Here is a 56,233-nt window from a genome sequence, read left to right as displayed (position 1 = left end):
CACCGGCCCGAACGCCGTCACCGCCGGCGTCGGCGGGCCCGCCCTCGCGAGCCGGATCGACCTGCGGCTGCCGTCCGGCACCGACTGGCAGCAGGCGGAGACGGGCCTGGAAGCGGCCGTCCACGGACTCGGGGCGCGGCTCGCCACCCCGCAGGACGTCTGGAAGGCCGCGACCAACGCCGACGCGGAGGCCGCCTGGAACGCCCTGCTGATGATCCTCGGCCTCGCGATCGGCTACGCGGCCATCGCCCTCGCCAACTCCCTGGTCATGACCGTCACCGACCGCAGGCGCGAACTGTCCCTGCTGCGCCTCGCCGGCGCCACCAAGATCCAGGTGCTGCGCACCGTCGCCGTCGAGACGCTGATGTGCGTGGCGGCCGGCACGGCGATGGGCGTCCTCGGTACGGCCATCAGTGTGGGCGGCTCCTGGGCGGCCCTCGTCCACCTCATCGGCCCGACGCCCGCAGCCATGCCCTGGGGCACGATGGGCGCGCTCGCCGCCGCCTGCGCGGCCGTCGCCCTCACGGCGGCCGTCCTCCCGGCCGCACTCGCCCTGCGGGGCCGGGACGGCGAGGACATCCTGCGCGGGGCGGCGTGAGGCGGGCGTCCTCAGCTGGCGGACGGCTGCAGGGGCTTGCGGACGAGGTAGGTGAGGCCGAAGCCGGAGTCGCTCTCCCGGACGTCGGCGTACCCCCGCCGGAGGTAGAACCGGTGCGCGGTGATGCTGGCGCCGGCCTCCATGTGCGCATGCCCCTCGGCCGCCGCCAGCGCCTCGATGTGGTCCATGAGCAGGCGGCCGATCCCGCGCCCCGCCGAATCCGGATCGACGAACATGCTGAAGACCTTGTGGCCGTCCCGGGAGACCGTCCCCACGACCCCCTCGTCCTCCGCGACGAAGATGTGCCGGTCCGCGGACAGCTCGACGAACCGCCGAGCCGTGAAGTGCTCGCACATCCGGTCGATGACCTCCGCCGGATAGTCCCGGCTGTTCACCTCCCGCAGGCAGCGGTGCACGATCTCCGCCACCCGCGGAGCGTCGTCGGAACGGAATGACCGGACGGCGATCACCACTGCGCCTCCCAGGCAGTCGGTCGGACGTAACCGCTGTCGAGGGTACGCGGCCGGGCCGCGCCGCGGGCCCCGTCGGGCGGGTGGGGCGATCGGTTCCCGGAACCACTCGATGGTGCCATCCGGGCGGCGTGTCCCTGGGATGCGGGCGTGGTTTGGGGTGTCGTTGTCGGCGTCGCCCACCGACCGCGTCCGATACCGGAGGTACCCGCATGTCCACCATCACCACCGTCCTGACCGTCGACGGCATGAGCTGCGGCCATTGCGAGAAGACGGTCAGCGCCGGGCTCTCGGCCCTGCCCGGCGTCACCGACGTCGTCGCCGACGCGCCGTCCGGCCGCGTCACCGTCGCGTCGGCCGAGCCGCTCGACGAGGCGACGCTCCGCAGCGCGGTCGACGGGGCCGGGTTCACCTTCGTCAGCCGCGTCTGAGCCCCGCTCCGGCCACCGGCCCCGGGCCGGTGGCGGGGCCGGAGCGGGCCGCCGGATCAGCCCGCCTCGGCGTCGGGCCGGGCGCGGCCCGTGCAGACGTGGCCCATCCGGAAGCCGACGCCGCGCACCGTGACGATCCAGCCGCTGTGGCCCAACTTGCCGCGCAGCGAGCTGACATGGGTGTCGAGCGTGCGGCTGGCCCGCGGGCCGAGCGCGTGGGCGGAGGTGTCGTCCCAGATCTCGCTCATCAGGCGGCGGCGCGAGACCACCGTGCCGGGGTGCCGGGCCAGGTAGTGCAGCAGGTCGAACTCCTTGCGCGTGAGCCGGACCACCCGCCCGCGCAGGCGCACCTCGCGGGTGGCGCCGTCGATGGAGACGTCGCCGATCGTCAGCACCCGCACCGGCACGGACGGCACGCCGAGGACCCGGCGGACGCGGCGCATGATCGCCTCGATCCGGGCGAGCAGCTCGTGGAACTCGTAGGGCTTGTCGAGGCAGTCGTCCGCACCGGCCCGGAGGCCGCGGATCCGGCCCAGGTCGGCCGTCCGGTCGGTGAAGGCGACGATGGGGGTGTCGCTGATGGTGCGGATGCGCCGGCAGACCTCCAGGCCGTCGAGGTCGGGGAGCTCCATGTTGAGCAGCATGATGTCCGTGTCGTCGCAGGACTCCAGTGCCGCTGCGCCGCTGGGGGCGGTCGCGACCTCGTAGCCGTGCTGCTCCAGTCTGACCGCGAGCGCTCGGGAGACGCTTTCCTGGCCTTCCACGATGAGCACCTGCATGATGCCTTCCAGGTTCGGTGGCGCGGGTGGGTCGGTCTTCCGCGGTGGGTGGGGGCGGGACCGGTGGGGCCGGTCCCGGGCGTGACCGGCCGGACGGCCGCCGGGACGGTCGTCGAAGCGGTCGTCGAAGCGGTCGTCTGAGCGGTCGTCGAATTCGCCGGGAACGAGTTGGGGGAGAGCCCGGGGAGTTTCAGCCCGTGAGCGGGCAGGCGTGTGCGCAGGGACGCCCGGTCCGTGGCGGCCCCGCGCGCGACACCTGTCGACGTGTCCAGTCCACGATTCCCCCGTTTCGTGCACTCATCACTTGCGTGGGGGCGTTCCCGATCACGCCGAGCGGCCGGTGCCAATTCGGTACGGATCGTGGGATATTGCTACGCCCCGCAACCATCCTCCCCTTGTCCTGCCGCTGATGACAACACCCTTGTTGCCGGTGTCACACCAGGGGGGCGCCGTGTCGGCCGTGAGGACCTGCTTTTCGGTCAGCCTTGGGGAATGTCGGGCGACTTGAGACGGTGTCAGGGAGGTGTGCCCACTCCCCGCCACTCTCAACTTATAGCGCACCGGGGGTCTTGCGGCAAGGCCCCCACCGTCCCGCAGAATCACCACCTCAAGGTCTCAACAAGGTCTCAACCTGCGGAAACGGGGAGTCACGACGATGCGAGTGGTGCTGTCGACGTACGGGTCGCGCGGAGACGTCGAGCCGATGGCGGCGCTGGCCGTGCGGCTGCGCGAACGCGGCGCGGAGGTGCGGGTGTGTGCGCCGCCGGACGAGGAGTTCGCCAAGCGGCTGGCCGACGTCGGTGTGGAACTGGTGCCGGCCGGGCCGTCGGTGCGGGAGTTGGTGACGGGTGTGCGGCCGATGGCGGGGAGCATCCAGGAGCGCGCCGCGCGGTTGACCGCCGGCTACTTCGAGGCGGTGTCGGCGGCGGCCGGGGACGCCGACGCGGTGGTGGCGACGGGCCTGTTCCCGACCGTGGCCGGGGCGCGGTCGGCGGCCGAGAAGCTGGGCGTCCACTTCGCCTACGTGGCGCTGCAGCCGACCATGCTGCCGTCCCCGCACCACCGGCCGTACACGTATCCCGGGCATCCGTTCCCCGAGGACGTCACCGACAACCGGGTGCTGTGGGAGCTGCACGTCGGCGTCATGAACGAGGTGTTCGGCGGGGTGGTCAACGAGCACCGGGCGACGGTGGGCCTGCCCCGGGTGGACGACGTGCGCACCCACGTCAACACCGACCGTCCGTGGCTGGCGACGGACCCGGTGCTCGGCCCCTGGGAGCGGCCGGCCGGCGTCGACCCCGTGCAGAGCGGCGCGTGGATCCTGCCGGACGACCGCCCGCTCCCGGCGGACCTGGTGGCGTTCCTGGAGGCCGGCGAGGCCCCGGTGTACGTGGGCTTCGGCAGCATGCCGATGGGGGAGCCGAAGGAGACGATCGCCGGGGACGTCGTCGCCGCGGTCCGCGCACAGGGCCGCCGGATCGTCGTCGCGCGCGGCTGGGCGGACCTGGCCCCGATCGACGGCGCCGACGACTGCTTCGTCGTCGGCGAGGTGAACCAGCAGGCGCTGTTCCCGAGGGTCGCCGCGGTCGTGCACCACGGGGGCGCGGGCACCACGACGGCCGCCGCGCGCGCCGGGACGCCGCAGGTGCTGGTGCCGCAGGTGGTCGACCAGCCGTACTGGGCCGCCCGCGTGGCCGCCCTGGGCATCGGCGTGGCGCACGACGGTCCGGTGCCGACCGCGGCTTCCCTGTCCGCCGCGCTCGGGACGGCCCTCGGCCCGGAGCTGCGCGCCCGGGCCGCCGCCGTCGCGGGCACGGTCCGCGCGGACGGTGCCGCGGTGGCGGCGGAGCACCTGGTGGAGCTGGTGGGCGCGGGGCGCCGGCCCGCGTGAACCGCTTACGGCGCCGGCGAGGCCGTCGACGCAGGGACGGGCGGGCCGGTCAGCAGGGTGCCGGCCTCGGAGTAGGGCCAGCCGTTCGGCACGCAGCCGTGCATGCCCTTGATCTGCTGCATCATCACCGGTGCGGGTGCGCCCGCGCCGGGGCAGTCGACGTGCCCGTTCCCGAGGATGTGGCCGACCTCGTGGTTGACCGCGAGCGCGTGGTAGAGCTCGGGGCGCCCGGTGTAGAACTGCGTGAGGTCGGTCCAGCGCTTGGCGTTGATGACGACCTGCTTGCCGGCCGCGCAGTTCACCGTGCCGCCGGTGTCCAGTCCGTACTGGCCGCAGATCCGGTCGGTGGACTCCGGGGTGGCCAGGTACACCGTGAAGTCCACCGGGTCGGCGGCCACCCGCTGGAAGGACACGGCGCCGCCGGCCGCCCAGCCCTGCCGGACGTTGCCGAGGACGGCGTCCACGTCGGCCGCGAACTGCTCGGGGCGCTGCGGCAGCCCGTTCTCCACCCGCACCTTGTACCGGTACAGGTGCTCGCCGGTGCCGGCGCGGTCGGTGCCGCCGGTGGCCGTGGTGAACGCGAGCTGCTTCGGCTCGTGGTGCCATGGCTGCCACCAGAGCAGCCCGCCGGTGAGCGCGGCGGCCACCGCGAGGGCGAGCAGGCCGGTGCGTATTCGGCCGGGGGTCGGACGGATGGCTGCCATGGGTGCGATCTCCTGAACGGGGGGCTTACGGAGAGGACGACGCTCCCCGCAGTGCTTCCGGTTCACCCGGACGGCCCTGTCCTGTCGCCGGGGTGTGATGGGCTTGGGCGAGGCTTGGGCGAACGGAGAGAGGATCCTCGATGAGCCACGCCCGCGTGCCGGGCCGCACCTCCGTGCTGGCCCGGGCCGTCTGGTCGTACGTCCGGAGCGCGCCGGGCACCTTCGTCTGGCTGGCGATCCTGCTCGGCACCACCTTCGTGATCGACCGGGTGAGCCCGAGGGTGGCCCACCACATCCTGGAGAAGCGCTCGACCAACCTGCACCACCTGGAGGTCGCGCCGCTGAAGGTGCTGTTCAGCAGCGCCCTGTGGATCGAGGGCGGCGGCTGGTGGTTCTACCTCGTGCTCTACAACGTCTTCCACGTGCCCGCCGAGCGCTGGCTCGGCACCGTGCGCTGGCTCGCGGTCGTCCTGATCGCGCACATCGGTGCGACGTACATCAGCGAGGGCGCGCTGTACTGGGCGATCAGCCGGGGCCTCGCCCCGCACCGGGCCGTGTACACGCTCGACGTCGGTGTGAGCTACGCCCTCGCGGGCGTCGTCGCCGTGCTCACGTACGCTCTCGTCCGCCCGTGGCGGTACGTGTACGCGGCGGGTGTGGTCGTGTTCTACGGCTACGGCCTGCTGCAGAACCGCGACTTCACCAGCGCGGGCCACTTCACCGCCGTCCTCATCGGCCTCGCCTGCTACCCGTTCACCCGGGGGCGGCCCGCCGCCTTCGACCCGGTCGCGGCGGCGCGCACCGCCTGGCAGTGGGTCCGCGGGCATGGGCGCCCCAGCCGGTCCCGGAGCTTCTAGGGCGTGTCTTTCGCCCTAGGATCGGAAGCGAGACCGCCCCCGCGAGCGGAGCCAGGAAGGCGGGTGGCGCCGATGACACCGAGGGACGGCCCGTGGCCGCGCTACCTGCGCGTGCTGCCGTGGCTGCTGGTCGCCGGCGGCCTGCTGTGGAACGCCATCGACACGACGAACTACTGGGGCGACCCGATGGTGGCCGCCGCGGCCGTCCTGGCGGGCGCGCTGCTCCCGCTGCGGGACACGCTCGCCGTCGGCGCCGCCAACGTGGTGGGCATCGTCGCGCTGTCCTTCCGCGACGGCACGGTCGGCACCGAGGGCGGCTACCTGGAGCTCACCAACACCGTGTTCGCCGCGCTGCTGGGCGTCTGGATCAACCGCGTCGTCGCCCGCCACGGGCGGCGGCTGGCCACGGTGCGCAGCGTCGCCGAGGCCGCCCAGCTGGCCGTCCTGCCCGCGCCGCCGGACCGGGCGGGGGAGCTGACGGTGGCCGCCTGCTACCGGGCAGCCCAGACGGAGGCGCTGATCGGCGGCGACGCGTACGCCGTCCAGGAGACTCCGTACGGCGTGCGGCTGATGATCGCGGACGTGCGGGGCAAGGGCCTGCCGGCGGTGGCGACGGTGTCGGTGCTGCTCGGGGCGTTCCGGGAGAACGCCTCGCGCGCCTCGGACCTGGTCGCGCTCGCGGACGCCCTGGAGCAGTCGCTGGCCCGCGAGAGCGAGCACCGCGACGAGGAGGTGCGGACGGAGGGGTTCAGCACGGCGCTGCTCGCGGAGTTCCCGGGCGGCCGGGACGCCGTGCACGTCCTGAGCTGCGGCCACCCCGGGCCGTACCTGCTGGGCGGCCCGGGCGGGGCGGCCGGCCCGGGCGGCGTGCGGCGCCTGGACGCGGCCGACCCCGGCCTGCCGCTCGGCATGGGCGCGCTGGGCCCGGACCGCTCGGCGCCGGACCGGTGGCCGTTCCCCGCCGGGCACACGCTGCTCCTGGTCACGGACGGCGTCACCGAGGCCCGGGACGGCGCCGGGCGGTTCTACGACCCGGTGAGGGGCCTCGCCCCGCTGGGTCCGTTCGCCGGGCCGGGGGAGGTGCTGGACGCCCTGGGGCGCGACGTGGCGGCCTGGACGGGCGGCCCGCGGGACGACGACATGGCCGTCCTCGCCGTCACTCGTCCATGAGTTCTACTCTTGCCCCGTGAGTGCGCACGCGACGCTCGACGACGCCACGGCGGCCGACCTCGAAGGCCTGGAGACGCTGGTCCGGCTGCTGGCCGGGCGGGGCGTCGTGGTGCTCAGCGGCGCGGGGCTGTCGACGGAGTCCGGCATCCCCGACTACCGGGGCGCCACCGGCAGCCGGCGCCGCCGCGCGCCGATGACGTACCAGGAGTTCACCGCCGGCGAGGAGGCCCGCCGCCGGTACTGGGCGCGCAGCCACACCGGCTGGCGCACGATCGCGGCGGCCGAGCCCAACGCCGGGCACCGGGCGGTGGAGCGGCTGCGCCGCTCGGGCCACGTGGCGGCAGTGATCACGCAGAACGTCGACGGCCTGCACCGCGCCGCCGGCACCCGGGCGGCCGTCGAACTGCACGGCGGACTGCACCGGGTGGTGTGCCTGGAGTGCGGGCGCACCAGCGCGCGCGAGGAGCTGGACGGGCGGCTGGAGGAGCTGAACCCGGGCTTCCGCGCGGCGGGGGCGGAGGTCCGCCCGGACGGCGACGCCGAGCTGCCGCAGGAGCTGGTCGACGCGTTCCGGGTCGCCCCCTGCGGGGCGTGCGGCGGGGTCCTCAAACCGGACGTCGTGTTCTTCGGCGAGAGCGTGCCGAAGCCCCGGGTGGAGCGCTGCTTCGGGCTGGTCGACGCCGGGCAGGCGCTGGTCGTGCTCGGGTCGTCCCTCACCGTGATGTCGGGCCTGCGCTTCGTGCGGCACGCGGCCCGCGCGGGCACCCCGGTGGCGATCGTCAACCAGGGGCGGACCCGTGGCGACGACCTGGCCGCGGCCCGCATCGACCTGCCGCTGGGTGCCGTGCTGACCGAGGCCGCGCACCGGGTGGGCTGACGTCGGGCCCGTTTTACTGCGCTGTTCAAAGCCCTGCTTGGGAACACATCCGGGGCGCTTATGGCCAAACTCACTCGTTCGAGTGAGTTTGGCGGGGCTCGGTAGCCCTGCGTACTGGTGCGTCCACAGATCGGTGAACCTAAACGTCCTCACACGAACCCGGATCGGCCGCAACAATCTGACGCATCGTCGGATCAGCCGATTTACGGGAGGGGACCACACGTGACCACCGAGGCCGTCCAGCAGAGCCAGCAGAGCCAGCAGAGTCAGCAGAGCCTCAGTACCTCCGCCGCCCGGAACCTCGCCACCACCACCAAGACCGTGCCGCAGATGCTCGGGATCACCCCGCGCTACCTGCTGCGCGCGCTGCCCTGGGTGGACCTGGAGGCCGGGGTCTTCCGCGTCAACCGCCGCCGCGGCTTCATCCTCGGCGACGGGCTGATCAGCACCTACGTCGACGGCGCCGGCGCCAACCAGGTCGTCGCCGAGGACCTGCGCGAACTGGCCTTCCTCAGCCAGGTGGACAGCCCGCTGCTCGCCGCGCTCGCCAGCGCCTTCGTCGAGCGCGAGGTGGCGCCCGGCGAGCTCATCGTCGAGGCCGGCGCCCCCGCCGACCAGCTGCACATCATCGCGTTCGGCCGCGCCGAGAAGCGCGCCACCAACGAGTACGGCGCGGACGCCCTGCTGGCCGTCCTCGGCGAGGGCGACTTCTTCGACGGCGCCGAGTGGGCCAACGGCACGGACACGACGTACCGGGTCAAGGCCGTGAGCGCGTGCACCGTGCTCTCCGTCGAACGCCGCACGCTCGTCGAACTCGCCGACCGCGAGCCCTCGTTGCGGGCGCAGCTCGACGAGTTCGCCGCCGCCTCCGTGCGGCCGTCGACCGACCGCGAGCACCCGATCGACCTCCAGTCGGGCCACGCCGGCGAGCCGTACCTGCCCGAGACCTTCGTGGACTACGAGGACAGCCCGCGCGAGTACGAGCTCAGCATCGCGCAGACCGTCCTGCGCGTGCACACCCGCGTCGCGGACGTCTACAACTCCGGCATCGACCAGGTCCAGGCCCAGTTGCGGCTGACCGTCGAGGCGCTGCGCGAGCGCCAGGAGTGGGAGATGCTCAACAACGCCGAGTACGGCCTGCTCAACAACGTCGCCGCGAGCCAGCGCGTGCGCACCCGCAAGGGCGCGCCGACCCCGGACGACATGGACGAGCTGCTCACCCGGGTCTGGAAGCAGCCGGCGTTCTTCCTCGCCCACCCGCGCGCCATCGCCGCGTTCGGCCGCGAGTGCACCCGGCGCGGGGTGCCGCCGCAGATCGTCGAGCTGTTCGGCAGCCCGTTCCTCACCTGGCGCGGCGTGCCGCTGCTGCCCTCCGACAAGCTCGACCTCAAGGGCTCGGCGAACTCGGCGCCCGGCACCACCAACATCCTGCTGATGCGCGTCGGCGAGGACCGCCAGGGCGTCGTCGGCCTGCGCCCGGCGAAGGTGCCGGACGAGGTCGAGCCGGGCCTCGCGGTGCGGGCGATGGGCGTCGACCGGCAGGCCATCACCTCGTACCTGGTGACCAGTTACTTCTCCACCGCCGCCCTGGTGGACGACGCGGTCGCCGTGCTCCAGAACGTCGAGGTGTCCAACTACCATGACTACTCCTGACGGGTTCGGGCGCGGCTCCGGGATCCACGGAGTGGCCCAACGGCCGCCGTACGGGACCGACATGACCGCGATCCCGTTCTACTGGCTGCCGCCCCAGGCGGCCCCTTCGGCCCCGCAGATTCCGTCGGCCCCGCAGGCCACGTCGGCGCCCGCCGCGCCCGCCGGCGGGTTCGACGTCGAGGCCGTCCGCCGCGACTTCCCGCAGCTGCACCGGGAGGTGAACGGCCACCCGCTCGTCTGGCTGGACAACGGGGCCACCACCCTCAAGCCCCGCCAGGTCGTCGAGGCCGTCGGCGAGCACTACGCGACGAGCACCTCCAACGTCCACCGCGGCGCCCACACCCTCGCCAAACAGGCCACCCAGGTCTACGAGGAGGGCCGCGCCGAGGCCGCCCGACTGCTCGGCACCCCGGACCCGGACGAGATCGTCTTCGTCCGCGGCACCACCGAGGCCGTCAACCTCGTGGCGCAGAGCTGGGGCCGGGCCAACCTCGGCGTCGGCGACGAGATCCTCGTCTCCGCCGCCGAACACCACTCCAATCTCGTGCCCTGGCAGCTGATCGCCAAGGAGCGGCGGGCCCGGGTCGTGCCGATCCCGCTGCTCCCCGACGGGCAGCTCGACCAGGACGCCTACCGGGACCTGCTCAGCTACCGCACCAAGCTGGTCGCGCTCACCCACGCGTCCAACGTGCTGGGCACCGTCCCGCCGGTGGCCGAGATGACGGCGCTCGCCCACCGGTACGGGGCCCGGGTGCTGATCGACGGCGCCCAGGCGGTCAGCCACTTCCCGGTCGACGTCAAGGCGTTGGACGCCGACTTCTACGCCTTCTCCGGGCACAAGATCTTCGCCCCGACCGGCATCGGCGTCCTGTACGGCAAGCGCGACGTGCTGGAGGCCATGCCCCCGTGGCAGGGCGGCGGCAACATGATCGACTCGGTCTCCTTCGACGAGACGACCTACGCCCCCGTCCCGCACCGCCTGGAGGCCGGCACCGGCCACATCGCCGGCGTCGCCGGCCTGGGGGCCGCGCTGCGCTACCTGTCCGGCCTCGACCGCCAGGCGGCCACCGCGCACGAGGAACAGCTCACCGCGTACGCCATGGCGGCCCTGGCCACCGTGCCCGGGCTCCGGCTGATCGGCAACGCGCCCGGGAAGATCGGTGTGCTGACCTTCCTGCTCGCCGGCGTCGACCCGATGGCCGTCGCCGCCCGGCTCGACCAGCAGGGCATCGCCGTCCGCGCCGGCCACCACTGCGCCCAGCCCGCCCTCGCCGCCTACGGCGTCCAGAGCGCGGTCCGCGCGTCGCTGGCCCTCTACAACACCGTCCAGGACGTGGACAGCCTGATCAGCGCCCTCCAGGGCGTCCAGGCCACCTCCTGACCCGCGAACGGGCGGACGCCACCCCGCAGGTGGTGTCCGCCCGTTCGCCGTGCCCCGGCGCGTCAGCCGCCCGTCAGCCGCCCGTCAGGCCGGGCTCCCGGTGCGGCCGGGCCGGGTTGGCCGCGGTCGCGTAGAGGACGGAGAGGAGGAACAGCCCCCCGCCCAGGTGCCAGCCCCCGCAGACGGCACTCCAGATCCCGCCCAGGAAGTGCGCCACCGCGACGACGGTCAGGCCGAAGACCACACCGCGCTCCCCGGAGCGCGACCGCCGCACGGACGCGACGACGCCCCACCCGCAGAGCGCCGCCCACACCAGGCCCAGCGCGGGGAAGACCGCGACACCGTAGCGGGAGAAATCGGTGCCGTCGTCGTCCAGGTAGGCCACGCTGCGCATGCTCCACGCCGCGTACGCGATCCAGAGGCTCAGCAGGACCTCGGCGACCAGCGCGACGCGGGCCGTGACGACGGCGAGCCTGGCGCCGTCGAGGCGGGGAACTCTCACGGGATGGTGCGCCCTTTGGGTGCGGGTCGGTGGTTGGAACCCCGAGAGCCTAGTTGATACCCAAGAATCAGTAAAGACTGATGCGTTAATGAGTAATGCGATTGAGGGCTTTGTATCCGTCGTGTATCAGCGGGCGCTTGATCCGGCGTCGATGTCCTCCGGTGCGGCGGGGGTGTCCGATGTCTGCGGTATCGTCCCTTTCACGTTCCTGCCCCCGCCCCGCCGACCGTCCGTAGAGGAGGCGTCCGTCCCGTGTCCGACGTCCCTCCGGTCCGTGTGTTGCTGGTCGAGGACGACGCGTTGATGCGGCGGGCGTTCACCGTCGCGCTGGAGCGGTACGGGTACGCGATGACGGCCGCGGCGGACGGGCTCACCGGGCTGGAGCTGTTCCGTGAGCGGGAGTTCGACCTGCTGATCCTGGACGTCATGCTGCCCGGCCTGGACGGGATCGGGCTGTGCCGCAGGGTGCGGGAGACGAGCCTGGTGCCCGTGTTGATGATGTCCGCCCGCGGGGACGGGCTCGACGTCGTCGCGGGGCTGGAGGCCGGCGCGGACGACTACGTGGTCAAGCCCGTCGACACGTTCGTGCTGGTCGCGCGCATCCGCTCGCTGCTGCGGCGGGCCACGTACGCACCGGCGCCGGGCCCGCGGCCGGAGCGGGCCGGGCCGGCCGCCTCCGACGGCGAGGTGCTCACCTTCGGGGACCTCGCCATCGACACCGCCGGGATGGTCGTGTCCGTCGCCGGGGCGCCCGTGGCGCTGACGCCGACGGAGCTGAAGGTGCTCCTGGAGTTCGCCGCCAGGCCGGGCGTCGTGCTGGAGCGGCACACCCTGCTGCGCGACGTGTGGGACTACGGCTGGGACGGCGACAGCCGGGTCGTCGACCTGTGCGTGCAGCGGCTTCGCCGCAAGCTGGGGCGGGACCGGATCGAGACGGTCCGGGGCTTCGGCTACAAGCTCAGGCGCTGAGCCCGGTGCGAACGCCCGGGCGCCCGCGCCGCACGTCCCTGCGCTGGAAGATCGCCGCGCTGGCCGCCCTCACCGCCTGCCTGGTCGCGGCAGCCGTCGGCGTGCTGGTGCACGTGTGGACGGCGCAGGACATCCGCGACCGTGCCGACGCGCAGGCCTTCAACACCGTCTACTCCGCCATGGACGTCTACCGCCGCACCGGCGCGCTCGCGGACGGCGCCGAGCTCGACCCGGCCGGCCTGCCCGCCGCACTGCGCGACCCGGTCGACGGGCAGCGGCACACGGCCTACGACGGGAGCGTCCACGGCAACCTCGGCCCGAGCGTCTGGGGCGCCCAGCGCACCGCGGGCCCGGGCAGCCCGGTGCTCGCCGTCCGGGTCAACACGAGCCCCGAACTCCACACCCTGAGCCGCCTCGACGCGACCGTCACGGTCGCCTCGCTGATCGCCCTCGGCGCCGCCGTGCCCGTCGCCGTCTACGGCGCCGGGCTGCTCGGCCGCCGGCTGCGCCGCGTCTCCGAGACCGCGGGCCGCATCACCGCCGGGGACCTCGACGCCCGCACCGGGCCGGCCGGCGGCCGCGACGAGGTGGCCGACATCGCCGCCGCGGTCGACCTCATGGCCGACAGCCTCGGCCGGCGCCTGCGCGCCGAACGGCAGTTCACCGCCGACGTGGCCCACGAGCTGCGCACCCCGGTGGGCGGCCTGCTCGCCGCCGTCGACCTCCTGGCGCCCGGCGAGACCGAGGACCTGCTGCGCGCCCGGGTACGCGACCTGCGCGGCCTGGTCGAGGACCTCCTGGAGATCTCCCGCCTCGACGCGGGCGCCGAACGCCCCGTCCGCGCCTCGGTGCCGCTCGGCGCCGTCGTCGCGGAGGCGGTGACGCGCACCGGCCTGGATGCCGAAGTCACCGTGGCGGACCGGGAGTTCCGGGTGGAGACCGACCCGCGCCGGCTGGAGCGCATCGTCGGCAACCTCGTCGTCAACGCCCACCGCCACGGCGCCGCCCCCGTGCACGTCCGCGTCGACGGCCGGACGGTCGCCGTGCGCGACCACGGCCCCGGCTACCCGCCGGACCTGCTGCTCCACGGCCCGCGCCGCTTCCACACCGGCGCCCGCGAACGCGGCACCGGCCACGGCCTCGGCCTGACCATCGCCCTCGGCCAGGCCCGGCTCCTCGGCGCCGACCTGCGCCTGGACAACGCCCCGGACGGCGGCGCCCTCGCGACCCTGCGCCTGCCGCCGGACTGACGCCCGTCCGACGCGCTACGGAACTGCTACGAACGGGACCGGCCATCGATACACGGCCGCCCAGGGCACCGATACGTTCCCCCGACACCCTCTGAAGTGCACGTCCCCGCACCGAAGAGGAGCCCCCGTGACACCCGATCCGCTCACCCTGCACCATGCGCCCGGCATCGCCGCCGCCACCACCGGCCTGACCAAGGTCTACGGCTCCGGCGACACCCGGGTCACCGCCCTCGACGGCGTCAGCATCGGCTTCCGGGAGGGCGAGTTCACCGCCATCATGGGCCCGTCCGGCTGCGGCAAGTCCACCCTGATGCACTGCGCCGCCGGGCTCGACACCCCCACCTCCGGCTCGGTGCGCATCGGCACCACCGAGCTCGGCCCGCTCGACGACCGGCAGCTCACCCGGCTGCGCCGGGAGCGGATCGGCTTCGTCTTCCAGGCGTTCAACCTCCTGCCGACGCTCACCGCGCTGGAGAACATCACGCTGCCGCTGGCCATCGCCGGGCGCCGCCCCGACCAGCGCTGGCTGGACCGGGTGGTCGCCATGGTCGGCCTCGCCGAGCGGCTCGGCCACCGGCCCGCGCAGCTGTCCGGCGGGCAGCAGCAGCGCGTCGCGGTTGCCCGCGCACTGGCCGGGCAGCCCGCCGTGGTGTTCGCGGACGAGCCGACCGGCAACCTCGACTCCCGCGCCGGGACGGAGGTCCTCGGCTTCCTGCGCGACTCCGTCCGCGAACTGGGCCGGACGGTCGTCATGGTGACCCACGACCCGGTCGCCGCCGCCTTCGCCGACCGCGCGGTCTTCCTCGCCGACGGCCGGCTGGTCGACGAGATGGTGCGCCCCACGCCCGACCGCGTGCTGGACGTCATGCAGAGCTTCGACGCGCGCGCCGCCCGCTGACACCGCCAACCGCCCAGGAAGAAACCCATGTTGACAACAGCTCTGCGCAACGTCCTGGCGCACAAGGCCCGGCTGGCGATGACCGTGCTCGCGGTCTGCCTCGGGGTCGCGTTCGTGTCCGGCACCCTCGTGTTCGCGGACTCCACCACGGCGGCCCACCGCGCCGCCGCCTCGAAGAACTGCGCCGGCGTCGCCCTCACCGTCACCGCCAAGGAGCCCCGGCCCGGCGCCGGCACCGACCAGCCGACCAGTGTGCTCGACGACGCGCTCGTGCGGAAGCTGGCCGACCTCCCCAGCGTGGCCGCCGTCCGGCCGTCCGCCGACGGCTCGGCCGTCCTGAACGCGGCGGACGGCACCCCGCTGCGGGTCGGCGCGCGCTGGGCCAACCAGGCCGCCGCCTACGTCCCCGGCAAGGACGGGACGGACGGCCGCTACCCGCTGACGGAGGGCCGGGCGCCCCGCGGCGGCGACGAGATCGCCGTGGACCGCGGCACGGCCGCCGCCGGCCGGCTGAGGATCGGCGACCCGGTCACCCTCGCCACCGACGGGCCGGCCATGACCAAGCGCCTCGTCGGCCTCGTCACCACCGACGACACCCGGGTGACGGCCGGCGGCACCCTCGTCCTGTTCGACCGGGCGACGGCCCAGCAGCTGTTCGCCACCCCCGGCCACTACACCGGCATCGACCTCGCCGCCGCGCCCGGCACCGACCAGGTCGACCTCGCCCGCAAGGTCGCCGCCGTGCTCCCCGCCGACCGGGCCGAGGCCACCACCGGGGCCGCCCGGGCCGCCCAGCAGACGATCCTCGTCGACACCCTCACCCGCGGCTACGAGAAGCTGCCGCTGGTCTTCGCCGGCGTCTCGCTCTTCATCGCCTCGTTCCTCATCGTCAACACCTTCACCATGCTCGTCGCCCGCCGCACCCGCGAGATCGCGCTCCTGCGGGCGATCGGCGCGCAGCGCCGCCAGGTGGCGCGGGCCGTCCTGCTGGAGGCCCTCGTGGTCGGGCTCGCCGCGTCGGCGGCCGGGTTCCTGCTGGGCCTCGGCATCGCCGCCGCACTGCCCGGACTCCTCGGCGACGGGCTGCCGCGCGGCCCCCTCGTGATCGGCCCCGCGCCCGTCGCGGCGGCGCTCGCCGTGGGCGTGGGCGTCACCGTGCTCGCCGCGTGGCTGCCGTCCCGCCGGGCGGCGAAGGTCGCGCCGATCGAGGCGCTGCGGACGGCCGAACAGCCGCCGCCCGCCCACCGGTTGCACCTCCGCGCCGTGGCAGGCCTCGTCCTGGTCGCGCTCGCCGCGGCCCTGCTGGTGTCGCTGCGCGGCGCGAAGGACGCCTCGGAGGCGAACCTGCAGAGCGCGATGCTCGGCTGCGCCCTGCTCGTCTGCGGCCTGATCGCGCTCGGGCCGGTGCTCGCCGCCCCGGTGATCCGGACGTTCGGCAGGCTCACCGGCCGCCTCGGCGTCGCCGGGCGCCTCGCCCGGGAGAACGCGCTGCGCGACCCCCGGCGCACCGCCGCGACCGCCGCCACCCTCATGATCAGCACCGCGCTCGTCACCGGCCTCGCCACCATCGGGCACTCCGCCGCGCAGGCCCTCGACCACCGGGCCGCCGCCGGGCTCGCCGCCGACTACGTGATCGGCTCCCGTTCCACCATGGACGGCGTCGACCCGGCCGCCGTCGCACGGATCGCCGCCACCCCGGGCGTGCGGACGGCGAGCGCCGTCACGGACTCCACCCTGGTGGCCGGCGGCACGGTCCTGGAGGTCGCGGGCGTCGACCCCGACACGGCGGGCGGCGTCCTGCGGCTCGACCTGACCGGCGGCTCGCTCCAGGACCTCGGTCCGGGCCGGGTCGCCGTCTCCGCCACCGTCGCCCGCGAACACCACCTCGCCCCGGGCGACCGCCTCGACGCCCGCATGGGCCGCACCCAGGACGCCCGCCCGTACACCGTCGTGGCGGTCTACCGGGACGACCCGACGGCCCGTGACGTGCTCGCCGCGCGCGCGGAGGTGGCGCAGAACAGCCACCTGCCCGGCTCCGTCCAGCGCATCCTCGTCCGCACCGCCGACGGCGCCACCTCTCCGGCCCTCGAACAGCGGCTGCGCACCGCCGTCGGCAACAGCCCGCTGGTGAAGGTGCAGGACCGCGCGCAGCTCGTCCGCGAGGCGGCCGGGGTCATGGGCGACCTGCTGGCCGTCATGTACGGCATGCTCGCCGTCGGCGCGCTGATCGGCGCGCTCGGCATCGTCAACACCCTGGCCGTGTCCGTCGCCGAACGCACCCGCGAGATCGGCGTCCTGCGCGCCGTCGGCCTGGACCGCGCGGGCGTCCGGCGGATGATCCGCCTGGAGGCGGTGACCGTCGCCGCGTACGGCACCCTCCTCGGCCTGGCGGCCGGCCTGGCCGGCGCGTGGGCGGTCGGCCCGCTGGCCACCGGCGCGGTGGAGCACTACACGCCGGCGCTGCCGTGGGGCACGCTGCTCCTGGTGTGCGCGGTCTCGCTCGCGATCGGCGCCCTCGCGGCCGCCGTCCCGGCCCGCCGGGCAGCCGCCCTGGGCCCGCTGGCGGCGGCCGCCGAGGCGTGAGACCCGGGCTGCGCCCGTGCCCCGACGGTGGCGCGACCCGCGGCGGTCTGTGTGGGTGGGGCGGGTCATTCGGATCAGGCCGAGGTCCGCGCCGGGGTGGATCACGCCCCGCCCGCCGGGCCTGCGTCCGGCCGGTTCGTCCGCGCTCCGGCCGGGACGTGGGGCCGTCGCTCGGCATGCCGCCGCTTCCCCGCCCGGGCGCGTCACGCCCTGCCCGCCGGGCCTGCGTTCGGCCGGCCCGGGCGGCACCCGTTCCGCCCGCCCCCACCCCCGTCGGGGGCGGGCGGAAGCCTCAAACGGCCTCAGAGGCCCAGGAGTTCGGCGAAGGTCCCGCCCAGCACGCGGTCCCGCAGTTCGCCGGGCGGCGTGGCGCGCTCGACCATCGCGCGGGTGACGACCGGGTCGCCGTAGGGTGCGTCCGAGCCGAAGAGCGTCCGGTCGGGCACCTCGCGGATCGCCAGCCGCACGGCGAACACGACGCTCGCCGTGGACAGTTCGAGGTACAGGTTCGGGGTCTCCCGCGCCAGCTCGATCGCCTGCAGCCAGTGGAGTCCGCCGAGCTGGCTGAGCACGAGCGGCACGCGCGGGTGGCGGCGGGCGAGCTCGGCCAGCGTCGCGATGTCGCCGGCGGTGGTCGGTGCGAAGCCGTGGACGACGACCGGCAGCCCGCCGTGGTCGGCGGCGGCGCGCAGCACCGGTTCGACCAGGCCCGCGCCGTCCGGCGGCGGCGTCAGCTCGCCGATGCCCCGGAAGCCGCGTGCGACGACGTCCCGCTGCACCTCCTCGGCGATCCGCTCGGCCGGTACGTCCAGCCGCACCTTGCCGAAGCCGATGAACCGGTCCGGGTGCGCCGCGCAGACGGCCGCGAGCTCGTCCACCGCCGCCGCGTGGGCATCCGCCCCGGCCGAGCGGCCGCTGATCGTGTCGTGCAGGACGCTCATCTCCCGCTTGAAGCCGGCCAGGTCGCCGGCCCGCTCCGGGTGCGGCCGGGTGCCGAAGAGCACGGCGCGGTCGACGCCCGCCTCGTCGAGCAGGGCGAGGTGGCCGTCCACCGGGTCGTGGACGTGGCTGTGCGCGTCGATGATCAACGGAATCTCCTGGTCGGTGCCGCCGTGCGGGGACGGGCACTAGTGTTCAACCCTGACACCGTGACAAGGTCAAGCCGGACGGGGGAGCGGGGCACGATGAGGATCGGCGAACTGGCGGGGCGCAGCGGCACGAGCGAGCGCCTGATCCGCTACTACGAGCGGGTCGGCCTGCTCACGTCGACGCGTCTCCCCAACGGCTACCGGGATTTCGAGCCGTCCGCCGAGCGGACCGTGCGCCAGATCCGCGCCCTGCTCGCGGCCGGGCTGCCGACGCGGACGATCCAGCAGCTCCTGCCCTGCGGCGAGCCGGAGGGCCCGCTGCGCGCGTGTCCGGGGGTGCTGCGCAAGCTGCGCACCCAGCTCACCGAACTCGACCGCCGCGCCGATGAGTTGGACCAGGCCCGGCAGGCCCTGCGGCAGGCCATCGCGGCCACCGAGGCGGCCGGCCTGCCCCCGGCGGCCTGAGACGCTGGAGGGGCGTGGCCGACGTCGGCCACGCCCCGGTGGGTCACGGGAATCGGGAGGCGTCAGGGAGCCTTCTTCGCTTCCGGCGCCCGGAGGAGGCCGGCACCGTGGGAGCCGTCAACGTCTTACGGGCCGGGCCGGCCCGTCGCGAACCCAACCAGGCTTGGCGAGAAGCCCCCGGCTTCAACCGGGGGAGGAGTCACGTTGCACAGGGCCAGGTTGGTCGGAGATGTGCGGCCGTACAGTCTGCCGGTCGGCGGAGTGCGGGGCCGCTTCCTTAGCGGGACGTTAGATCTGGGCCGCACTCCTTGCCGCCGGTCGCGGCCCGGCTGCACGCTCTGGGGCACCTCACCCGCCCTGGAACACCCGTGGAGCCGCCATGTCGTCGTCCGAGTCATCCGCGTCGTCCGAGCCGTCCGCGTCGTCCGTGTCGCTTGGATCGATCGCCGCCCCTCCGAAGCCGTCGCGCGAGGAGCGGGCCCGGCGGCGGCTCGCGCTCGTCGGGGGGTCGCTGGGGAACCTCGTGGAGTGGTACGACTGGTTCGTCTACGCCAGCTTCGCGGTGTACTTCGCCGACGACTTCTTCCCCGGGTCGGACTCCACGGCCAAGCTGATGAACACCGCCGGGATCTTCGCCGTCGGCTTCCTGATGCGGCCGGTCGGCGGCTGGGTGCTCGGGCGGGCGGCCGACCGGCACGGGCGCAAGAGCGCGCTGACCCTGACGGTCACGATGATGTCGGCGGCGGCCGTGCTGATCGCGGTCGCGCCGACGTACGGGCAGGCCGGGTACCTCGGGGCGGCCGTCCTGCTGGTGGCGCGGCTGCTGCAGGGCCTGAGCATCGGCGGCGAGTACGCGGCGAGCGCGACCTACCTGACGGAGGCGTCGGCACCGGACCGTCGGGGGCTCGGGTCGTCGTTCCAGTACGTGTCGATGACGGTCGGCCAGCTGCTGGGCCTCGGCATCCTCATCGTCATGCAACACACGCTCACCGCGAAGGAGTTGCACGCCTGGGGCTGGCGGGTGCCGTTCCTCCTCGGCGCCGTCTTCGCGCTCGTGGTGTTCTGGCTGCGCCGCCGGCTGCCGGAGACGGACGCGTTCACCAAGGAGACCGCCGGCCGGGCCGAGGGCGCCCGGGGCACGCTGCGCGGGCTGTGGGAGCACCGCCGCCAGGCCGTCCTGGTCATGGCGCTCACGCTCGGCGGCACCGTCGCCTACTACACGTACACCACGTACCTCACCAAGTACCTGATCGGCAGCGCCGGCCTGCCCAAGAACACCGCGACGCTGGTCAGCTTCACCGCGCTCGCGGTCTTCGCCGCCGTGCAGCCGCTCGCCGGGCTGCTCTCCGACCGGATCGGGCGCCGCCCGCTGCTGATCACCTTCGCGATCGGCTGCACCGTGGGCACCTACCCGCTCATGTCCGCGCTGGGTTCGGCCTCCTCGTACTGGTCCGCGCTCGGTCTGTCCGTGGTGGCCCTGCTGATCGTCACCGGCTACACGTCGATCAACGCGGCCGTGAAGGCGGAGCTGTTCCCGACCCGCATCCGCGCCCTCGGCGTGGCCCTCCCGTACGCGCTCGCCAACGCGCTCTTCGGCGGCACGGCCGAGTACGTGGCGCTCTGGTTCAAGAACGCCGGCCACGAGTCCGGCTTCTTCTGGTACGTCTCGGCCTGCGCGCTGGTGTCGCTCGTCACGTACCTCTTCATGCCCGACACCCGCGACGCCGAGCTCGACCCGGCCGGGACCCCCGAGGCGGGCGCGGTGGCGCAGGCCGTACGGTAGTCACCTCACAGGTGGGGAGGACCGCGTGCACGTGCTTCTCGTCGAGGACGACGACCGCATGGCCCAGGCCCTCGCCACCGCCCTCGCCCGCCGCGGCCACACCGTGCGCCGGGTGGTGCGCGCCGCCGAGGCGCTGCGGCACGTGCGGGAGGCCGGGTTCGTCCTGCTCGACCTCGGCCTGCCCGACCTGGACGGCCTCGACCTGCTGCGCAAGCTGCGCACGGTCTGCCAGGTGCCGCTGATCGTCGTCACCGCCCGCAGCGAGGAGCGCGACATCGTCCAGGCGCTGCGGGCGGGGGCCGACGACTACGTGATCAAGCCGTTCCGGATGGCCGAACTCATCGCCCGCGTCGACACCGTGCGCCGCCGGCTCGGACGGCCCGCGCCCCCGGACGGCACCGGACCCGGCACCGGCGACGGGCGGCAGGTGCGCACCGGCGACGTCGCGGTCGACCTCGCCGGCCGGACGGTCACCGTCGGCGGCGCCGAAGTCCGGCTCACCCGGCGCGAGTTCGACGTCCTCGCACTGCTCGCCGCGCAGCCCGGCGACGTCCGCTCGCGCGAGGAGATCCTCGACCGCATCTGGGGCGACGCGTTCCTCGGCTCCTCGCGCTCCCTCGACGTCCACGTCGCCGGGATCCGCGCCAAGACCGGGCGCGCCGGACTCGTCCGCACGATCCGCGGGTACGGCTACCAGCTCGGCGACCTGGGGCGGGAGCGCGGTACCGGATGAGGCGCCGCCTGCTGGCCGTCCTGACCGCGCTCATCGGGACCGCCGTGCTGCTCCTCTCGCTGCCCCTGGCCGACTCCTACGCCCGCGGCCGGACGGAACACCTCCTCCTCCAGCGCCGCGCCGACGCCGTCCGCTTCGCCGACCTCGCCAACCGGATCCGCACCGACGCCGACCGCCGCGAACTCACCGCCGAACTCACCCGCTACGCCGAGCTCTACGGCGCCGCCGTGACCGTCGTCGACCCCTCCGGCGGGGTCCTCGGCCGGGCCGGGGCTACCCCCACGGACGCCATCGCGGAGGACGCCCGCAGCCGGGCTCTCACCGGCCGCTCCACCGAGATGCTGCCCACGATCCTCCCCTGGGGGCCGGACACCGTCCTCCTCGCCGAACCCGTGGGCCAGGACGAACGCGTCAACGGCGCCGTCCTGTTGACCGTCCCCACCGCCGCCGCGCGCCACGACGTCCTCGTCCGCTGGGCGCTCATCGCCGCGGGCGCCGTCACCGCGTTCGTCGTCGCCGCCCTCGTCGCGGCGGGGCTGGCCCGCTGGCTGCTGCGGCCCGTCGACGAACTCGACCGCGTGGTGGCCCGGTTGGCGGACGGACGGCTGGAGGCGCGGGCGGTGTCGGACGGCGGCCCGCCGGAACTGCGCAGGCTGCGGCGGCACTTCAACGGCATGGCGCAGGCCGTCGCCGACGCGCTGCGCCGCCAGCGCGACTTCGTCGCCGACGCCTCCCACCAACTCCGCAACCCGCTGGCCACCCTGGTCCTGCAACTGGAGAACGCCGAACCGCACGTACCGCCCGGCCCCGGCCTCGCCGCGCACGCCCTGGCCCTGGACGAGGCCGACCGGCTGGCCGAACTCCTGGACGGGCTACTGGCGTTGGCGAGGATGGAGTCCGCGTCCGAGCCGCTCGCGGAACACGACGTGTCGGCGGCCGTCCGCGACCGAGTGGCCGCCTGGGCGCCCGTGTTCCGCGCCGGCGGCCAGGAGCTGACGGCGGACGTCACCCCCGGCCTGCGCGCCCTCGCGCTGCCCGACGCGGCCGGACGGGTGCTGGACGCGCTGCTCGACAACGCGGGCAAGTTCGTCCCGGAGGGGGAGCGGATCCACGTCACGGCGGAGGCCGCGCCCGACGGCGACGGCGGCGGCACTGTCGTCGTCGTCCGGGTGTCCGACACGGGACCCGGCGTGGAAGCCGGGCAACTCCCGCTGCTGCTGCGGAGATTCAGCCGAGCGCCCGAGCACCAGAACGTCCCCGGCACCGGCCTCGGCCTGGCCATCGCGGACGAGCTGGCGCGGGCCTGCGGGGGCACCCTGACCGTCGCGCCGACGAGCCCGCACGGGCTGAGCGTGGAGTTCCGGCTCCCGGGGGCGGACGGGCAGAGCCCGGGCCGGGTTCCGGTACCCCGGCGCTGAACGCCTCGGCTCGGCTCTGTCCGGGATCTTGGAATCGCTGGACGGAAAGCTCAGCCGTAGACCGACCGGTAGTAGGCCGCCGCCCCCGGGTGCAGCGGCACCGCCCCGGTGGAGACGGCGAACCGGGGCTCCAGCCGGGCCCCCGCCGTCACGGCGCGCAGCAGCGTGGCCCACCGGTCGAACAGGATCCGCAGCAGCTCGCGCACGGCGTCCTCCGGCACACCCGGGCGGGCCGTCAGGTAGTTGCCGACTCCGACGGTGCCGATCGGGCTCCGCAGGCCGTACGCCCCGGCCGGGAGCGTGACCGCCGAGTACACGGGGCCGTACCGCTCGCGCAGCGTCCCGGCGACGTCGTCCAGCGGCACGAAGCGCACCGGCAACTGCGCCGAGAGCCCGGCCACGGCGGGCGTCGGCACACCGCCGGACCAGAACACCGCGTCCACCTCGCCCGCCCGCAGCGCCGCCAGCGACTCGGCCAGCCCGAGCGTCTCCTCCTGCACCGGCGCGGCGCCGCCGGTCAGCGCGGCCTGCTGGAGCAGCCGCTTGGCCGTCACCTGGAGCCCGGAGCCCGCCGCACCGGTCGCGACGCGCCGCCCGGCGAGGTCGGCGAGTTCGTGCACCGGCCCGTCGGCGGGCGCGATGAGGTGGATGTAGTTGACGTAGACCCGCGCGAGCGCCGTCACGGCGAGTGGCCGGGCGAAGGTGTCGCGGCCGAGCACCGCGTCCTCGGCGGCGTCCGCGGTGGCGAGCGCGAGGTCGACGGACCTGCCGTCGAGCCGCCGCAGGTTGTCCACGCTGGCCGCGGTGCTCACGGGGGTGACGGACAGCCGCCGGCGGCCGGCCGCCACGGCGTCGGCGAAGGAGCGTCCGAAGGCGTTGTACGGCCCGCCCTCGGGCCCGCTCGCCAGCCGCAGCGACCCCGCTGGCCCACCCCCGTCCGAGCACCCGGCGAGGACGGCGGCGGCCCCGCCGAGCAGCGCGGCCCGGCGGGTGACGGGCGGTCCGCCGATCAAAGCGTCACGAAGGCGTAGCCCTTGGCCTTGAGCGCCGGCAGCACCGAGCGCAGGGCGTCGAGCGTCTGCGAGCGGTCGCCGCCGCCGTCGTGGCAGAGCAGGATGTCGCCGGGCTTGGCGGCCAGCAGCTTCTCGGTGATCTTGTTGACGCCGGGCCGGGCCCAGTCCCGCGGGTCGACGTCCCAGTCGATCGGGGTCAGGCCGAGGCGCGCGGCCTCCTGGAAGACCGTCGGGGACCAGTCGCCGCCGGGCGAGCGGAACAGCGTCGGCACGGGGGCCCCGGCATCGACGACGACGGACTGCGTGTCGGTGAGCTGCTGCCGGATCTGCGCGGCGCTGCGGTGCGAGAACGGCTGGGGGTGCGTCATGGTGTGGTTGGCCAGCACGTGGCCGTCCGCGGCGATCTGCCGGATGACGTCCTTGTTGGCGTGCGCCTCGCTGCCGACCACGGAGAACGTGGCGCGGATGTCGTACTTGCGCAGCAGCTGCAGCACCTGCGGGGTGTAGAGCCGGCTCGGGCCGTCGTCGATGGTCAGGGCGACGGCGTTGGACGGCGCGGTGGGCAGCAGGTCGTGGACCTTGAAGACCGGCTTGCTGCGCACCCCGACGGGGGTGGCCGACGGCACCGGCAGCCCGGGGACGGCGGGCGGGTCGGTCGGTGCGGCCGGGGAGAAGGAGTCGTTCGGCGAGTCCCCGTTGGCGCTGTCGGCGCTCGCGGACCCGGAACTGCTGCACCCGGTCAGCGCGCCGCCGGCCCCGAGCACGGCGGCGCCCGTCGCCGCCCACGTCAGCAACTGCCGCCGCGCCAACGCCCGTTCGTCGCCCGCCCGGTCAGGTCGCCGCATTCCCATGAGCCGTCTCCCCCGTGTCCTTTTGCCGGTCCTGCCCCTCGGACGCGGTGGCAGCCCGGTCCGGTTGCCGTGATCACCGTTCTGAGGGCTCGCGAGGCAGCAGCGTACTCCCGGGGATCACCGGAAGTCGGCGGGCCCGACTTCTCGCTCACCTCGTTCACCTCGCTCGCCTCGCTCACCCCGCGAAGGCCTCCGCGACCGGTTCCGCACGGGCCGCCTGGTCCAGGTTCTGCTCCACCCAGCTGCGCAGGTGGTTCAGCGGGACGGCGGCGCTGCGCCCGAGCTCGGTGAGGGAGTATTCGACGTGCAGCGGGACCGCCGGGTAGACGGTGCGGTCGAGGATGCCGAAGTCCTCCAGGCGGCGCAGCGTCTGGGTCAGCACCTTCGGGCTGATGCCGCCGAGCCGGCGCTGGAGCGCGCCGAAGCGCTGCGGGCCCTCTTCCAGGGCGCCGATGGCGAGCGCGGACCACTTGTTGGCCAGCAGGTCGAGCAGCGGGCGGCAGGGGCACTGGGCGGTGTAGACGTCGTGGTGGTCGTGCTGGCCGCTGGGGCAGCTGGTCGCCATGCTTCTTACTCTCCTCAGCAGGATGCTTTCCAAAAGGAAGTAGTGTCCCTTGAAGGTAACCACATCCCTGCGGATAGCGTCGCCGACGTCAGGGGGAGGCCCGCGAGAGCCTCTCCGGAAGCGCCTTTCGCAGGAGATGACACATGTCCACGGACACGATGCGCGCGATGGTCCAGAACGGCTTCGGCGGCCCGGAGGTGCTGCGGGTCGAGCGGGTGCCGCGCCCGGTGCCGCTGCCCACCGAGGTGCTGGTGCGGGTGCACGCCGCCGGGGTCAACCCGGTGGACTGGAAGACCCGTGCCGGTTCGGGCATGGCCGGCCTGCTGGGCGAGGGCCCGTTCACCCTCGGCTGGGACGTGTCCGGCGTGGTCGAGGAGGTCGGCTTCGGCGTGACCACGCTGAAGCCCGGTGACGAGGTCTACGGCATGCCGTGGTTCCCCCGCCTCGCGGGTGGCTACTCCGAGTACGTGACCGCCCCGGCCCGGCAGTTCGCCCGCAAGCCCGCCGCCCTCGACCACGTGCACGCCGCCGCCGTGCCGCTGGCCGCGCTGACGGCCTGGCAGGCCGTCGTCGACACCGCCCAGGTCCAGGCCGGGCAGCGGGTCCTGATCACCGCCGCCGCCGGGGGCGTCGGCCACTTCGCCGTCCAGTTCGCCCGGCGCCTGGGCGCCCACGTGATCGCCACCGCGAGCGCCGCCCGCCACCCCTGGCTCAAGGAACTCGGCGCGGACGAGACCGTCGACTACACCACGACCCGCTTCGAGGAGGTCGTCGCCGACGTCGACGTCGTCATCGAGCTGGTGGGCGACGCCCACGACGACAGCAGCACCCGATCGCTGAAGGTCCTGCGCCCCGGCGGCCTGCTGGTCACCATCCCGGCCGGCGTCTCCCCGGAGCTGGCCGCCGCGGCCGAGGCGGCCGGCGTGCGCGTGACCCCGTTCCTGGTCGAGCCGGACGGCACGGCGCTGACCGCGATCGCCGGCCTGATCGACGCCGGCGAGGTCGCCGTCGAGGTGGCGAAGACCTTCCCGCTGGAAGAGGCCGGCGCGGCCCACACCTTCGGCGAGACCGGCCGCACCCGCGGCAAGATCGTCCTGACCGTCACCGAAGGAGCGGCCTCGTGAGGACCGACACGTCCGCGAACACCACGCCCGTCCAGGCGGTGAGCCGGACCGCCGCCGCCGAGCTGATCGCGGCCGTGCGCGCGGCCGCCGACCGGATCGGCTTCCCGGCGGCCGTCGCCGTCGTCGACCCGGGCGGGCACCTGAAGGCCTTCGACCGCGCCGACGGGGCGCCCTTCCTCACCGCCGAGGTGGCCGTCGACAAGGCGTGGACGGCGGCTTCGTTCGGGATCCCCACCCACGCGTGGAACGGCTACCTGGCCGATCCGCAGGTCACGCCGCTGGCCGGGCACCCGCGGCTGATGGCGGTGGGTGGCGGCTACCCGGTCCTCGCGGACGGCCGGTGCGTCGGAGGCCTCGGGGTCTCCGGCGGCAGCTACGAGCAGGACCGGGAGGCCGCCGAGGAGGCGCTGGCCGCGCTCGGGTTCGACCTGCCCGCCGACCGGTAGGGGCCGTCCCACCGCCGGACGCGGCACGGGCACCCCGCCCCGGCGACGGTCAGGGGTCAGGGGTTGTTGAGCGCGTACGAGCGGAAGGTCGCGAGCAGCGGCAGGACCTCGGTCTTGTTCGGGTCCTCCGTGACCGCCCGCATCGCGTCGATCACCACGTGGGCGATGGCCTTCGTCACGACCAGGTCGCCCGGCGGGGCCACCGCGCCCCACACCTTCAGCGCCCGGGTGAGCAGTGCGCTCATCCGGGCGCCGATGTTGGCGCTCACGGCGTCCGACAGCTCGGCGATCTCCTCGTCGCTCATCGTCGAGCGCAGGCCGAAGGCGAGCGCCATGAGCGTGTCCATCGCGTGCTCGCCGTACGCGGCCACCAGTGCCGGGAGGGTCTGCTCGTCCGGCCCGCCCGCGGAGAGGGCGGACAGGGCCTCGTCGTCGTCCTTCCACGCCGCCTCCAGGGCGGCCAAGGCTCGGAGAGCCTCGTCTACCGTCAGCCCGTCTGTCATGAGGAGAACGGTATTGAGCCGAACCGGCCCGCACACGGTTCGGGGGCCGACATCACACCTTCGAGCGAAGCCCGGCTCATTCCGGCCGGTGGGCCTCGGCGAAGTGCTCCGCATCCCACGTACCGCCCAGTTCCGGGGCCAGCGAGGCGAGGGCCAGCGCGGCGAAGTCGGCGCCGGCGCCGGCGCGTTCGGGGAGCGCGCCGAGGAGCGGGGCGCCGGCCGAGCGCGGCAGGTCGGCGAGGTTGCAGCGTTCGGCGAGGCCGGGCGCGGCGGGCCAGGAGCCGACGACGACGCCCGCGAGCGGAAGTCCGCGCGCCGCGAGGGCCTCCGCGGTCAGGGCGACGATGTTGAGGGTGCCGAGTCCGGCCGACGCGATGAGCAGCACCTCGGCGGGCAGCCCGGCGTCCAGCACGGCCCTGGCCTGGTCGGCGAGCGTCCGGCCCTCGTCGTCGTAGCGCACCAGCAGGCCGCCCGCGCCCTCGACCAGGACGAGGTCGTGCTCCGCCGCCAGCTCGCGGACGGTGGCGACGACGTCCTCCGGGGCCAGGCGCGGCATCCCGGCCCGGCGGGCCGCCGTGTCGGGGGCCAGCGGCTCGGGGTAGCGCACGAGCTCACGGATCGTCAGATCGCCCGCCAGGCGCCGGACTTCGGCCGCGTCCCCGGGCTCGCCGGGCGCGACGCCGGTCTGTCCGGGCTTGAGCACGGCGACCCGCAGGCCGCCGCGCAGGGCCGCCGACGCGACGGCCGCCGTGGCGATCGTCTTGCCGACGTCGGTGTTCGTCCCGGTGACGAACAGGATCCGCGCGCTTGTCCCGCCACCGCCGCGGCGACTCGCGCTCATCCCGCCACCGCCGCGGCGACTCGCGCTCATCCCGCCACCGCCGCGGCGGTTACGGCGGCCGCGATGCGGGCCACGTCCTCGTCCTGCGTCACGTAGGGGGGCATGGTGTAGATCAGGTCCCGGAAGGGGCGCAGCCAGACGCCCTCGCGGGCGGCGGCCTCGGTGGCGGCGGCGACGTCGACCGGGTGGTCCAACTGCACCACCCCGATGGCGCCCTGGACGCGCACGTCGTGCACGCCGGGTACGTCGGCGGCGGCCGCGAGCCCGTCCCGCAGGCCGTTGCCGATGCGCTTCACCTCGGTCTCCCAGTCCTGCCCGAGCAGCAGGTCGATGGAGGCGTTGGCGACCGCGCAGGCCAGCGGGTTGCCCATGAACGTCGGCCCGTGGGCCAGCACCGGCACCTCGCCGCGGCTGATCCCGTCCGCGACCTCGCCCGTGCAGAGCGCGGCGGCCAGCGTCAGGTACCCGCCGGTGATGGCCTTGCCGAGGCACATGACGTCGGGGGAGACGCCCGCGTGGTCGGCGGCGAACAGGGCGCCGCTGCGGCCGAACCCGGTCGCGATCTCGTCGAAGACGAGCAGCACGCCGTGCCGGTCGCACAGCTCGCGCAGCATCCGCAGGTAGGCGGGGGAGTGGAAGCGCATCCCGCCCGCGCCCTGGACGACCGGCTCGACGATGACGGCGGCGAGCTCGTCCGCGTGCCGCTCCATCAGCGCCTCGAACTCCCGCGCGTACGCGGGGTCGAGCGGCTCGTCGAACCCGGCGGGCGGCTGCGGCGCGAAGAGCTGCCCGGGCAGCACCCCGCCCCACAGGTGGTGCATGCCGCCGTCGGGGTCGCACACGGACATCGGGTGGAAGGTGTCGCCGTGGTAGCCGCCGCGCCACGTCAGCAGCCGGCGCTTCTCGGGGCGGCCGGTGGAGCGCCAGTACTGGAGGCACATCTTCATCGCGACCTCGACCGCGACCGATCCGGAGTCGGCGAGGAACACGTGCTGCAGCGGCTCGGGCGTGATCTCCACCAGCCGGGCCGCGAGCCGGACGGCGGGCTCGTGCGTGAGCCCGCCGAACATCACGTGGCTCATCCGCCCCAGCTGGTCCCGGACGGCCTCGTCGAGCACCGGGTGCCGGTACCCGTGGACGGCCGCCCACCAGGACGACATGCCGTCGACGAGCTCCCGCCGCCCGCCCGCGACCGGTTCGGCGAGCCGCAGCCGGACGCCGGAGGCGGACTCCACCACGAACGGGGTGGCGGTGCCGGGCATCGGGCCGTACGGGTGCCAGACGTGGGCGCGGTCGAGCGAGAGCAGCGTGTCCGGGGACAGCTGGGACGACATGACGGGGGTTCTCCTGGACTGTCGGGCGTGGAGCGTGGGTCCGGTGCCGGCCGGACGGCCGCGCGGCGGGCGCGCGGCCCCGGTGGCGGCCGAACCGTCAGGCGTTGGGCGCGAGTTCGGTGCCGGCGCCGCGGCGGCGGACCTTGACCAGGTCGCTGCGCAGTCCGTCCGTGGACTCGGCGGCGTCGTTCGCGACAGCAGCGGCCGGGGCGGGCTCCGCGTGGCCGTGCCCGCCGCAAGGGCCGCAGCCGCCGCCGCTGCCGCAGGCCGACGCGGCCGAACCGCAGCCGGAGGCGGTGGGGGCGGCGGCGCTCGTGCCGCAGCCGGAGGCCGTCGAGCCGCAGCCCGAGGCGGCGGCGATGTCGGCCCGGTGGCGCGGCAGGGTGGCCTCGCCCGCGCCCTCGACCTCGAAGCCCGCGTCCTTGATCATGTCGAGGTCGGTCTGCCCGGCCTGCCCCTCGCTGGTCAGGTAGTCGCCGAGGAAGATGGAGTTGGCGACGTGCAGGCCGAGCGGCTGCATCGAGCGCAGGTGCACCTCGCGCCCGCCGGCGATCCGCACCTCGGTGTCCGGGTTGACGAAGCGGACCATCGCGAGGATGCGCAGGCAGCGCTGCGGGGTGAGGTTCCACTCCTGGGCGAGCGGCGTGCCCTCGAACGGGATGAGGAAGTTGACCGGGACGGAGTCCGAGCCCAGCTCGCGCAGCGCGAACACGACGTCGACCAGGTCCTCGTCGCTCTCGCCCATGCCCGCGATGAGGCCCGAGCAGGCGGAGAGCCCGGCGCCGTGCGCCTTCTGCACGGTGTCCACGCGGTCCGCGTAGGTGTGGGTGGTGGCGATGTCGCCGTAGGTGCTCTCGGAGGTGTTGAGGTTGTGGTTGTAGGCGTCCGCGCCGGCCGCCTTCAGCCGCTCCGCCTGGTTGTCGGAGAGCAGGCCCAGGCAGACGCAGATCTCGACCTCGGGGTCGGCGTCCTTGATGGCGGCCATGGTGTCGGTGACGCGGTCGATGTCGCGGTCCGTCGGGCCGCGGCCGCTGGCCACCAGGCAGACGCGCTTGGCGCCGCCCGCCACGCCGGCGCGCGCCGCGTCCGCGGCCTGCTCCGGCTTGAGCCAGGTGTACTTGAGGATCTCGGCCTTGGAGCCCAGCCGCTGCGAGCAGTAACTGCAGTCCTCCGGGCAGAGCCCGCTCTTGAGGTTCACCAGGTAGTTGAGCTTCACCCGGCGGCCGAACCACCTGCGGCGGACCTTGCCGGCGGCGGCGACGACGTCCAGCAGCTCGTCGTCGGTGGTGGCGAGGACGGCCAGCGCCTCCTCGCGGGTCGGGACTTCGCCGCGCAGGCCCTTGGCGGTGAGGGTATCGAGCAGATCCATGGGCCTGATCCTGCCTGTTGGTGTTCGGCCGACGCCAGAGCAAACCCACCAGAAGATCGGCGGGAGGATGTGCGAGTTGTCACAGTGTCGGAGCTCACGGTAGTGACGCGAGTCACGTCGACGGTGACACGGCCGCCCGGACGGCCCGCGAGCGGCTGGTTCGCCGCCGAACGCAGTGCGTGGCGGGCTGTTACCCGGCAGTAGTGAGCGATGATCCACAAGCACCGACCCCGTGATCTGGGCCACCCGGCCGTTGCTTAGAATCTGCGCCATGACCACGCAGGGGGAGCGCACCCCGACTCCGGGAGACGGCCAGACGGGCCAGGCAGGACAGCGGTTCGGCGGGGGCGCCGGCGCGTACCGGGGCAGGCGGCCGTCCGCCCGGCGGCTGATCGGCTGGACGGCGGTCGTGGGCGTGGTCGTGGCCGGCGGCTGGATCATCACCCGGCCCAATCCCGGCGACTACATACCCGGGCTCGGCCCGTCCGCCAAGGACGCGGCCAGGACCCCGCCGGTCGTCGGCGCCCCGCCGCCGCCCACCGACCCCGAGGCCCTCAACGTCGAGACGTACTTCCCGTCCCAGCGGCTGATCGAGCTCGGCGCCTACAAGGGCAAGCGCAACGGCGCGCGGCGCGGCGAGAACTGCGTCGAGGCGCAGCAGGACCGCGCCCAGGACCTGCTCAAGGACAGCGGCTGCCAGGCCTACCTGACCGTCAGCGTCACCGGCCAGGACAAGCCGGTGCTCAGCAGCGTCACCATCCTGCGCTTCGCCGACCAGGCCGCCGCCGGCCGGGCCGCGGAGGCGCTGCGCGCCAAGCCCGGCGCGCTGGCCTTCATCCTCCCCAACGCCGACGTGGACAACTCCCCGGCCGCCGCTGCCGCCAAGCCCGGCACCGAGCCGCGGGTCGAGGCGGTCGGGCACTACGTGACGGTGACCAGCTCCCGCCTGCCCGCCGACGCCCACGCGCCGTCGGCGACGCCCAGCACCGTGCCCGGCTCCGCGCCCGCGGCGAGCCCGTCGGCGTCCGGGACCCCGGCGCCCACGCCCGAGCAGGTCCTCGACGAGGCGACGCGCGCCGTGTCGTACACGGCGGGCGCGCAGTTCGTCTGGATGTAGGGCGCGTCTTTCGGATCAGCCCGGGTGATCCGAAAGACACGTCCCGGCCCGCCCACTGCAGTACGCCGGAGGGGGCCCGCTTGCTCAAGCGGGCCCCCTCCTTCACGTCTTGACGGGCCGTCGGCCGATCGTCAGCCGCCCAGCCGGTCCACCGCGGTCACGCGCACCACGGCGCGGCCCTCCTCGTCCGAGCCGTACAGGTCGACCTCCGCGCTGATCCCCCAGTCGTGGTCGCCCGCCGGATCGTCGAAGATCTGGCGGACCCGCCAGGCGGAGTCCTCCTCCTCGATGATCAGCATCTTCGGGCCGCGCGCGTCCGGGCCGGTGCCGAGGTCGTCGTACTCGTCCCAGTACCCGTCCATGGCGTCCGCCCAGCGGTCCGCGTCCCAGCCGTACTCGCCGTCCAGCTGTCCGAGTTCGTTCCAGTGCTCCAGCGCGCACAGCTCCACGCGGCGGAACATCTCGTTGCGCACCAGCACCCGGAAGGCCCGCGCGTTGGCGGTGACCGGCGCCGGCTTGTCGTCCAGCGTCACCTCGGCGGCCTGCGGCTCGGTCGGGTTGGCGAGCTGCTCCCACTCGTCGAGCAGGCTGGAGTCGACCTGGCGGACCAGCTCGCCGAGCCACGCGATGACGTCCTTGAGGTCGTCGGTCTTCACGTCCTCGGGGACGGTCTGCTCCAGCGCCTTGTAGGCGCCCGCCAGGTAGCGCAGCACGATGCCCTCGGTGCGGGCCAGCTCGTAGTGGCCGACGTAGTCCGAGAACGTCATCGCCCGCTCGTACAGGTCGCGGACCACGGACTTCGGCGCCAGCTGGTGGTCGCCGATCCACGGGTGCGCCCGGCGGTAGACCTCGTAGGCGTGGGTGAGCAGCTCCTCCAGCGGCTTCGGGTACGTGATCTCCTGGAGCCGCTCCATGCGCTCCTCGTACTCGATCCCGTCGCGCTTCATCTCGCCGACGGCCTCGCCGCGCGCCTTGTTCTGCTGCGAGGCGAGGATCTGGCGCGGGTCGTCCAGCGTGGCCTCCACGACGGAGATCACGTCCATCGCGTACGACGGCGAGGCCGGGTCGAGCAGCTCGAAGGAGGCCAGCGCGAAGGTGGACAGCGGCTGGTTGAGCGCGAAGTTCTCCTGGAGGTCCAGGGTCAGGCGCACGATCCGGCCCTCGGCGTCCGGCTCCGGCAGCCGCTCGACCACGCCGCCCTCCAGCAGCGAGCGGTAGATCGCGATCGTGGTGCGGATGTGCCGGCGCTGCGCCGCCTTCTCCTCGTGGTTGTCGGTCAGCAGCTTGCGCATCGCCTCGAAGGCGTTGCCCGGGCGGCCGATCACCGACAGCAGCATCGCGTGGCTCACCTTGAACCGCGACACCAGCGGCTCCGGGTCGGCGGCGATCAGCTTCTCGAAGGTCTCCTCGGTCCAGCCGACGAAGCCCTCCGGGGCCTTCTTCCGGACGACCTTGCGCTTCTTCTTCGGGTCGTCCCCGGCCTTCGCGATCGCCTTGTCGTTCTCGATCACGTGCTCGGGCGCCTGCGCCACCACCTGGCCGACCGTGTCGAACCCGGCCCGCCCGGCCCGCCCGGCGATCTGGTGGAACTCGCGGGCGCGCAGGATCCGCACCCGGGTGCCGTCGTACTTCGACAGCGCGGTGAACAGCACCGTGCGGATCGGCACGTTGACGCCGACGCCGAGCGTGTCCGTGCCGCAGATGACCTTCAGCAGACCCGCCTGCGCCAGGCGCTCGACCAGCCGGCGGTACTTGGGCAGCATGCCCGCGTGGTGCACGCCGATGCCGTGCCGCACGAACCGCGACAGGTTGCGGCCGAACTTGGTGGTGAAGCGGAAGTTGCCGATCAGGTCGGCGATGGCGTCCTTCTCCGCCTTCGAGCACATGTTGATGCTCATCAGCGACTGCGCCCGCTCCACCGCCTCCTTCTGCGTGAAGTGCACGACGTAGACCGGCGCCTGGCCGGTCTTCAGCAGCTCCTCCAGCGTGTCGTGCATCGTCGTGCGGCGGTACTCGTAGAACAGCGGCACCGGACGCGTCGCGTTGCGCACCACGGTCGTGGGCCGCCCGGTGCGCCGGGTCAGGTCCTCCTCGAACCGGCGCACGTCGCCGAGCGTCGCCGACATCAGCAGGAACTGCGCCTGCGGCAGCTCCAGCAGCGGGATCTGCCACGCCCACCCGCGGTCCGGCTCCGCGTAGAAGTGGAACTCGTCCATCACGACCTGCCCGATGTCCGCCCGGGTACCGTCGCGCAGCGCGATCTGCGCCAGCACCTCGGCCGTGCAGCAGATGATCGGCGCGGTCGGGTTCACGCTCGCGTCGCCGGTCATCATGCCGACCTGCTCGGTGCCGAACATCTTCACCAGGTCGAAGAACTTCTCCGACACCAGCGCCTTGATCGGGGCGGTGTAGAACGTCCGCTGCCCCTCCGCCAGCGCGGCGAAGTGCGCCCCCGCCGCCACCAGGCTCTTCCCCGACCCGGTCGGCGTCGCGAGGATGACGTTGTTCCCCGACACCAACTCGATCAGCGCCTCCTCCTGCGCCGGGTACAGCGTGATCCCACGCTCCTCCGCCCAGGCTGCGAACGTCTCGAACAGCGCATCGGGCGTGGCGGGCTTCGGCATCAGATCTAGGAGGCTCACCCGGCTATCTTGCCTGCTGGCCGCCACCCCGGGCAAAGCCCGCCCCCTCACGACGGCACGGTGGGCGCACGATCGGCGCGCCGGACGTCCTGCGGGCGCGCACAACCGCGGGCGCCGATCATGTGCCGAGTCGCACATTGCCCGGTCGTCGGGGCGCGTGCCAGAGTGCCGGGCATGGCCCACCCCCTCGCGTCCGACGCCCCCGAATCGCACTCGACCGCCCCCGCCCCGGCGGGGGTCTTCGACTGGCTGGACGAGGCCGCCGCGCTGCGCGCCGACGCCGGGCTGACGCGGACGCTGCGCAGCCGGGAGGCCGAGGACGGGCTGCTGGACCTCGCGGGGAACGACTACCTCGGGCTCACCCGGCACCCGATGGTGACCCGGGCGGCGGCGGACGCGGCGCTGCGGTGGGGCGGCGGGTCGACGGGGTCGCGGCTGGTGACGGGCACGACGGCGCTGCACACCGAACTGGAGGCGGAACTGGCCGCGTTCTGCGGGGTGGAGGCCGCGCTGGTCTTCTCCTCCGGGTACACCGCCAACCTCGCCGCGCTCACCGCGCTCACCGACCCGGACACCGTCATCGTGTCCGACGCCTACAACCACGCCTCCCTCATCGACGGCTGCCGCCTCGCGCGCGCCGACGTCCACCGCGCCCCCCACAGCGACCCGGACGCCGTCCGCCGGGCGCTCGGCGAGCGCACGCAGCGGCGGGCGCTGGTCGTCACCGACTCCGTCTTCTCGGTGGACGGCGACGCCGCCCCGCTGCCCGCCCTCTCCGCCGCCGCCCGCGCCCACGGCGCCGCGCTGCTCGTCGACGACGCCCACGGGCTCGGCGTCCTCGGCCCCGGCGGCCGCGGCGCCCTCGCCGCGGCCGGCCTCGCCGGGCAGCCCGACACCGTCGCGACGGTGACGCTCTCCAAGTCCCTCGGCTCCCAGGGCGGCGCCGTCCTCGGTCCGCGCCGCGTCATCCGCCACCTGACCGAGACGGCCCGCACCTTCATCTTCGACACCGGCCTCGCCCCCGCCGCCGCCGGCGCGGCCCTCGCCGCCCTGCGCCTCCTGCGCGCCGAACCCCACCGCGCCGACCGCACCCGCGAGGTCGCCCGCACCCTCGCCGCCCGCCTCACCGCCGCCGGCCTGCACGCCTGCGAACCGGACGCCGCCGTGGTCTCCGTCCGCGCCCCCGGCCCCGAGGCCGCCGTCGCCTGGGCCGCCGACTGCCGCCGCGCCGGCCTCGCCGTCGGCTGCTTCCGCCCCCCGTCCGTCCCGGACGGCATCTCCCGCCTGCGCCTCACCGCCCGCGGCGACCTGACGGACGCCCAGATCGCCGAAGCCGTCCGCACCATCGCCGACCTGGCCCCGGCGGGCGCCCGGCTGGGCTGACCGCCGGCGGCCTGCAGCCGCGGTCCCGCCGAGGACCGCGCGAGGCCGGCATGCCGTCCGGTCACCCGGCCACCGCCCCGGCCAGGCGCCGGGCGAGCTCGGCGTCCAGCACCTCGACGTCCTCGGGGCTCGGGTCGTAGCCGTTCCACGCCTTGAGGGCCGCGCGGGCCCGCTCGGCGTGCTCGGTCCTGTCCGTCGGAGGGGGCACCACCCCGGCGAGGCGAACGAGGTAGGCGCGGAGCGGTAGTTGCTCGGCGGCCGCCAGCGCGGCGAGCCGGTCGCGGGCCTCGACCGGAATCCTGATCTCGGCGTCGGTCATGATGTGCTCCCTTCCGTCGTAGCCCAGGAACACGGCCACACGCCGCCTTGTGCCCGGACCGGGCGAACCACACCCGATCGGGTGACGGCAACCAGGGGTCGGCGGCGGGCGTCCCCCCGTGGCGGGGGTGGGTCATGGCGGATCGGCGGGCGGTGGCCGTGGTCGTCGGGGTGCTGCTGCTCTGGTTGTCGGGGTGGCTGGTCGGCGGGCCGGTGCGGCAGTTCGAGCGGGCGGCCGGGCTGGTGGGGGTGTCGGGGGAGTTCACGGCCGCCACGTGCGTGATCTCCGCCTACGAGGACGGGCCGCCGCCCGCGGACTGCCGGGGCGTGTTCCGGCCGGACGGCGGCGGTGCGGCGAACGAGCGGGCGCGGATCTGGTCCGGGGCCTCGGTGGGGCAGGGCGTGCGGGCGGTGTGCGAGGGCGACGAGTGCCACGTCGTCTCGGCGGCCGAGGTCGCGCGGACGGTCACCTTGATCTCGCTGACGCTGCTGCCCGGCGCGGTCGGGCTGCTGGTGATGGTGGGGCTCGGGCTGGGCATGGCCGAGGGAAAGGCGATGCTCGTGCCGGGGGTGGCGGCGCTCGTCCTGGTCGTGGTGCTGACGATCGCCGGGGTGGCCTGGATCGCCCTGGCCGTCATCGGACTCTGAGGCCGCCCAGCTCCGCCAGGAAGACGGTGTCCGCGCCGTCCCGCCCGGCGGCGATGCGCGGGCCGGCGACGATCGGCGCGATCGCGCGGCACCAGGCGAGGACGCGGGCGGGGTCGGAGCCGGGTACGAGCGCGCAGAGGCCGGCGATGCGACGGTCGAGGTCCGCGCGGGACGTCACGCCGTCGAGCACCCAGTCGACGAGGTCGAAGTCCGGGTCGCCGAGCGTCGCGCGCGGGTCGATGGCGACCGGTCCGTCCGGCCCGTCGAGGACGTTGCCGGGGTGCAGGTCGCCGTGGACGAGGGCGACGGGGCCGTCCGCCGCGAGGGAGAGCGCGAAGGCGCGTGCCGACGCCGGGACGAGCCCGGGGGCACGGCGCTCGGTGAGGTCGAACAGGAAGTCCACCCGCTGCGCCAGCGACGGCAGGGCCACCCCGTCGACGGGGACGGAACGCAGCGCCGACAGCAGCTCCGCGACCTCCTCCGGCCGCCACGCCCGCTGCCGCAACGTCGTTCCCGGGGCGACGCCCGCGAGCAGCAGTGCGCCCGTCGCGTCGTCGTGCGCGAGCAGCCGGACGACGGAGGGCAGGCCCGCCCAGGCCCGCAGCGCCGCCTCCTCCTCGGCCGCGACCCGGCGGTCCGGGGTGAGCTTGAGCCACACGGTGGCGCCGGCGCCGTCCGTGCAGCGGAACACCCGGGCCGTCCCGCCCCCGCCCGCCGCGACCACGCTCAGGCCCCAACGGCCCGCGAGCCCGTCCACGAGCGCAGGCAGGGCGTCGCACCACGCCTCCGCCGACGGCCCGAAGCGGACGGCGAACCGGGCGCGGACGTCTTCCGGGACGACGGACGGGGCCATCACGGCCGCCCCACGATCAGTAGCACCTCGGCGCCGACGGGCTTGTACCCGGCGGCCTGGAACGCGCGGACGCTGGTCGCGTTGCCCGGCGCCTGCTGCGCCCACAGGACGTCGCCCTCGGGCAGCAGGTGTCGGGCGGCCGTGGCCAGGGCCCGGCCGAGGCCGCGCCCGCGGGCCTGCGGGTCGACCTCGATGGCGGCCTCCCAGCGGCCGGCGACGCCGCGGCCGAGGACGAGCACGCCGCCCTCGGCGGTGAACACGCGGACGTCCTCGCGGTACCGCAGGGCGCGGACGACGCGCGGGTGCTCCCGGTCCTCGACGGGGGCCAGCGGGAGCGGCGGCGGGCCGGGCAGGCGGGTGGCGACGGTGAGCAGGTCGATGTTGTTGACCACGCGCCCGGTGCGCGCGGCGAAGGCGGTGAGGAACGGCGGGCAGAGCGGCGCGGCGAGCGGATCGCTCGGCACGGCGGCGAGCGTCCCGTGCACCCAGGCCGGGTCCTCGTCGGTGAAGACGACCGCGTGCGCGGAGAACGACAGCACACCCGCCTCACGCTCCGACGGCTGCGGGACGACCGTCACCGCTCCGTCCGACGGCGGGAAGACCCCGCCCTCCGCGTCCGCCAGAATCTCCGCCAGCCCCCGTGTTCCCATGGCGCCGAGCCTAGCGGGCTACGTCACGTCACTTCTTCTTGGCCCGGCTCGGCTGGACCCGCGTCGGCTCGCCCTCGGCCTTGGGATGGTCGGGCGGGTACGGGAGTTCGCCGAGGCCCTCGTCGTGCAGCTGCTTGTCGTACAGCTCCAGCAGCGCCTCCAGGCGGAACGCCTCGCCCTCCATCCCGGCGTTCAGGTCGCCGAGTTCGGCGAAGCGGGCGGGGACGGTCCGCAGGTCGAAGTCTTCGGGGGCGGCGTCGTCGAGCTCGTCCCAGCGCAGCGGGGCGGAGGCGGTGGCGCGGGGGCGGGCGCGCAGGGAGTAGGCGGAGGCGATGGTGCGGTCCCGGGCCATCTGGTTGTAGTCGACGAAGATGCGCTCGCCGCGCTCCTCCTTCCACCACGCGGTGGTGACCTTCCCGGGCATGCGCTGCTCCAGCACCCGGCCGAGCGCGATCACCGCGTGCCGGCCGTCGGTGAACGTCCACTCCGGCGCCAGCGGGACGTAGACGTGCAGGCCGCGCCCGCCGGAGGACTTGGGCCAGCCGCGCAGCCCGAACTCCTCCAGGAGCGCCCGCAGTTCGTGGGCGGCGCGGACGGCGTCGTGGAAGTCGGTGCCGGGCTGCGGGTCGAGGTCGATGCGCAGCTCGTCGATGTGGTCGGTGTCGGCGCGGCGGACCGGCCACGGGTGGAAGGTGAGGCAGCCGAGGTTCGCGGCCCACAGGACGGCGGCGGGTTCGGTGGGGCAGATCTCGTCGGCGGAGCGCCCGCTGGGGAAGTTGATGCGGGCGGTGGGCAGCCACTCGGGCAGGCCCTTGGGGGCGCGCTTCTGGTAGAAGAACTCGCCCTCGACGCCCTCCGGGAAGCGCTGCAGCGTGGTCGGCCGGTCGCGCAGCCCGCGCAGCACGCCGTCGGCGACGGCCAGGTAGTACTGCGCGACGTCGAGCTTGGTGAACCCGCGTTCCGGGTAGTACACCTTGTCCGGGTTCGACAGGCGGACGGTGCGCCCGGCGACCTCCAGTTCCACGGCTGAGCCCATGCCTCTCACGCTAAGCGCGCCGCGCCCGCCGCGCGCCTTTTGGCGGCGCGCGCGAGGATCGGACCCATGGACCTGCCCGTGATGCCGCCGGTGGCGCCGATGCTCGCCAAGTCGGTGGCGAAGATCCCGCCGGGGATGCAGTACGAGGCCAAGTGGGACGGCTTCCGCACGATCGTGTTCCGCGACGGCGCCGACGTCGAGCTCGGCAGCCGCACCGGCAAGCCGCTGACCAGGTACTTCCCCGAACTGGTGGTGGCGTTGCGGCGGGAGCTGCCGGAGCGCTGCGTGGTCGACGGCGAGGTGGTCATCGCCCGGGACGGGCGGCTGCGGTTCGAGGAGCTGCTGGAGCGCATCCACCCGGCCGCGAGCCGGGTGAAGCTGCTGGCCGAGCGGACGCCCGCCTCGTTCGTCGCCTTCGACCTGCTCGCGCTCGGCGACGCGTCGCTGCTGGACGAGCCGCTGTCGGCGCGCCGGGCGGCGCTGGAGTCGGCGCTCGCCGGCGCCGCCGACCCGGTGTTCACCGCCCCCGCCTCGACCGACCGCGACCTCGCGCAGACCTGGTTCGCCGAGTACGAGGGCGCGGGGCTGGACGGCGTGGTGGCCAAGCCGCTGGACCAGCCCTACCGGCCGGGGGAGCGGACCATGTTCAAGATCAAGCACGAGCGCACCGCCGACTGCGTGGTGGCCGGCTACCGCGAGCACAAGAGCGGCCCGGTCGTCGGCTCGCTGCTGCTCGGCATCAACGACGCCGGGGGCCGGCTCCAGCACGTCGGCGTGTGCGCCGCCTTCTCGATGGCCCGGCGCCGTGAACTGGCCGAGGAGCTGGCGCCGCTGCGCCTGACGGACCTCTCCGAACACCCGTGGGGCGCCTGGGCCGACGAGGCCGCGCACGCGGAGGGCAGGCTGCCGGGGGCGGTCAGCCGGTGGACCGGCACCAAGGACCTCTCGTGGGTGGCGCTGCGCCCGGAGCGGGTGGTCGAGGTCGCGTACGACCACATGGAGGGCACGCGCTTCCGGCACACCGCCCAGTTCCGCCGCTGGCGGCCGGACCGCACGCCGAAGAGCTGTACGTACGACCAGCTGGACGAGCCGGTGTCGTACGACCTGGCCCGGGTGCTGGGCATGTGACGGAGCGTCCAGGAGGAGGCCCGACCCCGGAAGGGTTGGGCCTCCTCCCTTGATGCGCTCAAGCCCGCACGGTGGAGGGCGAGTTGCCCGCCGGGATCAACGGCGAGATCCCGGTGGACGCCGAACTCGACGCGGAGCCCGAGGCCGACCCCGAAGGCGACCCCGAAGCCGAGCCGGAGGCCGAGGCCGACCCCGATGCCGGTGCCGACGGCGCGGCCGTCGCCGGCGGGATCGAGTAGACGTACTTCGGCGAGAGGATCTTGGTGATCTCGTTCGCGAACAGCGAGGACGGCTCCGAACCCTGGTACAGCACATCGGTGTTGAGCTGCAGCGCCAGCGTGCTCTGCGCCTGCGGCAGGTACACCGCGACGCTCTCGTAGCCCGGCATCGAGCCGTTGTGCCCGATCCACCCGTTGTTGTTGAACAGCCCGAAGCCGTAGCCGACGCCGGGGTCGGGGGTCGGCAGGGTCTTGAGGCGCTCGACCTGGGTGGCAGGCTTCACGAGGGCGCCGGTGGCCATGGTCTTGGCCCAGCTCTCCAGGTCGGCCACGGTGCTGATGATCGCGCCGGCCGTCCAGGCCCAGGACGGGTCCCAGTTCGTGGCGTCCGCGATCGCCCCGGTCGGCGTCTGCTCGGTGTAGCCGTGGGCGTACGGCGAGGGCATGGTCCGGTCGGTGGCGAAGCTGGTCTGGCCCAGCGTGGCCGGCGTGATGACCTGGTCCGTGATGTACTGCCCGGCCGGCTGCCCGCCGAGTTTCTCGACCAGTTTGCCCAGGATGATGTAGTTGCTGTTGTTGTACTGGAACTGCGTGCCGGGCGGGGAGACGGCCGGGTGCTTGTATCCGTAGGCGAGCAGCTGGTCCGGGGTGAACACGTGGTTCGGGTCGTTGATCAGGGTGTTCACGAAGTCCGGGTCGGAGCTGTACGGGAACAGCCCGCTGCGCATCTCGCCGAGCTCGCGCACGGTGATCCCGTCGCCGCCGGGGACGCCGTCCACGTACTTGGAGATCGGGTCGTCCAGGCCCACCTTGCCCTGGTCGACCAGGCGCAGCACGGCGGTCGCCGTGAAGGTCTTGGTCTCGCTGCCGATCCGCAGGTGGAGCGAGGGGTCCATGGCCGTTCCGGCGGTCTTGTCGGCGACGCCGAAGGACTTCAGGTACGTCCCGCCGGGGGTGATGATCCCGACGTTGATGCCGGGGACACCGGTCTGGGTCAGGACCCGCTGGACCGCCGCGTCGAGCTTGGCGGTGACGTCCGGGGTGAGCGCCACGACGCCGTTCGGGGACGTGCTGCCCGACGGGGAGGCGTAGGACGGGCTGAGCGCGGCCGGTTCGGCGGTGATCACCGGCTCGGCGGCCTGCTTCCCGGACGACGAGCCGGAGCAGGCCGCGGCGGAGAGCAGGCCGGTCAGCGCCAGTGCGGCGGCGCCCGCCCGGCGGACCGGGCTGGGCGTGGCGGTGCACCGGGGGACGGCTATGGACCGGGGAACGGCCGGGCGCGGCCGTCGGGTCTTGGTCATGGATCGAGGCGCCTCTCTGGGGCGAATCTCTGGGGCGGAGGGCCCCGGAGCCGCTGCTCCACGGGGCCGCACGGGAGCAGCGCCACCGTAAGCACCGCTGCCGACCGGCCGCGCGCGGGCCGACTTCCGGCTGATCCGAACGGGCCCGCCGTCAGCCGAGTGCCCCAATCCGGCTGGCGGCGCGCTGTCAAGTACCCCGTCCGGCCACCCGGTTGGTGTCGCCGTGGCGGCCGCACGCTCCGCCGAACGGGTGGCCGACGGCACGCCGCACCCGCGCCGGGGCCCAGCTCGGGCACGATCGTTTAGCCCAGCTGTGGCCGCCCTTAAGAATTCCTCGATGGACCGCACCCCTCCCCACCAGGCAGATTTCTGCCTGCCCGGAGGTGCGGTCGCCAGGAGCGGCCGCTGCGGGCCGCCTCGGCCTGCCCACGTCCGCAGGCGCCCATTCGCACGTCAGGAGCCGAAGCCCGTGAAGGCACTCGTCAAGCACAAGAGCGAGCCCGGACTCTGGCTGATGGACGTCCCGAAGCCCGAGATCGGCCCCGGCGAGGTGCTGATCAAGGTCCTGCGGACCGGCATCTGCGGCACGGACCTGCACATCCGCAAGTGGGACGGCTGGGCGCAGCAGACCATCAAGACCCCGATGGTGATCGGCCACGAGTTCGTCGGCGAGGTCGCCGAGATCGGCGCCGGCGTCGCGGACATCGCGGTCGGCGACCTGGTCAGCGGCGAGGGCCACCTGGTCTGCGGCAAGTGCCGCAACTGCCTGGCCGGCCGCCGCCACCTGTGCCGCAACACGATCGGCCTGGGCGTCAACCGCGACGGCGCGTTCGCCGAGTACGTCGCCCTGCCGGCCTCCAACGTCTGGGTGCACCGGGTGCCGGTCGACCTCGACGTGGCCGCGATCTTCGACCCGTTCGGCAACGCCGTGCACACCGCGCTGTCCTTCCCGCTGGTCGGCGAGGACGTGCTGGTCACCGGCGCCGGCCCGATCGGGATCATGGCCGCCGCCGTCGCCAAGCACGCCGGCGCGCGCAACGTGATGATCACCGACGTCTCCCCGTACCGCCTCGACCTGGCCCGCGAGGTCGGCGTGACGCTGGCGCTCAACGTCGCCGAGCACACCATCGAGGAGGGCCAGCAGAAGCTCGGCCTGCGCGAGGGCTTCGACGTCGGCCTGGAGATGTCCGGCCGCCCCGAGGCGATGCAGTCGATGATCGCCAACATGACCCACGGCGGGAAGATCGCCATGCTCGGCCTGCCCGCCGACGACTTCCCGGTCGACTGGGCCCGCGTCGTCACCTCGATGATCACCATCAAGGGCATCTACGGCCGCGAGATGTTCGAGACCTGGTACGCGATGTCCGTGCTGCTGGAGGGCGGCCTGGACCTCAGCCCGGTGATCACCGGCCGCTACGCCGCCGACGACTTCGAGGCCGCCTTCGACGACGCGGCCGGCGGGAACTGCGGCAAGATCATCCTCGACTGGACCGCCTGAGCCCGCCTGAGCCCGCCTGAGCCCGCCGGAGCGCGTCAGCCCCGCCGGACCGCCTGAGCACCGCCCCGCTCCGCCCGAGCACCGCCCGCCCGAGCACCGCCCGCCCGAGCACCCGCCCCGCCGAATCGACTAGGAGACCGTTCGTGTTCGACAACGTGCGCGCCGACATCGCCGCCACCCTCGACGAGATCCGCGAGGCCGGCCTGTTCAAGCCGGAGCGGGTGATCGGCTCTCCGCAGAGCGCCGCCGTCACCGTCACCGGCGGCGGCCGCCCCGGCGAGGTGCTCAACTTCTGCGCCAACAACTACCTCGGCCTGGCCGACCACCCCGAGGTGCTGGCCGCCGCCAAGGACGCGCTGGACCGCTGGGGCTACGGCGTGGCCTCGGTGCGCTTCATCTGCGGCACGCAGGACGTCCACAAGGAGCTGGAGGACCGCCTCTCGGCGTTCCTCGGCCAGGAGGACACCATCCTGTACTCCTCCTGCTTCGACGCCAACGGCGGCGTCTTCGAGACCCTCCTCGACGCCAACGACGCCGTCATCTCCGACGCGCTCAACCACGCGAGCATCATCGACGGCATCCGGCTCAGCAAGGCCCGCCGCCACCGCTACGCCAACCGCGACATGGCCGACCTGGAGCAGCAGCTCAAGGAGACCCAGGACGCCCGCCGCCGCCTGATCGTCACCGACGGCGTCTTCTCGATGGACGGCTACGTCGCCCCGCTGCGCGAGATCTGCGACCTCGCCGACCGCTACGACGCGATGGTCATGGTCGACGACTCGCACGCCGTCGGCTTCGTCGGCGCCGGCGGCCGCGGCACCCCCGAGCTGCACGGCGTGATGGACCGCGTGGACATCATCACCGGCACCCTCGGCAAGGCCCTCGGCGGCGCCTCCGGCGGCTACGTCGCCGCCCGCCGCGAGATCGTCGCCCTGCTGCGCCAGCGCTCGCGCCCGTACCTGTTCTCCAACTCGCTCGCCCCGGTGATCGCGGCCGCCTCGCTGAAGGTGCTCGACCTGGTCGAGAACTCGAACGAGCTGCGCGAGCGGCTCGCGGCCAACACGGCGCTGTTCCGCACGAAGATGACCGAGGCCGGGTTCGAGATCCTGCCCGGCGACCACGCGATCGCCCCGGTGATGATCGGCGACGCGGCGAAGGCGGGCCGGCTCGCCGAGCTCCTGCTGGAGCGCGGTGTGTACGTGATCGGCTTCTCCTATCCGGTCGTGCCGCACGGCCAGGCCCGCATCCGGGTGCAGCTGTCGGCCGCGCACTCCACCGAGGACGTCGAGCGCGCCGTGGCGGCCTTCGTCGACGCGCGCGCCGCGCTCGGGGAGTAGCCCCGCCGGGGCCCGGCCCCCATGAACCGCCCGTGGCCGGTCCGCTCGGAACCGGACCGGCCACGGGCTCCAAGTACCAACTGCCCCACCCTCCCGCCCGGGAGGGGGAAGCCGTCCCCCCGCGGCTTCCCCCTCCCGTTCGCGGTTCCGGCGCCCGGTCCCCGCCGGTGCGGCGGCGGCCGCGAGCACCGCCGCGGTCGGCGTGAAGATCGGCACAAGGACGGCCAACGCCCTTTCCGCACGGCGGAATCCGGGCCGCCGCCGGTCGGCGCCCGGCCGGCCCGGCCGGGATCACCCCGGCGCGCTGGCAGAATTGGGGTGTGATCGACGCACGACGGCTGCGGACCCTCCGGGCCGTGGCGGACCACCGCACCGTGACCGCGGCCGCGGCCGCCCTCTACCTGACCCCTTCCGCGGTCTCCCAGCAGCTGGCCGCCCTGGAGCAGGAGACCGGCCACCACCTGCTCGCCCGCGAGGGCCGGGGCGTGCGCCTCACCGCCGCCGGGGAGATCCTGCTCGGCCACGCCGACGCCGTCCTCGCCCAGCTCGAACGGGCCGAGGCCGACCTCGCCGCGTACAGTGCGGGCGTCGCGGGGGAGGTCACCGTCGCCTCCTTCGCGACCGGCATCGCCCTCGTCCTCGCCCCCGCCATCGGCCTGCTCGCCGCGCGCGCCCCCGGCGTGCGGCTCAAGGTGCTGGACGCCGAGGGCGACGCCAGCCTCCCGATGGTCCTCGACGGGCGCGCGGACCTGGCCGTGGCCGTCGAGTACCGCGGTGCCCCGCGCGCCGACGACGCCCGACTCACCCGCGTGCCGCTGTACGCCGAGCCGTTCGAGGCCGTCCTGCCGCTCGGCCACCCGCTGGCCGCCGGCACCGGCCCGATCGCCGTCGCCGACCTCGCCGCCGAGCCCTGGATCGGGCCCTACCCCGGCAACCCCTGCCACGACGTCGTCCTGCTGGCCTGCGAGCACGCCGGCTTCCAGCCCCGCCTCGTCCACTCCTCGGACGACTTCCGGGCCGTCGTCGCCCTCGCCTCCGCCGGCGCGGGCGTGGCCCTGGTGCCGCGCTCGGCCCTGCGCGGCGTCGACCTCGGGCAGGTGGCCGTCCGCCCGGTGGACAGCGAGCTCGCCACCCGCCGCGTCTTCGCCGCGGTCCGCGCGGGCGCGGACGGGCACCCGCTGATCCGCCCGGTGCTGGACGCCCTGGCCGAGGCGGCCACGACGACCGCCTGAGGTCGTACCGAACTGCCGGGCCCGGGAGAACGAGCCGATCGGCACCGTCCCGTCGGCCCCGTTGCGGGACCTGGCAGCGGACTCCGGCACGAGTCCCGACTTCCGGCGCAGGCAAGGCCTCTACGGCGCGAGTGGAGCTCGCCGGGCATTCACCTGAGTACATGGCCCGGACACGGGCCCCACCCATTTGGGCGGCGCGTGCGGCGGGTCAACCCGCCCGGGACATCCGGTGTCGTGAAGATCGCTTCAGGAGGTGGCCCCCGTCGTGATCGTCATCATCGTGGTCCTCGCCGCCGCGCTGTCGGCGTCGGTTGCTGCGAACCGGTACCTGCGCCCAAGGATGGTCACCGAGGCCGACCAGGGGATGAAGGTCCAGGAACTGATCGGCCCCATGCAGACCCTGACCATCCTGCTGCTGGCCTTCGTCCTGGTCACCGCCTCCGCTTCGTACGCTCAGGCCGGCGACGCGGCCCGCCGCGAAGCCCACGAGCTGGCCCACCTGGCCGCCATGGCCACGTACGCCCCCGAGCCCCAGCAGAGCCAGCTGCTCCAGGACGTGGTCTGTTACGCCCGTACCGTACGGACGGCCGAGTGGCCCGCCATGGCCGCCGTGCGCAGCTCGGACGCCTCGGACCAGTGGAGCTACGCATTTCGCGGAGTGTTCCGGACACTGCGCACCGAGCAGGCGTTCGGGATGCTCGTCGCAGCCGACGACCAGCGCTCCCTCGCGCGAGAGGAACGGGTGGCGCAGGCCAGCCCCAGCATCCCGGCTCCGATCTTCTGGTTCCTGCTGACCGTGCTCGCGATGACGGTGATCGCCCTGGGCATCGCCGTGCCACACCGGGACAACCGCGGGCAGCTCGCGGCGCTCGTCGCCATCACCGTCCTGCTGGGCAGCGCGCTCGTCATCATCCAGAACGTCGACCGGCCCTTCGACCAGCTCATCAACGTCCCGCCCACGGCCATCCACACCGTCGAGACCCAGGTTCTGCACGACCTCCAAGCAGCCCACCCCGGGGCCGTGCTCCCGTGCGGTGCCGACGGAAACAGGAGCTGACGTACTGGCCAGGCGTGTCGTCGCATCGGGAGGGATCCGGCCGTGCCCGCTCCCGCCAGGCCGGGGTTGGATCGGCGCTGCGAGCCTGATGCAGGTGGTGTCACAGAATCCACTAACTCGCTCTCTGGCTCTCTGGCTCTCTGGCTCTCTGGCTTTCTGGCCGCGCGGTCTTCTTGTCGACGATTCCCCGCCGAGTCCGGACGCCCGCAGGAAGTGAGGACTCATCGGCGGTGTCTGCCCCGGCGTGCCGGAGCCGGGTAGGGGATGCGCAGCCTGCGGGCCAGCGGGGCGACCACGGAGTCGGCCCCGAGCGGGCGGGCCAGCACCAGCACCGAGGCGAGGACGGCCGCCGAGCCGAAGCCAAGTGACGTCATGGCGGCGATCGCCCCGCCGTCCAGCAGGTCGTCGGACCATCCGGCCAGGCAGTACCCGGCCAGCGCGCCGGGCGCGCCGGCGATCACCAGCGTCAGGTGGAGGCGGACGATCCCGCCGTCGTCCAGCCCGCTACGGGCCGGCGTGTATTGGGTGCCTGCCGGCGGAGGGCTGGTCCGGAGCGCCTCGGCCTCCCGGCGGAGTCGGCGGTCCAGCGCCCGGCTGGTGAGGGCGGCACCGATCAGTACGGCGAGGGTGTGCGCCACCGCCATGCCGACGATGATCCAGCGGCTCGGCAGCACCAGGAAGGCGACGGCGGAGAGCAGCACGTTGCTCCCCGCGGTCACTGCGGTGAGCCAGAAGGGCGTGCGGGCGTCGCCCATCGCGTAGAAGCCGCGGGCCAGCGTGTACTGGGCGCAGAAGGCCGGCAGGCCGAGCGCGAAGGCCGCCAGGGTCTGGGCGATCACTTCGGTGTCGGCGGTCGAGACGCCGCCGTGACCGTAGGCGAGGTCGGTGATCGGGCCCGCGAGGGCAAGGAGGCCCAGGGTGGCCGGCACGATGATCCCGGCCGTCGTCCGCAGGGTCCGGGCGAGTTCCCGGCCGACCTCGGTGAACCGGCCCGCCGTCGCCGAGCGGGACATGCCCGGCAGGATCGCCGTCACCAGGGAGACCGAGACGATGCCCTGGGGGACGTTGAAGAGCAGGTAGGCGTTGTTGTAGGCGCTGTAGCCCAGGCCGGCGGTCAGTCCGTCCCCGTGGGCCTTGGACAGCGCGCCGGTGGCCAGGTTCGTGATGGCCAGGAAGGACAGCTGAGTGACCACAACCAGCAGAAGGGCCCACCCGGCCGCCCGCAACGGGCCGGCGAGGTCGGCGCCGCGCCAGTCGAATCGCGGGCGGTAGCGGAAGCCGGAGGCGCGCAGCGAGGGCAGCAGCGCGAGCGCCTGCACCAGGACGCCGAAGGCGCTGCCCAGGCCCAGCAGAGCGGCTCCGCCGCCGGAGACGTCCTCCGCCGAACCCGCGTAGTCGTACAGCACCAGGTAGAGGGCGAAGACGGCGATGACGACGGCGTTGTTGAGCACCGGGGCCCACATCATCGCCCCGAAGCGGTCGCGGGAGTTGAGCACCTGCCCCAGCAACCCGAACAGCCCGTGGAACAGGATCGCCGGGAGGCAGTACCTGGCCAGCGCGAGGGTGAGTTCGCGCTGCGCCGTGTCGTGCGGACCGTAACCGGTGTACGCGTCCACGATCGTCGGCGCACAGGTGAAGGCGAGCGCGGTGATCACGAGCAGCGCCGTCCCACAGGCCGTCAGCAGCCGGTTGGTGTACGCCGCGCCGTGGTCGTCGTGCTGCTGGGCGGCCCGGACCAGCTCCGGGACGAAGACCGAGTTGAGGACGCCGCCGATCAGCATGATGAAGATCGTGTTCGGCAGCATGGTCGCCACGGCGTAGCCGTCCCCGACCGCGGCGGTGCCGAGGGCGGCGGCGATCACCGCGGCCCGGACGAAACCGAGCGCGCGCGAGGTGAGCGAGCCGAGCGCCATGATCAGGCTGCCGCTGGAGGTCCGACCGGCCCTGGCGGTGGCAGACGCTTCGTTGACGGTTGGACCGGTGGCCGGCGTGACGCCGGGTGCCGGGATGGAGATGCTGGGAGGCACCGGGGCCGACGGAAGCCCACCGGAGGGGGTGGCCGTCGGGATGTCGTACGGGCCGGTCGGCTCGCAGGTGCTGGGTATGGTCATGTGGTTCTCTGTCTCTCGGTGCCCGGGGCGCTTCGGTCGGATGCTGCTCAGCCCGTCTTCGCGGCGATCGTCCGGGTCAGCCAGGTGAACGCGGACGGGACCAGCCGCGTCCACGTGGAGGTGAGATGCGGCCCGTCGACCTCCACCGGGGTGACGGAGGTCGGTGCCTTGGCCGCCTTCTGCAGGGCCAGCGCGTCCTCGTAGCCGTCGCCCTTCTGGCCCGTCAGGTAGAGGGCGACATTCGGCGGTGTCTGCGCGTGGGTCAGCGCGTACAGCGGGTTGGAGATCTCCCGCAGGTGCGGGTCCTTCGCGGTGAGCGAGTCCCGCTGACCGTTCGGGTCGTTGTAGCCGGACATGCCGATACCGGCGTGGTAGCGGTTCGGATGCGCCAGGGCGAGGCGCGCGGCGCAGTGTGCGCCTGCCGAGTAGCCGGCCACGGCCCAGTTCTCGGGGCCGGGCTCGGCGCGGAAGTTGTCGAGGATCATCTGCGGGACGTCGCGCGCCAGCCAGGTCTCGGCGTTGACCTTGCCGTCCACGCCGGAGATCCGGTCCTTCACGTCGGTCGTCCTCACGTCCTTCGGCACCGCGTTGTCGTCGACCGGCCCGAACTGCTGGATGACCTTGGGCTGTTCCGGAGCGCCGGGCCCGACCTTGTTGGGCACCGCTTCCTCGACTGGTGGCACGGGAACGGCCCGTACGTGGCTGTCGGTACCGAGCAGGTCTCCCCAACTGCCGTAGAGCTGGTTGCTGTTGTTGACGACGACGAACACCAGCGTGATGGCGGTCGCTTGGGTGAAGAGGACCATGGCGAGGCGACTTGCGAAGCGGAGTGGCTGCGGACCGCCCACCCGGTTCCAAAGGGACATCAGGAGGCCCACGGAAAGGGGGACGAAGACGATCGAGAGAAAGAGAAAGAGTGAGCCAGTCAGTTTCATGTGGGTGAGGTTCGGAGGGATGACTCTGCTTGAGTCCTGACGCCAAGGCGGTCGCTCGGCTCGCCGTGTGTTCAGGGGGAGAATATGAGCCGACATGACGACTTTCGTTGACTCGTCGGCCGCCGAAATATGGCGAACCGGCTGGCGCGGTCCGCGGATCTCAGGTAGGCCTGCGGGTCCTACGATGATCGCGACAGCGGAGGCCTCCGGCGCACTGCCGCCATCGCAGCCACCGGGGCGGCCGTAGCCACCGGCGGTGACGTGTGCCGGCGGTCTTGGCGTTGTCGCAGGCGGTGAGGAGGAGGACGGGGCCTCCGATCAGGCCCCTGAGTACACCGCGTCGGCTCAAGCGGCCCTGGGTCGGCCCGCCCTGACCGTCTCGGGCCGTCACGTCGTGTTCTCGCTGCCGGTCGTTCCTGGTGTCGCCGCGTCTCGGTCCTGTTTGCTGACCGGGGCCCCGATCAGGCGAGCGTCGTGTCGGCTCACCTCTCCTTCGTCGAGTAGCTCTTGGGAGACGTAGGTGCCCTGCGTCCCCGGCCTGATCTCGACCAGGTGCTCATCGGCGAGCAGTTCGAGGGCCTTGCCGATTGTGTCGGTCCCGACTTTGTAGGCGGCCGCGAGCGGCTTGCGTCCCGGCATCCGTCCGCTGAAGCGGCCCTCCCGGATGCGCTCGCGCAGATCCGCCGCCACACCGACCCACACGGGGCACGCGGAGTCGTCCGGGCACAGCCGGAGTGGTGGGCGTAGCCGGGTGGTGGCGGCCCGCCGGACGAACTGTGCTGTGGATAGCGGGATTCGGTACCAGTGCGCGATCTTCCATGCGGGAGGTAGCTGGTCCGGCGGCAGGCCCGCGGGAAGTCCTCTGACCAGGTGGGTGGCGAGCGTCTTGTAGTGCGGCCGGCTTCTCGCCTCGGCCGGCGTGGGTTCCTGCGGATTCGTCTTCATGTGGATCATCCGGAAGGCTTGTCGCGGTGGGATTCATGGCCTGGGGGCATCGGGCACTGTTCGTCCTCAAGGCCCTGGCTCGGGTGGCTGGTCGGTCGCGGGCCGCTGTGCCGTCGGGAGTGGCGGGGTGGCCTCGAACGGTCCGGGGACGGGGAAGTAGTCCTGGAGAAAGGCTGTGATGGCCCGGTCCTGCTCGGCGTGGTCGAGGTGGTCGAGGTGGTCGAGAGCCCCGTCGTTGAGGCAGAAGGTGTCTGTCGCGCGGTCGTGGAGGAGCGCGGGGAGCCGGTCGAGTTGGGCCTGCCGGCCGATGTCGGTGTCGTGGTGCCCGAGCCGGCCCCACGCGACGTGGCCGGTGAGGTAGCCGCGGGCGACGGCCAGGGTGATCGGGGCGATGTCGGTGGGCGAGCGGAACACGGAGCGAGCCGTGTCGGCGAGTTCGGCGGCGAAGTCCTCGGCGCTCTCGGTGAGCAGCGTGCGGGTCAGCGGGTACGGCGTGTGGCGGAGCGTGTTGGTGGTGTCCCGGCCGAACCTGCGGTGTACGAGGGCGCGGGTGTTCTTCTGTGCGGCGACGTACTCGTCGTCGGAGGCGGTGACCGGCCCGGGCGGGATCACTCGGGAGTCGAGGTTGACGAGCGGGACGCCGTTGCCCTGGAAGAACTGCTCGGGGCGCAGTGGTCGTCCGAGGAACATGTCGTCGTTGAAGTACAGGAAGTGCTCGGCGAGGTCGGGAACCCGGTGGAGCTGGGTCTCGATGGCGTGGGAGTTGAAGACCGGCAGCGTCGAGGGGTCGGTGAAGAGCTCCCGGTGGTGGACCACGGTGAGGTCGGGGTGCTCGGTCGTGAGCCAGTGGGGCAGCTGATCATCGGTGACCAGGTGGATGTGGCGGATCCAGGGTGTGTACATCGCGATCGATCGCAGGCAGTAGCGCAGTTCGTCGCGGTTGCGGAAACGCTCGTCGCCGGTCCCGCTGGACGGCGGGCCGGGAAGGTCCGGGAGTGCGGTGAGTGCGGCGGCGCGGCGGGCTTGCCAGACGGGGTCGCCGTCGTCGACCCAGGTGATGACCGCGTCCACCGGGAAGGTGATGTCGTTCAGGCGTGCCCGGGTGAAGGTGGCCGGCACCGGGAAGTCCCGGTCGGCGATCCGTACGGTGGAATCCGCTGCGAGGGAGGGCGTCCACCAGCCGAACGGCGGTTCGTGGATCGCGGCGATGGCGCCTTCGGAGGGTTGTGCGGAGTCCCAGAAGTCCAGATCGCAGCCGTACTCGTGGCCGTAGAAGAGGCTCCGCCCGCTCGTCACCACCGGACGGTAGAGCCGCACGCCCTTGACCCGTACGGGTTCCGGCTCCGGGGCAATGGAGTCGGTGTGGTCTGCGGTTGCGGCGGCGGGCTTGATATGGCCCTCCAACTCGGCCACCGCGTCCGGGAGTTCCTCCGCCAGGACGGTCCGATGTGTGTGGTCGTGGCCGAGGAGATCGGCGTAGACGGGAACGCCGCGGAACGCCGTGGCGCAGGCTGCCAGTACGTCGGCCCGCAGCCCTGGTGGGATCACCACCCACTGGCGGGAGCCGTGGCGGGGGATCGGCGCGAACGTGATCCCGCGTGTGCGCAGCACGTCGGTGATCTCCGTGAAACTGCGCAGGAAGGCGTCCGCGGCGAGTAGGTCGTCCCGCACCTCGGTCACCAGGCCGCGTTCCCGCACCAGGCCCGGGTGCAGGGCCAGCAGTTCTTCCTCGCGCCGGTGGCGGAGGTCCTCGGCGCTCGGAGGAACCGGCTCCGGCGTCGCCGGCACCGCACTCGGGCGTGCCCTGCGGGCCGCGGCGCGCAGGGCACGCCCGGCCGTGCGGAGGCGGAGCACCAGGCCTTCTCGCCCGAACGCATCGGCGCCGTCATGACGCCCGGCCCGACCGGACTCCGGGGGCCCGGCATCGGAGTTCCCTGTCGATGGCTCGGGCGGATCGGTCAGGTGGACGGCCTCGGCGAACGTTGCCGCGCTGCCCGGGATCGACTCCACGATCCGGATCTCCTTCTACTTCCAGGTCTGATGTGTGGCGGGCACGCCATCCCGCGTCGACCCGCAGATCCACGACATGAGGCTTCGCCCCGTCATCGAGCCGGCCGGACAGGTCACCGGCGGTCTGAGGGTTTGCGGCCCGCCGCGCTACGCGGCGTCGGTATCCCGGTCCTTGGCGGGCCGTCCGGGCGCGGCGGGGGCGACGGGCAGGCGGCGCAGGTCGCGGCTCAGCAGTGCGGCGGCGGTGGCCAGCACCACCAGCACGGCGCCGGACAGCAGCGTCGCCCGTTCACCGGCCAGATTGGCCACCGGGCCCGCCAGCATCTCGCCGACGGGCAGGGCGATGAACGACCCCAGCGCGTCATAGGAGTAGACGCGGGCGAGGCGGTCGGTGGGGATGTTCTCCTGGAGCGACACGTCCCAGGCCACTCCGAACTGCTCTAGGGCCACGCCGTTCAGGAACATCGCCACACCGAGCAACAGGGCGTGCGGTGCTTCGGCGAGCACCACCAGCGGTACCGCCTCCAGCGTCACGAGGGCCACGCCCAGGCGCAGCGCGTGCCGGGTGCGTGAGCGCGCGGCGAGGACGCCGCCCGCGACGGCGCCGATCATCTGCGCGGCCAGGACTGCGCCCCACCAGCCGCGCCCGAAGGTGTCGTCGGCGATGCCGAGCCCGAGGACCTGGATGCCGCCGGCGACGACGGCGTTCACGACGGTGAACTGGAGGACGACGGCGACCACCCAGGTGTGGGCGGTGAACTCGCGCCATCCCTCCCGCAGTTCATGCAGGGGGCGGGAGCGTTCGGCCGGCCCGTTGTCGTTCGCCGGGACCCGGACACCGTGGAAGCACACCGCGGCGAGGAACAGGCAGAGCGCGTTGGCCGCGAGTCCCCATCCGGGGCCGATCAGGGCGGCGACCACACCGCCGAGCGAGGCCCCGACGATCATGCCGATGTTGGTGGCCATGCGCATCAGGGCGTTGGCCGGCCGCAGCACGTCCGCGGGGACGGTCTGCGGGGTCAGCGCTGCCGAGGCCGGCAGCGAGAGTGCGGACAGCGCGCCGTTGGCCACGCCGAGGGCGACGAGGAGAGGTACGGAGGTCCAGCCGAGGAGGACGGTCAGTGCGATTACGGCCTGCACCAGGGCGGCCCCGGCCGCCGAGCCCTGGAGGATCACGGTCCGGGAGAACCGGTCGGCGACGACGCCGCCGAGGAGCAGCAGCGCGACGTTGGCGAGCGATCGCGCGCCCACGACGAAGCCCAGGTCGGTCGTCGATCCGGTGAGGTCGAGCACGGCGAAGCCGAGCACCACGGGCGCCATCGCGTTGGCGAAGTAGATCAGCGACCGCCCGCCGGCGAGCTGCCGGAAGTCGCGGTGTCGCAGCGGCAGGAACGTCCGACCGTCCCCCGGGGAGGGCCTCATGCGGTTGGATCCTCGGGGTCTCGGCCGGTCTCGCCGCAGCTCAGCGATATCCCGGAGCCGGGGTAGTCCACGGCGGGCGCATCGGGGTCCCGGACCACATGCCACTCGACGAGATCCGAGAGCGACACGGTGGCGGTGCCGGCCCCGGGCACGTCCCTGCCGGCGGTCACATTCGTCACTCTTCACCCCTTCGAGAACATTCAGGTGCGAACGAACCTACGAGCGGGGGTGGTTGCGCAGGTGAGTATTCAGATTCACGAAGTGCGACAAACCAGTGATGCTTAAGTGGATGCGAGAGGTGAATCCGGTTTCTGTCGCGGTCGCGTTGGGGCCGCCTGTGGCGAGACCAAGGCGACTGCAAGGCAGCAAGAAGTTGTGAGTTCTCCCGATCAGCCCGGGTCCTTCGCCCCTGAGCCTCGGGTGCCGGTCTCCGTAGCATGGCTTCTGCGGTCACAAATGTGGGTGCTCGCACCGGTTTTTCAGAAGCCTGCCCGTCACCGTCGCGGCCGTAGGGTGCTACGTCTTCCTGAAGGGCAACAGACGGCTCGGGCTGGCCACCGCGGCCGCCTCGGCCGCCGCACTCGCACTGATCTTTCTCTGCGTCATCCCGGCGTTCCAGCCGGACGGGAAGTACGCCTACTTCGCCGTCGCCGCCGGAGCGGGCCACACCGGGCCCCTGCACCACCTCCTCAACTCCCGGTGGCCGCCGCAGAAGCTGTCCATCCTGGCGCAGCTGCTGGGTCGCTCGTCTTCTGGACGCCGCTCTCCTGCGTCGTGCCCGCGGTGCTCGCGTTCTGGGCCGGCCAGACTCTGGCCGTCACCGAACTCAGGGCCCACGACAACCGCGACCTGGCTCTCCTGTACCTGGAACGCCCGGCCACCGGCGTCACCCCCATCGCCCTCGCCACCTCCGTCGCCATGGGCGAACCGCTCAAGGCCGTCGGCTACGGCCGCACCAAGGACGAGTGGGTGCCGGTGTCACGCGCCCAGACCTCCGTCAGCGTGGAGGACAAGGGCATCACCGCGTCCTCGCTCAACGGCGATGTCAGCGGCGCCATCTGCCGCGGCGACGCCGGCGGTCCCGTGATCAACGGCAAGGGCGAACTCGTCGGTGTCACCAGCACCTCCTCCCTGCACAACTGCATAGGCGAGCCCGCCGGCAAGAACCAGGCCGTGATCACCCGTACCGACAACGTCACGGACTGGGTCAAGGACGCGAACGCGCACACCTTCGCCTTCACCGGAAAGGCCTCCGGCAAGGCACTGGACGCCAAGAGCGACGGCAGCGTGATCATCTGGGACCACTGGGGCGGCGACAACCAGAAGTTCACCCACACCCGCGCCAAGGAACTGCGGGTCTTCGGCAGCAACTGCCTCGCCCCCGCCGGCGACACCTCCAAGCTCCCCGCTCCGATGCACGCCGTCGCCTGCACGGGTGAGAGCAACCAGAAGTGGAACCTGGACAACGCCGACAACACCATTCGCCACCAGACCACCGGCCTGTGTCTCGAAGTCAAGGGCTGGGGAACCGACAACGGCTCTCCCGCGACCCTGTACACCTGCACCGGCGGCGCCAACCAGAAGTGGACCAAGCCGTAGCAACTCGCCGGAATACGTCCGGCACCAGGGCTGTGCGGTTGTTCACGGCCCGGGCCCGTGATTCCGTCGAACGGTGAAGGCCCTCCGGCAACGACGAATTCCAGGGTGGCGGCAACACGGCGATCAACCGGCTGCGGCCGGGAATCGTAGCGAGACGCTCGGAGCGGGCTCAGAGCCCAGCGTCAACGTGTGTGCAAGTCGCGTGGAGAACATTCAGCCCACGAGAACCTCCCAGACGAGCGGGGCG

Annotated in this window: 50 protein-coding genes (1 of these 50 cut by a window edge); 27 read left to right on the top strand and 23 right to left on the bottom strand. The window is 73.6% G+C overall.

The genetic code is table 11. The features are described 5' to 3' along the window. On the top strand, positions 1 to 598 hold the 3' end of the coding sequence (locus ACFVU9_RS19300; RefSeq protein ID WP_387594624.1) for an FtsX-like permease family protein. Its footprint begins 1,952 nt before the window's first position; 598 of the gene's 2,550 nt are visible here — the last part of the coding sequence; the start codon falls outside the window, past its left edge; its stop codon occupies positions 596 to 598. Positions 599 to 609: 11 nt separating this feature from the next. On the opposite strand, the gene ACFVU9_RS19295 is transcribed toward ACFVU9_RS19300, so the two are convergent. Next, a complete protein-coding gene (locus ACFVU9_RS19295; RefSeq protein ID WP_387594622.1) occupies positions 610 to 1,026 on the bottom strand; it encodes a GNAT family N-acetyltransferase in 417 nt (138 codons plus the stop codon). 254 nt (positions 1,027 to 1,280) lie between these two features. Here ACFVU9_RS19295 and ACFVU9_RS19290 point away from each other — a divergent pair, with 254 nt between their 5' ends. Then, positions 1,281 to 1,499 carry a heavy-metal-associated domain-containing protein gene (locus tag ACFVU9_RS19290; RefSeq protein ID WP_380447629.1) on the top strand — a complete coding sequence of 73 codons (219 nt, stop codon included), beginning with the start codon at positions 1,281 to 1,283 and terminating at the stop codon, positions 1,497 to 1,499. 56 nt (positions 1,500 to 1,555) lie between these two features. Here ACFVU9_RS19290 and ACFVU9_RS19285 read toward each other — a convergent pair whose 3' ends face one another. After that, a complete protein-coding gene (locus tag ACFVU9_RS19285; RefSeq protein ID WP_387594620.1) occupies positions 1,556 to 2,278 on the bottom strand; it encodes a response regulator transcription factor in 723 nt (240 codons plus the stop codon). A 655-nt stretch (positions 2,279 to 2,933) separates the two neighbouring features. Between ACFVU9_RS19285 and ACFVU9_RS19280 the strand changes: the two genes are divergently transcribed. Then, positions 2,934 to 4,169, top strand: a complete 1,236-nt coding sequence (locus ACFVU9_RS19280; RefSeq protein ID WP_387594618.1) for a glycosyltransferase — start codon at positions 2,934 to 2,936, stop codon at positions 4,167 to 4,169. Positions 4,170 to 4,174: 5 nt separating this feature from the next. Here the strand turns inward: ACFVU9_RS19280 and ACFVU9_RS19275 are convergent, their stop codons facing one another. Then, a complete protein-coding gene (locus ACFVU9_RS19275) occupies positions 4,175 to 4,873 on the bottom strand; it encodes a DUF3152 domain-containing protein (protein ID WP_380507092.1) in 699 nt (232 codons plus the stop codon). A gap of 140 nt (positions 4,874 to 5,013) precedes the next feature. Between ACFVU9_RS19275 and ACFVU9_RS19270 the strand changes: the two genes are divergently transcribed. The 5 genes from ACFVU9_RS19270 (at position 5,014) to ACFVU9_RS19250 (ending at position 10,811) form a co-directional block, all read left to right on the top strand. Then, complete coding sequence (locus ACFVU9_RS19270; RefSeq protein ID WP_387594616.1) at positions 5,014 to 5,730, top strand: rhomboid-like protein; 717 nt, start codon at positions 5,014 to 5,016, stop codon at positions 5,728 to 5,730. 72 nt (positions 5,731 to 5,802) lie between these two features. Beyond that, complete coding sequence (locus tag ACFVU9_RS19265; protein ID WP_380447639.1) at positions 5,803 to 6,900, top strand: PP2C family protein-serine/threonine phosphatase; 1,098 nt, start codon at positions 5,803 to 5,805, stop codon at positions 6,898 to 6,900. A gap of 16 nt (positions 6,901 to 6,916) precedes the next feature. Continuing rightward, positions 6,917 to 7,777, top strand: coding sequence for an NAD-dependent protein deacetylase (locus ACFVU9_RS19260; RefSeq protein ID WP_380447641.1), 861 nt, complete (start codon positions 6,917 to 6,919; stop codon positions 7,775 to 7,777). A gap of 222 nt (positions 7,778 to 7,999) precedes the next feature. Beyond that, positions 8,000 to 9,430 (top strand): family 2B encapsulin nanocompartment shell protein, encoded by a 1,431-nt coding sequence (locus tag ACFVU9_RS19255; protein ID WP_387594613.1) that lies wholly within the window; start codon positions 8,000 to 8,002, stop codon positions 9,428 to 9,430. Continuing rightward, a complete protein-coding gene (locus ACFVU9_RS19250) occupies positions 9,417 to 10,811 on the top strand; it encodes a SufS family cysteine desulfurase (RefSeq protein WP_387594611.1) in 1,395 nt (464 codons plus the stop codon). Before ACFVU9_RS19255 ends, ACFVU9_RS19250 begins: the two co-directional genes overlap by 14 nt. A gap of 73 nt (positions 10,812 to 10,884) precedes the next feature. On the opposite strand, the gene ACFVU9_RS19245 is transcribed toward ACFVU9_RS19250, so the two are convergent. Then, positions 10,885 to 11,313: a hypothetical protein gene (locus ACFVU9_RS19245; protein ID WP_380445856.1), complete on the bottom strand. Its 429-nt coding sequence runs from the start codon at positions 11,311 to 11,313 to the stop codon at positions 10,885 to 10,887. Positions 11,314 to 11,565: 252 nt separating this feature from the next. On the opposite strand from ACFVU9_RS19245, the gene cseB reads away from it, so the two are divergent. From cseB to ACFVU9_RS19225, 4 genes are all read left to right on the top strand, one after another. Continuing rightward, on the top strand, positions 11,566 to 12,282 hold the full coding sequence (gene cseB, locus ACFVU9_RS19240) for a two-component system response regulator CseB (RefSeq protein ID WP_380445855.1): 717 nt from the start codon (positions 11,566 to 11,568) through the stop codon (positions 12,280 to 12,282). A gap of 5 nt (positions 12,283 to 12,287) precedes the next feature. Continuing rightward, positions 12,288 to 13,532 carry a sensor histidine kinase gene (locus tag ACFVU9_RS19235; RefSeq protein ID WP_387594609.1) on the top strand — a complete coding sequence of 415 codons (1,245 nt, stop codon included), beginning with the start codon at positions 12,288 to 12,290 and terminating at the stop codon, positions 13,530 to 13,532. Between the two features lie 148 nt (positions 13,533 to 13,680). Then, on the top strand, positions 13,681 to 14,430 hold the full coding sequence (locus ACFVU9_RS19230; protein WP_387594635.1) for an ABC transporter ATP-binding protein: 750 nt from the start codon (positions 13,681 to 13,683) through the stop codon (positions 14,428 to 14,430). Between the two features lie 27 nt (positions 14,431 to 14,457). After that, positions 14,458 to 17,013 carry an ABC transporter permease gene (locus ACFVU9_RS19225; protein ID WP_387594607.1) on the top strand — a complete coding sequence of 852 codons (2,556 nt, stop codon included), beginning with the start codon at positions 14,458 to 14,460 and terminating at the stop codon, positions 17,011 to 17,013. Positions 17,014 to 17,315: 302 nt separating this feature from the next. On the opposite strand, the gene ACFVU9_RS19220 is transcribed toward ACFVU9_RS19225, so the two are convergent. Continuing rightward, a complete protein-coding gene (locus tag ACFVU9_RS19220; RefSeq protein WP_380445852.1) occupies positions 17,316 to 18,101 on the bottom strand; it encodes an amidohydrolase family protein in 786 nt (261 codons plus the stop codon). Positions 18,102 to 18,197: 96 nt separating this feature from the next. Between ACFVU9_RS19220 and ACFVU9_RS19215 the strand changes: the two genes are divergently transcribed. The 4 genes from ACFVU9_RS19215 to ACFVU9_RS19200 all read left to right on the top strand — a co-directional run bounded on the left by ACFVU9_RS19215 (position 18,198) and on the right by ACFVU9_RS19200 (position 22,500). Next, the gene (locus ACFVU9_RS19215) at positions 18,198 to 18,566 is read left to right on the top strand and encodes a MerR family transcriptional regulator (RefSeq protein WP_387594605.1); all 369 of its coding nucleotides are present in this window, start codon (positions 18,198 to 18,200) and stop codon (positions 18,564 to 18,566) included. A 379-nt stretch (positions 18,567 to 18,945) separates the two neighbouring features. Continuing rightward, positions 18,946 to 20,349, top strand: coding sequence for an MFS transporter (locus tag ACFVU9_RS19210; RefSeq protein ID WP_387594603.1), 1,404 nt, complete (start codon positions 18,946 to 18,948; stop codon positions 20,347 to 20,349). Positions 20,350 to 20,374: 25 nt separating this feature from the next. Then, a complete protein-coding gene (locus tag ACFVU9_RS19205) occupies positions 20,375 to 21,082 on the top strand; it encodes a response regulator transcription factor (RefSeq protein ID WP_387594601.1) in 708 nt (235 codons plus the stop codon). Continuing rightward, positions 21,079 to 22,500, top strand: a complete 1,422-nt coding sequence (locus ACFVU9_RS19200) for an ATP-binding protein (protein ID WP_387594599.1) — start codon at positions 21,079 to 21,081, stop codon at positions 22,498 to 22,500. Before ACFVU9_RS19205 ends, ACFVU9_RS19200 begins: the two co-directional genes overlap by 4 nt. 50 nt (positions 22,501 to 22,550) lie before the next feature. Here ACFVU9_RS19200 and ACFVU9_RS19195 read toward each other — a convergent pair whose 3' ends face one another. From ACFVU9_RS19195 to ACFVU9_RS19185, 3 genes are all read right to left on the bottom strand, one after another. Further along, entirely contained in the window at positions 22,551 to 23,513 is a 963-nt protein-coding gene (locus tag ACFVU9_RS19195) for a TAXI family TRAP transporter solute-binding subunit (protein WP_387594597.1), read from the bottom strand. After that, positions 23,510 to 24,364 (bottom strand): polysaccharide deacetylase family protein, encoded by an 855-nt coding sequence (locus ACFVU9_RS19190; RefSeq protein ID WP_387594595.1) that lies wholly within the window; start codon positions 24,362 to 24,364, stop codon positions 23,510 to 23,512. Before ACFVU9_RS19190 ends, ACFVU9_RS19195 begins: the two co-directional genes overlap by 4 nt. A 175-nt stretch (positions 24,365 to 24,539) precedes the next feature. After that, entirely contained in the window at positions 24,540 to 24,929 is a 390-nt protein-coding gene (locus ACFVU9_RS19185; protein WP_380501988.1) for a winged helix-turn-helix transcriptional regulator, read from the bottom strand. A 143-nt stretch (positions 24,930 to 25,072) separates the two neighbouring features. On the opposite strand from ACFVU9_RS19185, the gene ACFVU9_RS19180 reads away from it, so the two are divergent. Next, the gene (locus tag ACFVU9_RS19180; protein ID WP_387594593.1) at positions 25,073 to 26,053 is read left to right on the top strand and encodes an NADP-dependent oxidoreductase; all 981 of its coding nucleotides are present in this window, start codon (positions 25,073 to 25,075) and stop codon (positions 26,051 to 26,053) included. Further along, entirely contained in the window at positions 26,050 to 26,499 is a 450-nt protein-coding gene (locus ACFVU9_RS19175; protein WP_380445842.1) for a heme-binding protein, read from the top strand. Before ACFVU9_RS19180 ends, ACFVU9_RS19175 begins: the two co-directional genes overlap by 4 nt. Positions 26,500 to 26,555: 56 nt before the next feature. Here the strand turns inward: ACFVU9_RS19175 and ACFVU9_RS19170 are convergent, their stop codons facing one another. The 4 genes from ACFVU9_RS19170 to bioB all read right to left on the bottom strand — a co-directional run bounded on the left by ACFVU9_RS19170 (position 26,556) and on the right by bioB (position 30,546). Further along, positions 26,556 to 27,002 carry a hypothetical protein gene (locus ACFVU9_RS19170; protein ID WP_387594590.1) on the bottom strand — a complete coding sequence of 149 codons (447 nt, stop codon included), beginning with the start codon at positions 27,000 to 27,002 and terminating at the stop codon, positions 26,556 to 26,558. A gap of 76 nt (positions 27,003 to 27,078) precedes the next feature. After that, positions 27,079 to 27,843, bottom strand: a complete 765-nt coding sequence (gene bioD / locus ACFVU9_RS19165) for a dethiobiotin synthase (RefSeq protein WP_387594588.1) — start codon at positions 27,841 to 27,843, stop codon at positions 27,079 to 27,081. Positions 27,844 to 27,869: 26 nt separating this feature from the next. Then, positions 27,870 to 29,177 carry an adenosylmethionine--8-amino-7-oxononanoate transaminase gene (locus ACFVU9_RS19160; RefSeq protein ID WP_380501996.1) on the bottom strand — a complete coding sequence of 436 codons (1,308 nt, stop codon included), beginning with the start codon at positions 29,175 to 29,177 and terminating at the stop codon, positions 27,870 to 27,872. A 97-nt stretch (positions 29,178 to 29,274) separates the two neighbouring features. Continuing rightward, the gene (bioB, locus tag ACFVU9_RS19155; protein ID WP_380445838.1) at positions 29,275 to 30,546 is read right to left on the bottom strand and encodes a biotin synthase BioB; all 1,272 of its coding nucleotides are present in this window, start codon (positions 30,544 to 30,546) and stop codon (positions 29,275 to 29,277) included. A gap of 271 nt (positions 30,547 to 30,817) precedes the next feature. Between bioB and ACFVU9_RS19150 the strand changes: the two genes are divergently transcribed. Next, positions 30,818 to 31,663: a hypothetical protein gene (locus ACFVU9_RS19150; RefSeq protein ID WP_387594586.1), complete on the top strand. Its 846-nt coding sequence runs from the start codon at positions 30,818 to 30,820 to the stop codon at positions 31,661 to 31,663. Between the two features lie 131 nt (positions 31,664 to 31,794). On the opposite strand, the gene ACFVU9_RS19145 is transcribed toward ACFVU9_RS19150, so the two are convergent. Next, positions 31,795 to 34,287: a DEAD/DEAH box helicase gene (locus ACFVU9_RS19145; protein ID WP_380502139.1), complete on the bottom strand. Its 2,493-nt coding sequence runs from the start codon at positions 34,285 to 34,287 to the stop codon at positions 31,795 to 31,797. A gap of 192 nt (positions 34,288 to 34,479) precedes the next feature. On the opposite strand from ACFVU9_RS19145, the gene ACFVU9_RS19140 reads away from it, so the two are divergent. Beyond that, positions 34,480 to 35,688, top strand: a complete 1,209-nt coding sequence (locus tag ACFVU9_RS19140) for an 8-amino-7-oxononanoate synthase (RefSeq protein WP_387594584.1) — start codon at positions 34,480 to 34,482, stop codon at positions 35,686 to 35,688. A gap of 61 nt (positions 35,689 to 35,749) precedes the next feature. Here ACFVU9_RS19140 and ACFVU9_RS19135 read toward each other — a convergent pair whose 3' ends face one another. Beyond that, entirely contained in the window at positions 35,750 to 36,007 is a 258-nt protein-coding gene (locus ACFVU9_RS19135; RefSeq protein WP_387594582.1) for a hypothetical protein, read from the bottom strand. 134 nt (positions 36,008 to 36,141) lie between these two features. On the opposite strand from ACFVU9_RS19135, the gene ACFVU9_RS19130 reads away from it, so the two are divergent. Beyond that, on the top strand, positions 36,142 to 36,654 hold the full coding sequence (locus ACFVU9_RS19130) for a hypothetical protein (protein WP_387594580.1): 513 nt from the start codon (positions 36,142 to 36,144) through the stop codon (positions 36,652 to 36,654). On the opposite strand, the gene ACFVU9_RS19125 is transcribed toward ACFVU9_RS19130, so the two are convergent. From ACFVU9_RS19125 to ligD, 3 genes are read right to left on the bottom strand one after another with little or no spacing between them, the layout of a single operon-like run. Continuing rightward, complete coding sequence (locus ACFVU9_RS19125) at positions 36,641 to 37,507, bottom strand: aminoglycoside phosphotransferase family protein (RefSeq protein WP_387594578.1); 867 nt, start codon at positions 37,505 to 37,507, stop codon at positions 36,641 to 36,643. The genes ACFVU9_RS19130 and ACFVU9_RS19125 overlap by 14 nt on opposite strands. Then, positions 37,507 to 38,157 carry a GNAT family N-acetyltransferase gene (locus tag ACFVU9_RS19120; protein ID WP_387594576.1) on the bottom strand — a complete coding sequence of 217 codons (651 nt, stop codon included), beginning with the start codon at positions 38,155 to 38,157 and terminating at the stop codon, positions 37,507 to 37,509. Before ACFVU9_RS19120 ends, ACFVU9_RS19125 begins: the two co-directional genes overlap by 1 nt. A 28-nt stretch (positions 38,158 to 38,185) precedes the next feature. Beyond that, a complete protein-coding gene (gene ligD, locus ACFVU9_RS19115; RefSeq protein ID WP_387594574.1) occupies positions 38,186 to 39,193 on the bottom strand; it encodes a non-homologous end-joining DNA ligase in 1,008 nt (335 codons plus the stop codon). A gap of 66 nt (positions 39,194 to 39,259) precedes the next feature. On the opposite strand from ligD, the gene ACFVU9_RS19110 reads away from it, so the two are divergent. Further along, positions 39,260 to 40,321 (top strand): ATP-dependent DNA ligase, encoded by a 1,062-nt coding sequence (locus tag ACFVU9_RS19110; protein ID WP_387594572.1) that lies wholly within the window; start codon positions 39,260 to 39,262, stop codon positions 40,319 to 40,321. Positions 40,322 to 40,379: 58 nt separating this feature from the next. On the opposite strand, the gene ACFVU9_RS19105 is transcribed toward ACFVU9_RS19110, so the two are convergent. Next, positions 40,380 to 41,840: a serine hydrolase domain-containing protein gene (locus tag ACFVU9_RS19105; RefSeq protein ID WP_387594570.1), complete on the bottom strand. Its 1,461-nt coding sequence runs from the start codon at positions 41,838 to 41,840 to the stop codon at positions 40,380 to 40,382. A 469-nt stretch (positions 41,841 to 42,309) separates the two neighbouring features. On the opposite strand from ACFVU9_RS19105, the gene tdh reads away from it, so the two are divergent. From tdh to ACFVU9_RS19085, 4 genes are all read left to right on the top strand, one after another. Next, positions 42,310 to 43,338, top strand: coding sequence for an L-threonine 3-dehydrogenase (gene tdh, locus ACFVU9_RS19100; RefSeq protein WP_380445828.1), 1,029 nt, complete (start codon positions 42,310 to 42,312; stop codon positions 43,336 to 43,338). A 143-nt stretch (positions 43,339 to 43,481) separates the two neighbouring features. Continuing rightward, positions 43,482 to 44,675: a glycine C-acetyltransferase gene (locus tag ACFVU9_RS19095; RefSeq protein ID WP_387594568.1), complete on the top strand. Its 1,194-nt coding sequence runs from the start codon at positions 43,482 to 43,484 to the stop codon at positions 44,673 to 44,675. A gap of 320 nt (positions 44,676 to 44,995) precedes the next feature. Next, on the top strand, positions 44,996 to 45,907 hold the full coding sequence (locus ACFVU9_RS19090; RefSeq protein WP_380444857.1) for a LysR family transcriptional regulator: 912 nt from the start codon (positions 44,996 to 44,998) through the stop codon (positions 45,905 to 45,907). Positions 45,908 to 46,172: 265 nt separating this feature from the next. Continuing rightward, a complete protein-coding gene (locus ACFVU9_RS19085) occupies positions 46,173 to 46,964 on the top strand; it encodes a hypothetical protein (RefSeq protein WP_387594566.1) in 792 nt (263 codons plus the stop codon). Between the two features lie 221 nt (positions 46,965 to 47,185). Here ACFVU9_RS19085 and murJ read toward each other — a convergent pair whose 3' ends face one another. From murJ to ACFVU9_RS19060, 5 genes are all read right to left on the bottom strand, one after another. After that, positions 47,186 to 49,075 (bottom strand): murein biosynthesis integral membrane protein MurJ, encoded by a 1,890-nt coding sequence (gene murJ / locus ACFVU9_RS19080; protein WP_387594564.1) that lies wholly within the window; start codon positions 49,073 to 49,075, stop codon positions 47,186 to 47,188. Positions 49,076 to 49,122: 47 nt separating this feature from the next. After that, the gene (locus tag ACFVU9_RS19075; protein WP_387594562.1) at positions 49,123 to 49,881 is read right to left on the bottom strand and encodes an alpha/beta hydrolase-fold protein; all 759 of its coding nucleotides are present in this window, start codon (positions 49,879 to 49,881) and stop codon (positions 49,123 to 49,125) included. A gap of 516 nt (positions 49,882 to 50,397) precedes the next feature. After that, positions 50,398 to 50,964 carry a GntR family transcriptional regulator gene (locus ACFVU9_RS19070; RefSeq protein WP_387594560.1) on the bottom strand — a complete coding sequence of 189 codons (567 nt, stop codon included), beginning with the start codon at positions 50,962 to 50,964 and terminating at the stop codon, positions 50,398 to 50,400. A gap of 57 nt (positions 50,965 to 51,021) precedes the next feature. Continuing rightward, positions 51,022 to 52,809: a Stealth CR1 domain-containing protein gene (locus ACFVU9_RS19065; protein WP_387594558.1), complete on the bottom strand. Its 1,788-nt coding sequence runs from the start codon at positions 52,807 to 52,809 to the stop codon at positions 51,022 to 51,024. Between the two features lie 303 nt (positions 52,810 to 53,112). Beyond that, complete coding sequence (locus ACFVU9_RS19060) at positions 53,113 to 54,387, bottom strand: MFS transporter (protein ID WP_387594556.1); 1,275 nt, start codon at positions 54,385 to 54,387, stop codon at positions 53,113 to 53,115. 699 nt (positions 54,388 to 55,086) lie between these two features. Here ACFVU9_RS19060 and ACFVU9_RS19055 point away from each other — a divergent pair. Then, positions 55,087 to 55,986, top strand: coding sequence for a ricin-type beta-trefoil lectin domain protein (locus tag ACFVU9_RS19055; RefSeq protein WP_387594554.1), 900 nt, complete (start codon positions 55,087 to 55,089; stop codon positions 55,984 to 55,986). The last annotated feature ends 247 nt before the right edge of the window (positions 55,987 to 56,233 follow it).

Origin of the sequence: Kitasatospora sp. NPDC057936 (genome assembly GCF_042887525.1) — a bacterium.
Classification (GTDB): Bacteria; Actinomycetota; Actinomycetes; order Streptomycetales; family Streptomycetaceae; genus Kitasatospora.
Note: the sequence above shows the minus strand (reverse complement) of the source record. Positions and strands in the feature narration are given on the sequence as shown.

Coding starts and splice junctions, on each gene's coding strand:
- ACFVU9_RS19290 (WP_380447629.1), top strand. CDS start 1,281: ATGTCCACCATCACCACCGTCCTGACCGTCGACGGCATGAGCTGCGGC.
- ACFVU9_RS19285 (WP_387594620.1), bottom strand. CDS start 2,278: ATGCAGGTGCTCATCGTGGAAGGCCAGGAAAGCGTCTCCCGAGCGCTC.
- ACFVU9_RS19280 (WP_387594618.1), top strand. CDS start 2,934: ATGCGAGTGGTGCTGTCGACGTACGGGTCGCGCGGAGACGTCGAGCCG.
- ACFVU9_RS19275 (WP_380507092.1), bottom strand. CDS start 4,873: ATGGCAGCCATCCGTCCGACCCCCGGCCGAATACGCACCGGCCTGCTC.
- ACFVU9_RS19270 (WP_387594616.1), top strand. CDS start 5,014: ATGAGCCACGCCCGCGTGCCGGGCCGCACCTCCGTGCTGGCCCGGGCC.
- ACFVU9_RS19265 (WP_380447639.1), top strand. CDS start 5,803: ATGACACCGAGGGACGGCCCGTGGCCGCGCTACCTGCGCGTGCTGCCG.
- ACFVU9_RS19250 (WP_387594611.1), top strand. CDS start 9,417: ATGACTACTCCTGACGGGTTCGGGCGCGGCTCCGGGATCCACGGAGTG.
- ACFVU9_RS19225 (WP_387594607.1), top strand. CDS start 14,458: ATGTTGACAACAGCTCTGCGCAACGTCCTGGCGCACAAGGCCCGGCTG.
- ACFVU9_RS19215 (WP_387594605.1), top strand. CDS start 18,198: ATGAGGATCGGCGAACTGGCGGGGCGCAGCGGCACGAGCGAGCGCCTG.
- ACFVU9_RS19210 (WP_387594603.1), top strand. CDS start 18,946: ATGTCGTCGTCCGAGTCATCCGCGTCGTCCGAGCCGTCCGCGTCGTCC.
- ACFVU9_RS19200 (WP_387594599.1), top strand. CDS start 21,079: ATGAGGCGCCGCCTGCTGGCCGTCCTGACCGCGCTCATCGGGACCGCC.
- ACFVU9_RS19190 (WP_387594595.1), bottom strand. CDS start 24,364: ATGGGAATGCGGCGACCTGACCGGGCGGGCGACGAACGGGCGTTGGCG.
- ACFVU9_RS19185 (WP_380501988.1), bottom strand. CDS start 24,929: ATGGCGACCAGCTGCCCCAGCGGCCAGCACGACCACCACGACGTCTAC.
- ACFVU9_RS19180 (WP_387594593.1), top strand. CDS start 25,073: ATGTCCACGGACACGATGCGCGCGATGGTCCAGAACGGCTTCGGCGGC.
- ACFVU9_RS19170 (WP_387594590.1), bottom strand. CDS start 27,002: ATGACAGACGGGCTGACGGTAGACGAGGCTCTCCGAGCCTTGGCCGCC.
- bioD (WP_387594588.1), bottom strand. CDS start 27,843: ATGAGCGCGAGTCGCCGCGGCGGTGGCGGGACAAGCGCGCGGATCCTG.
- ACFVU9_RS19160 (WP_380501996.1), bottom strand. CDS start 29,177: ATGTCGTCCCAGCTGTCCCCGGACACGCTGCTCTCGCTCGACCGCGCC.
- bioB (WP_380445838.1), bottom strand. CDS start 30,546: ATGGATCTGCTCGATACCCTCACCGCCAAGGGCCTGCGCGGCGAAGTC.
- ACFVU9_RS19150 (WP_387594586.1), top strand. CDS start 30,818: ATGACCACGCAGGGGGAGCGCACCCCGACTCCGGGAGACGGCCAGACG.
- ACFVU9_RS19145 (WP_380502139.1), bottom strand. CDS start 34,287: ATGCCGAAGCCCGCCACGCCCGATGCGCTGTTCGAGACGTTCGCAGCC.
- ACFVU9_RS19140 (WP_387594584.1), top strand. CDS start 34,480: ATGGCCCACCCCCTCGCGTCCGACGCCCCCGAATCGCACTCGACCGCC.
- ACFVU9_RS19135 (WP_387594582.1), bottom strand. CDS start 36,007: ATGACCGACGCCGAGATCAGGATTCCGGTCGAGGCCCGCGACCGGCTC.
- ACFVU9_RS19130 (WP_387594580.1), top strand. CDS start 36,142: ATGGCGGATCGGCGGGCGGTGGCCGTGGTCGTCGGGGTGCTGCTGCTC.
- ACFVU9_RS19125 (WP_387594578.1), bottom strand. CDS start 37,507: ATGGCCCCGTCCGTCGTCCCGGAAGACGTCCGCGCCCGGTTCGCCGTC.
- ACFVU9_RS19120 (WP_387594576.1), bottom strand. CDS start 38,157: ATGGGAACACGGGGGCTGGCGGAGATTCTGGCGGACGCGGAGGGCGGG.
- ligD (WP_387594574.1), bottom strand. CDS start 39,193: ATGGGCTCAGCCGTGGAACTGGAGGTCGCCGGGCGCACCGTCCGCCTG.
- ACFVU9_RS19110 (WP_387594572.1), top strand. CDS start 39,260: ATGGACCTGCCCGTGATGCCGCCGGTGGCGCCGATGCTCGCCAAGTCG.
- ACFVU9_RS19105 (WP_387594570.1), bottom strand. CDS start 41,840: ATGACCAAGACCCGACGGCCGCGCCCGGCCGTTCCCCGGTCCATAGCC.
- murJ (WP_387594564.1), bottom strand. CDS start 49,075: ATGACCATACCCAGCACCTGCGAGCCGACCGGCCCGTACGACATCCCG.
- ACFVU9_RS19075 (WP_387594562.1), bottom strand. CDS start 49,881: ATGGTCCTCTTCACCCAAGCGACCGCCATCACGCTGGTGTTCGTCGTC.
- ACFVU9_RS19070 (WP_387594560.1), bottom strand. CDS start 50,964: ATGATCCACATGAAGACGAATCCGCAGGAACCCACGCCGGCCGAGGCG.
- ACFVU9_RS19060 (WP_387594556.1), bottom strand. CDS start 54,387: ATGAGGCCCTCCCCGGGGGACGGTCGGACGTTCCTGCCGCTGCGACAC.